50 protein-coding genes, 1 tRNA gene and 1 other RNA gene (2 of these 52 cut by a window edge) are annotated in these 57460 nt (G+C 66.5%); 19 read left to right on the top strand and 33 right to left on the bottom strand.

Annotation, left to right across the window (positions count from 1 at the left end; all coding sequences use genetic code 11):
* A protein-coding gene (locus ASF31_RS07705) for a class I SAM-dependent methyltransferase (RefSeq protein ID WP_055754095.1) crosses the window boundary here: on the top strand, window positions 1-276 show its end. 810 nt of this gene lie to the left of the window's left edge; 276 of the gene's 1086 nt are visible here — the last part of the coding sequence; its start codon lies beyond the left edge, outside the window; its stop codon occupies window positions 274-276.
* Between the two features lie 13 nt (window positions 277-289).
* Window positions 290-1060, top strand: coding sequence for a peptidoglycan editing factor PgeF (gene pgeF / locus ASF31_RS07700; protein WP_055754094.1), 771 nt, complete (start codon window positions 290-292; stop codon window positions 1058-1060).
* Here the strand turns inward: pgeF and lpxC are convergent.
* The 9 genes from lpxC to murC all read right to left on the bottom strand — a co-directional run bounded on the left by lpxC (window position 1057) and on the right by murC (window position 14513).
* Complete coding sequence (lpxC, locus tag ASF31_RS07695) at window positions 1057-1956, bottom strand: UDP-3-O-acyl-N-acetylglucosamine deacetylase (RefSeq protein ID WP_055754093.1); 900 nt, start codon at window positions 1954-1956, stop codon at window positions 1057-1059. The genes pgeF and lpxC overlap by 4 nt on opposite strands.
* A 185-nt stretch (window positions 1957-2141) precedes the next feature.
* The gene (gene ftsZ / locus ASF31_RS07690) at window positions 2142-3728 is read right to left on the bottom strand and encodes a cell division protein FtsZ (protein WP_055754092.1); all 1587 of its coding nucleotides are present in this window, start codon (window positions 3726-3728) and stop codon (window positions 2142-2144) included.
* 231 nt (window positions 3729-3959) lie between these two features.
* Window positions 3960-7319, bottom strand: coding sequence for a TonB-dependent receptor domain-containing protein (locus ASF31_RS07685; RefSeq protein WP_055754091.1), 3360 nt, complete (start codon window positions 7317-7319; stop codon window positions 3960-3962).
* A 310-nt stretch (window positions 7320-7629) separates the two neighbouring features.
* A complete protein-coding gene (gene ftsA / locus ASF31_RS07680; protein ID WP_055754197.1) occupies window positions 7630-8922 on the bottom strand; it encodes a cell division protein FtsA in 1293 nt (430 codons plus the stop codon).
* A gap of 55 nt (window positions 8923-8977) precedes the next feature.
* Complete coding sequence (locus tag ASF31_RS07675; protein ID WP_055754090.1) at window positions 8978-9865, bottom strand: cell division protein FtsQ/DivIB; 888 nt, start codon at window positions 9863-9865, stop codon at window positions 8978-8980.
* Complete coding sequence (locus ASF31_RS07670; RefSeq protein ID WP_055754089.1) at window positions 9853-10794, bottom strand: D-alanine--D-alanine ligase; 942 nt, start codon at window positions 10792-10794, stop codon at window positions 9853-9855. Before ASF31_RS07670 ends, ASF31_RS07675 begins: the two co-directional genes overlap by 13 nt.
* 48 nt (window positions 10795-10842) lie before the next feature.
* Complete coding sequence (locus tag ASF31_RS07665; RefSeq protein WP_055754088.1) at window positions 10843-12144, bottom strand: hypothetical protein; 1302 nt, start codon at window positions 12142-12144, stop codon at window positions 10843-10845.
* Between the two features lie 60 nt (window positions 12145-12204).
* Window positions 12205-13104, bottom strand: a complete 900-nt coding sequence (murB, locus tag ASF31_RS07660) for a UDP-N-acetylmuramate dehydrogenase (protein ID WP_055754087.1) — start codon at window positions 13102-13104, stop codon at window positions 12205-12207.
* Complete coding sequence (gene murC / locus ASF31_RS07655; protein WP_055754086.1) at window positions 13101-14513, bottom strand: UDP-N-acetylmuramate--L-alanine ligase; 1413 nt, start codon at window positions 14511-14513, stop codon at window positions 13101-13103. Before murC ends, murB begins: the two co-directional genes overlap by 4 nt.
* Window positions 14514-14695: 182 nt before the next feature.
* Here murC and ASF31_RS07650 point away from each other — a divergent pair, with 182 nt between their 5' ends.
* The 5 genes from ASF31_RS07650 to ASF31_RS07630 all read left to right on the top strand — a co-directional run bounded on the left by ASF31_RS07650 (window position 14696) and on the right by ASF31_RS07630 (window position 23132).
* Window positions 14696-16783, top strand: a complete 2088-nt coding sequence (locus ASF31_RS07650) for a catalase (protein WP_055754085.1) — start codon at window positions 14696-14698, stop codon at window positions 16781-16783.
* A 120-nt stretch (window positions 16784-16903) separates the two neighbouring features.
* Window positions 16904-17980 carry a site-specific DNA-methyltransferase gene (locus tag ASF31_RS07645; RefSeq protein WP_055754084.1) on the top strand — a complete coding sequence of 359 codons (1077 nt, stop codon included), beginning with the start codon at window positions 16904-16906 and terminating at the stop codon, window positions 17978-17980.
* A gap of 210 nt (window positions 17981-18190) precedes the next feature.
* A complete protein-coding gene (locus ASF31_RS07640) occupies window positions 18191-19303 on the top strand; it encodes a glycosyltransferase family 4 protein (protein WP_055754196.1) in 1113 nt (370 codons plus the stop codon).
* A 117-nt stretch (window positions 19304-19420) separates the two neighbouring features.
* Window positions 19421-20836 carry a VWA domain-containing protein gene (locus ASF31_RS07635; protein ID WP_055754083.1) on the top strand — a complete coding sequence of 472 codons (1416 nt, stop codon included), beginning with the start codon at window positions 19421-19423 and terminating at the stop codon, window positions 20834-20836.
* A 148-nt stretch (window positions 20837-20984) separates the two neighbouring features.
* Window positions 20985-23132: an amylo-alpha-1,6-glucosidase gene (locus tag ASF31_RS07630; RefSeq protein ID WP_055754082.1), complete on the top strand. Its 2148-nt coding sequence runs from the start codon at window positions 20985-20987 to the stop codon at window positions 23130-23132.
* A gap of 3 nt (window positions 23133-23135) precedes the next feature.
* Here ASF31_RS07630 and mutY read toward each other — a convergent pair whose 3' ends face one another.
* Window positions 23136-24185 (bottom strand): A/G-specific adenine glycosylase, encoded by a 1050-nt coding sequence (gene mutY / locus ASF31_RS07625; RefSeq protein WP_055754081.1) that lies wholly within the window; start codon window positions 24183-24185, stop codon window positions 23136-23138.
* Window positions 24186-24205: 20 nt separating this feature from the next.
* Here mutY and ASF31_RS07620 point away from each other — a divergent pair, with 20 nt between their 5' ends.
* The 7 genes from ASF31_RS07620 to ASF31_RS07590 all read left to right on the top strand — a co-directional run bounded on the left by ASF31_RS07620 (window position 24206) and on the right by ASF31_RS07590 (window position 31657).
* A complete protein-coding gene (locus ASF31_RS07620; protein ID WP_055754080.1) occupies window positions 24206-24760 on the top strand; it encodes a DUF721 domain-containing protein in 555 nt (184 codons plus the stop codon).
* Between the two features lie 107 nt (window positions 24761-24867).
* Window positions 24868-25962, top strand: coding sequence for a PAS domain-containing protein (locus ASF31_RS07615; protein ID WP_055754079.1), 1095 nt, complete (start codon window positions 24868-24870; stop codon window positions 25960-25962).
* Window positions 25963-26418 (top strand): response regulator, encoded by a 456-nt coding sequence (locus ASF31_RS07610; protein ID WP_082465069.1) that lies wholly within the window; start codon window positions 25963-25965, stop codon window positions 26416-26418.
* Window positions 26419-26525: 107 nt separating this feature from the next.
* Entirely contained in the window at window positions 26526-27170 is a 645-nt protein-coding gene (locus ASF31_RS07605; protein WP_039246870.1) for a DsbA family protein, read from the top strand.
* Between the two features lie 15 nt (window positions 27171-27185).
* Window positions 27186-27797, top strand: coding sequence for a thioredoxin domain-containing protein (locus tag ASF31_RS07600; protein WP_055754078.1), 612 nt, complete (start codon window positions 27186-27188; stop codon window positions 27795-27797).
* Window positions 27798-27809: 12 nt separating this feature from the next.
* Window positions 27810-31247, top strand: a complete 3438-nt coding sequence (gene smc, locus ASF31_RS07595) for a chromosome segregation protein SMC (RefSeq protein ID WP_055754077.1) — start codon at window positions 27810-27812, stop codon at window positions 31245-31247.
* Window positions 31244-31657, top strand: a complete 414-nt coding sequence (locus ASF31_RS07590) for a surface-adhesin E family protein (RefSeq protein WP_055754076.1) — start codon at window positions 31244-31246, stop codon at window positions 31655-31657. Before smc ends, ASF31_RS07590 begins: the two co-directional genes overlap by 4 nt.
* On the opposite strand, the gene ASF31_RS07585 is transcribed toward ASF31_RS07590, so the two are convergent.
* From ASF31_RS07585 to ASF31_RS14950, 11 genes are all read right to left on the bottom strand, one after another.
* On the bottom strand, window positions 31626-32771 hold the full coding sequence (locus ASF31_RS07585) for a mechanosensitive ion channel family protein (RefSeq protein ID WP_055754075.1): 1146 nt from the start codon (window positions 32769-32771) through the stop codon (window positions 31626-31628). The genes ASF31_RS07590 and ASF31_RS07585 overlap by 32 nt on opposite strands.
* Window positions 32772-32941: 170 nt before the next feature.
* Window positions 32942-34033, bottom strand: a complete 1092-nt coding sequence (murG, locus tag ASF31_RS07580; RefSeq protein WP_055754074.1) for an undecaprenyldiphospho-muramoylpentapeptide beta-N-acetylglucosaminyltransferase — start codon at window positions 34031-34033, stop codon at window positions 32942-32944.
* Between the two features lie 285 nt (window positions 34034-34318).
* On the bottom strand, window positions 34319-35494 hold the full coding sequence (locus tag ASF31_RS07575; RefSeq protein WP_055754073.1) for a putative peptidoglycan glycosyltransferase FtsW: 1176 nt from the start codon (window positions 35492-35494) through the stop codon (window positions 34319-34321).
* Window positions 35491-36888 (bottom strand): UDP-N-acetylmuramoyl-L-alanine--D-glutamate ligase, encoded by a 1398-nt coding sequence (murD, locus tag ASF31_RS07570; RefSeq protein ID WP_055754072.1) that lies wholly within the window; start codon window positions 36886-36888, stop codon window positions 35491-35493. Before murD ends, ASF31_RS07575 begins: the two co-directional genes overlap by 4 nt.
* 4 nt (window positions 36889-36892) lie before the next feature.
* Complete coding sequence (mraY, locus tag ASF31_RS07565; RefSeq protein ID WP_017504532.1) at window positions 36893-38002, bottom strand: phospho-N-acetylmuramoyl-pentapeptide-transferase; 1110 nt, start codon at window positions 38000-38002, stop codon at window positions 36893-36895.
* Between the two features lie 9 nt (window positions 38003-38011).
* Window positions 38012-39430, bottom strand: a complete 1419-nt coding sequence (gene murF / locus ASF31_RS07560) for a UDP-N-acetylmuramoyl-tripeptide--D-alanyl-D-alanine ligase (RefSeq protein ID WP_055754071.1) — start codon at window positions 39428-39430, stop codon at window positions 38012-38014.
* On the bottom strand, window positions 39423-40883 hold the full coding sequence (locus ASF31_RS07555) for a UDP-N-acetylmuramoyl-L-alanyl-D-glutamate--2,6-diaminopimelate ligase (RefSeq protein WP_055754070.1): 1461 nt from the start codon (window positions 40881-40883) through the stop codon (window positions 39423-39425). Before ASF31_RS07555 ends, murF begins: the two co-directional genes overlap by 8 nt.
* Entirely contained in the window at window positions 40880-42664 is a 1785-nt protein-coding gene (locus ASF31_RS07550) for a penicillin-binding protein 2 (protein WP_055754069.1), read from the bottom strand. Before ASF31_RS07550 ends, ASF31_RS07555 begins: the two co-directional genes overlap by 4 nt.
* Window positions 42661-43110, bottom strand: coding sequence for a hypothetical protein (locus ASF31_RS07545; protein WP_055754068.1), 450 nt, complete (start codon window positions 43108-43110; stop codon window positions 42661-42663). The genes ASF31_RS07550 and ASF31_RS07545 overlap by 4 nt, the downstream gene beginning before the upstream one ends.
* Window positions 43107-44087: a 16S rRNA (cytosine(1402)-N(4))-methyltransferase RsmH gene (gene rsmH, locus ASF31_RS07540; protein ID WP_369814633.1), complete on the bottom strand. Its 981-nt coding sequence runs from the start codon at window positions 44085-44087 to the stop codon at window positions 43107-43109. Before rsmH ends, ASF31_RS07545 begins: the two co-directional genes overlap by 4 nt.
* Window positions 44084-44332 carry a division/cell wall cluster transcriptional repressor MraZ gene (locus ASF31_RS14950; RefSeq protein ID WP_350224834.1) on the bottom strand — a complete coding sequence of 83 codons (249 nt, stop codon included), beginning with the start codon at window positions 44330-44332 and terminating at the stop codon, window positions 44084-44086. The genes rsmH and ASF31_RS14950 overlap by 4 nt, the downstream gene beginning before the upstream one ends.
* Between ASF31_RS14950 and ASF31_RS14945 the strand changes: the two genes are divergently transcribed.
* On the top strand, window positions 44331-44399 hold the full coding sequence (locus tag ASF31_RS14945) for a hypothetical protein (protein WP_350224835.1): 69 nt from the start codon (window positions 44331-44333) through the stop codon (window positions 44397-44399). The genes ASF31_RS14950 and ASF31_RS14945 overlap by 2 nt on opposite strands.
* Before the next feature lie 601 nt (window positions 44400-45000).
* Here ASF31_RS14945 and rnpB read toward each other — a convergent pair.
* From rnpB to sppA, 4 genes are all read right to left on the bottom strand, one after another.
* Window positions 45001-45389: RNase P RNA component class A (gene rnpB, locus ASF31_RS08200), an RNA gene on the bottom strand.
* Between the two features lie 32 nt (window positions 45390-45421).
* On the bottom strand, window positions 45422-46183 hold the full coding sequence (locus tag ASF31_RS07530) for an N-acetylmuramoyl-L-alanine amidase (protein ID WP_055754067.1): 762 nt from the start codon (window positions 46181-46183) through the stop codon (window positions 45422-45424).
* Between the two features lie 13 nt (window positions 46184-46196).
* Window positions 46197-46520: a hypothetical protein gene (locus ASF31_RS07525; protein WP_055754066.1), complete on the bottom strand. Its 324-nt coding sequence runs from the start codon at window positions 46518-46520 to the stop codon at window positions 46197-46199.
* Between the two features lie 105 nt (window positions 46521-46625).
* The gene (gene sppA / locus ASF31_RS07520) at window positions 46626-48404 is read right to left on the bottom strand and encodes a signal peptide peptidase SppA (RefSeq protein WP_055754065.1); all 1779 of its coding nucleotides are present in this window, start codon (window positions 48402-48404) and stop codon (window positions 46626-46628) included.
* A 227-nt stretch (window positions 48405-48631) separates the two neighbouring features.
* Here sppA and panD point away from each other — a divergent pair, with 227 nt between their 5' ends.
* Window positions 48632-48988, top strand: coding sequence for an aspartate 1-decarboxylase (gene panD / locus ASF31_RS07515; protein WP_039246844.1), 357 nt, complete (start codon window positions 48632-48634; stop codon window positions 48986-48988).
* A 72-nt stretch (window positions 48989-49060) separates the two neighbouring features.
* On the opposite strand, the gene ASF31_RS07510 is transcribed toward panD, so the two are convergent.
* Window positions 49061-49852 carry an SIMPL domain-containing protein gene (locus ASF31_RS07510; protein WP_055754064.1) on the bottom strand — a complete coding sequence of 264 codons (792 nt, stop codon included), beginning with the start codon at window positions 49850-49852 and terminating at the stop codon, window positions 49061-49063.
* A gap of 212 nt (window positions 49853-50064) precedes the next feature.
* Between ASF31_RS07510 and ASF31_RS07505 the strand changes: the two genes are divergently transcribed.
* Window positions 50065-50140, top strand: a tRNA-Ile gene (locus tag ASF31_RS07505).
* Between the two features lie 96 nt (window positions 50141-50236).
* On the opposite strand, the gene ASF31_RS07500 is transcribed toward ASF31_RS07505, so the two are convergent.
* From ASF31_RS07500 to ASF31_RS07490, 3 genes are all read right to left on the bottom strand, one after another.
* Window positions 50237-50737, bottom strand: coding sequence for a hypothetical protein (locus ASF31_RS07500; protein WP_055754063.1), 501 nt, complete (start codon window positions 50735-50737; stop codon window positions 50237-50239).
* A gap of 216 nt (window positions 50738-50953) precedes the next feature.
* A complete protein-coding gene (locus tag ASF31_RS07495) occupies window positions 50954-51622 on the bottom strand; it encodes a hypothetical protein (RefSeq protein WP_055754062.1) in 669 nt (222 codons plus the stop codon).
* Between the two features lie 61 nt (window positions 51623-51683).
* A complete protein-coding gene (locus ASF31_RS07490) occupies window positions 51684-52121 on the bottom strand; it encodes a SufE family protein (RefSeq protein WP_055754061.1) in 438 nt (145 codons plus the stop codon).
* 164 nt (window positions 52122-52285) lie between these two features.
* Between ASF31_RS07490 and ASF31_RS07485 the strand changes: the two genes are divergently transcribed.
* Entirely contained in the window at window positions 52286-53971 is a 1686-nt protein-coding gene (locus ASF31_RS07485; RefSeq protein ID WP_055754060.1) for a HAMP domain-containing sensor histidine kinase, read from the top strand.
* 9 nt (window positions 53972-53980) lie between these two features.
* Here the strand turns inward: ASF31_RS07485 and ASF31_RS07480 are convergent, their stop codons facing one another.
* Window positions 53981-54547, bottom strand: coding sequence for a hypothetical protein (locus ASF31_RS07480; protein WP_162233950.1), 567 nt, complete (start codon window positions 54545-54547; stop codon window positions 53981-53983).
* A gap of 42 nt (window positions 54548-54589) precedes the next feature.
* The gene (locus ASF31_RS07475) at window positions 54590-55450 is read right to left on the bottom strand and encodes a hypothetical protein (protein ID WP_055754058.1); all 861 of its coding nucleotides are present in this window, start codon (window positions 55448-55450) and stop codon (window positions 54590-54592) included.
* A gap of 55 nt (window positions 55451-55505) precedes the next feature.
* Here ASF31_RS07475 and ASF31_RS07470 point away from each other — a divergent pair, with 55 nt between their 5' ends.
* A complete protein-coding gene (locus tag ASF31_RS07470; protein WP_055754057.1) occupies window positions 55506-55835 on the top strand; it encodes a DUF1491 family protein in 330 nt (109 codons plus the stop codon).
* A gap of 130 nt (window positions 55836-55965) precedes the next feature.
* On the opposite strand, the gene ASF31_RS14565 is transcribed toward ASF31_RS07470, so the two are convergent.
* On the bottom strand, window positions 55966-56424 hold the full coding sequence (locus tag ASF31_RS14565; RefSeq protein WP_162233949.1) for a hypothetical protein: 459 nt from the start codon (window positions 56422-56424) through the stop codon (window positions 55966-55968).
* Window positions 56421-57460 carry the 3' portion of an anti-phage dCTP deaminase gene (locus ASF31_RS14290; RefSeq protein WP_156355970.1) on the bottom strand. 589 nt of this gene lie beyond the right edge of the window, so the window shows 1040 of its 1629 coding nt (coding positions 590-1629); its start codon lies beyond the right edge, outside the window; it ends in the stop codon at window positions 56421-56423. Before ASF31_RS14290 ends, ASF31_RS14565 begins: the two co-directional genes overlap by 4 nt.

The following is a 57460-nucleotide window of genomic DNA, read 5'->3' as shown; positions in this document are numbered from 1 at the left end:
GCCGACCTGACCCAATGGGCCGATTTCCCACTGGTGCTGGAAGCCGCAGTGCGAACCGGCGCCGACGTCACCGGCAGCCTGCCCCAAGGCGATTTCCTGCGCCGGCTGGGCATCGAGGCCCGCGCCGAGGCGCTGAAAGCCGGCCGGCCCGCCGCTTCCGGCGTCATTGCGCGCCAGCTGGATCGGCTGACCGGCGACGACCAGATGGGAACCCTGTTCAAGGCTGCCGCCATCTTCGCCCCCCGATCTCTGGTCGTGCCCGGTTGGGACGCCTGATATAGGTGGGGGCATGAGCGACCTGGCCCCCATCACCCACCCGCTTCTGACCGCCGCCGGCATCGCCCACGGCTTCTTCACCCGCGCGGGCGGCGTCTCAACCGGCATCTATGAAGGGTTGAACGCTGGTGTCGGCTCCAAGGACGAACCGGCCGCCGTCGGCGAAAACCGCCGGCGCGTCGCGGCCCATTTCAATGCCGACGCCAATCACCTGAACGGCTGCTACCAGATCCATTCCGCCGTGGCGCGTGTGGCCGAAGGTCCCTGGCATGGCGACCGGCCGGAGGGCGACGCCGTCGTCTCGGCCGAGCCGGGCCTGCTGTGTTCAGTCCTGACCGCCGACTGCGCGCCGATCCTGATGGCCGATCCCGAGACCCGCATCGTCGCCGCCGTCCACGCCGGCTGGAAGGGCGCGCTGGGCGGCGTCATCCACTCCGCCGTTTCCGCCATGCAGGCTCTGGGCGCCGAGCCTCGCCGGGTGGTCGCCGTCGTCGGCCCCTGCATCGCGCCCGCCAGCTATGAGGTCGGCGTCGATTTCGAAGATCGCTTCACCCACCATGATCCTGGCAGCGACCGCTTCTTCCACCCCGGAGAGATCGACGACAAACGCCAGTTCGACCTGCCCGGCTTCGTCCTGTGGCGGCTGCAGCAGGCGGGAGTCGGTCAGGCCGTCTGGACCGGGCACGACACCTGCGCGGACGCAGAGCGGTTCTATTCGAACCGTCGCGCCTTCCAGCACGGCGAGCCGGACTTTGGTCGATTGATTGCGGTGATCGGGGCTTAGCCCGCGCGCGCCAGCTCCGGCACGCGGGTCACTTCACGCCAGGCGTGCGGGGCGGCCAGCAGGGCGCGGACCAGCTTGTTGTTCAGGGCGTGACCAGCCTTGTAGCCTTCGTAGCGACCCAGCAGCGGCGCGCCCAGCACATACAGGTCGCCGATGGCGTCCAGCGCCTTGTGACGGACGAACTCGCGTTCCATGCGCAGGCCGCCGGGATTCAAAATCTCGTCGCCGTCGATGACTACGGCGTTCTCCAGCGAGCCGCCCCGCGCCAGACCCGCCTTGCGCAACGCCTCGACCTCATGGGCGAAACCGAAGGTGCGGCAGGCCATGATCTCCTTGCGGAAGGTCGGTTCGTCCACGACGAAGTCGATCACTTGATTGCCGATCACGGCCGACGGGAAGTCGATCTCGAACCGCATCTCGTAGCGGTCGCACGGCATCAGGGCCGCATGCTTGTCGCCCTCGACGATATGGACCGTTTCCAGGATCTCGATGTAGCGCTGCGGCGTCGGCTGCGGTCGGAAACCGGCCCGGTCCAGCAGCTTCACGAACTCCAGCGCCGAACCGTCCAGGATCGGCAGCTCCGGTCCGTCGACCTCGACCACGGCGTTCGACACGCCCAGCGCGGCGAAGGCGGCCATCAGATGCTCGATCGTCGAAAGGCGAACGCCCGCGCCGTTCACGATCATGGTGTTCAGGCGGGCGTCAACGACGGCCTCGCCCGACACCGGAATGCGGTTGTCGCGGTCGGTGATGTCGGTGCGCACGAAGACGATGCCCGTGCCCGACGGCGCAGGCCGAACCGCCAGCCGCACCCGGCGGCCGGTGTGCACCCCGACCCCGGCGATGATGGCCGGGGCGACGATGGTGCGTTCGTGATGGTCGCTTCTGACCGACAAACCTGAACTCGCTCTTTCCTTTGCGCGCCGCACGCCGTGCGGATTGCGCCCTGGGTTTCCTGTAGCGGCCATGCCGCAAGCGCGAAATCAAAGTCCGGTTTCGGATTGTTTCGGTCTGAGAAACATCGGAAACGAGAAACGCCCCGGAGGCGGGCTCCGGGGCGTTTCGCCGTCATTTGGGACGTTTAGTTGGCCAGACGGCGGAGAAAGGATGGGATTTCCAGGTCGTCATCGGCCTGTCCCGCCTCCGGTTCTGGATGTTGGACCGGTTGAACCGACGAGCGCGCCTGATGCGACGATTGCGGCGCATAGGACATGTCGTGCTGCGGCTGGGTGCGCTTGCCGCGACCAAACAGGCTCCAGCCGCTGCGGCGGTGGTCACGGTCGTCGTAACCCTCGTCGGCTTGGGGTTGCTGGGCCGCAGGCGTGGCGCGCTCATAGAGATCGCCATGCGGTGCGACGCGCGGCGCAGGCGCTCGGGTTTCATATTCCTCGACCCAAGGATCGACGATCGGGTCCAGAGCGCGCGGTTGCGGCTCGGCGACGCGGATCACCGGCTCGGGGCGCGGTTCCGGTTCGCGAGCGGCAGGGGCCTGAAAGGTCGGCACGACCGGCGCCGCCTCGATACGGGGCTCAGGCGCGCGCGGGGCTTCCGCGCGAACCGGCTCGCGGTAAGCGTCGCGGGTCGGTTCCGGCGCGCGGGAGGCTTGCGTGCCGTAGAGGCCGCCAGCTGAGCGGCGAGCGTCATGACCAGCCAGCGGCGCGCTGGCGGCTGGCGGGGCGATGGGTTCGATGCGACGCACTTCGCCCTCGTCCATGCCGGTCGCGACGACCGAGACACGGATCTTGCCATCCAGGGCCGGGTCGAAGGCGGCGCCGAAGATGATGTTTGCGTCGCCGTCCACTTCCGCGCTGATGGCGTTGGCGGCTTCGTCGACTTCCAGCAGAGTCATGTCCAGACCGCCGGTGATGTTCACCAGCACGGCCTTGGCGCCCTTCAGGCTGGTCTCGTCCAGCAGCGGGTTGGCGATGGCGTTCTGGGCCGCCAGCAGGGCGCGGTCGTCGCCCGTGGCCTCGCCCGTGCCCATCATCGCCTTGCCCATCTCGGACATGACGGCGCGCACGTCGGCGAAGTCCAGGTTGATCAGGCCCGGCAGGATCATCAGGTCGGTGATCGAACGCACGCCCGAGTGCAGAACCTGGTCGGCCATACCGAAGGCGTCGGCGAAGGTCGTGCGTTCGTTGGCGACGCGGAACAGGTTCTGGTTCGGGATGACGATCAGGGTGTCGACATAGCGTTGCAGCTCTGCGACGCCGGCGTCGGCCAGACGCATGCGGTGACGCCCTTCGAAGGTGAAGGGCTTGGTCACCACGCCGACGGTCAGGATGCCGCGATCTCGCGCGCATTTGGCGATGACCGGCGCCGCGCCGGTGCCGGTGCCGCCGCCCATGCCGCACGTAATGAAGACCATGTGCGCACCTTCCAGGTGCTGATGGATTTCGTCGGCGGATTCCTCGGCGGCGTTCATGCCGACTTCGGGGTGGGCGCCGGCGCCCAGGCCTTGGGTGATGGTCTCGCCCAGCTGGATGCGGCGATCCGTCTTGGCGAAGCTGAGGTGCTGCGCGTCGGTGTTGGCCACGACGAACTCGACCCCTTCGAGGCCGGCGTCGATCATATTGTTCACGGCGTTGCCGCCGGCGCCGCCGACGCCGAACACGACGATGCGGGGCTTCAGTTCAGTGTGTTGCGGCTTGACCAATGAGAGCGACATTTTCTGTTTCCGACCTGCTGACCCGCCCCTTCAAACCAACCGACCGCCCCGCCGAATCGCTTTGGTTATGAGCGCGTTAAGGATTGCGCCCATGAAGGTTAAGAGAAGGTTACGGCGATAATGTGAGTCGGACCGAAGAACACCCCAAACCGAAAGCGTTGCTGGAGTTTTGTTGTCGAGAACGAAAAAGGGCGGCTCTTTCGAGCCGCCCTTTCCGTCCACAAGCTTCGCCTAGAAGAGCCGGTAGTTCAGACCGACAAAGTAGCGTCGGCCATACGGATCGAAGGTCGATGCGAACCCGAGGTACAGCGGCGGTTCCGCATCGAACGCGTTTGTAACACCGCCTCTCAGGACGACCTTGTCATTGACATTGTAACGGACGGTGAAGTCATGCCGGACAAAGTTACCTGTGGTGTACCAATCGGTCGGTTGACCATCGGCATTGCCGCTAGTGATCACATCACGCGTCTTGACCAAATCCTGAGAAGCCATCCAGTCGGCGTTCCAAGTCACGGAGAAGTTGCGATTAGGCGACCAGGTCAGGCGGGAGACGCCTTCCATACGCGGATAGAACACTCCGGTGGTCAGGTCGGAGAAGAAGTTGGGGTTCACAAGGCTGGTGAACTGCTTCTGCTCAATCAGCCACAGGGCGTTCATAGTGTAGTCAAAGCGACCAAAGTTAACGCCAAACACATCCTGGGTTTCGAACCCATAGGTCGCGCTGATGTCCAATCCGCGGGTCTCCAGCTTCGCAAAGTTTAGCGATTGCAGGATAAAGCCGCCGATGGGATCTCCGGTCGGCGCACCAACCTTGAAGACGTTGTACGGATCAACGTTGGCGTTCGGATTGTTGCGACGAACCAGCGCACAAGTGACGGGGTCGAGATTGGGACCGTTGACGCAGGCCTCAGCAATCGCTTGGCCGCCAGGGGTCACAATCACATCGTCGATTACGATCTCATAGTAATCGAGCACCAGCGAGAAGTTCGGAACAAACCGAGGGCGCAGAATGGTCGAGAAGGTGAAGGACTTGGAGGTTTCAGGACGCAGCGCAGGATTCCCGCCCAACGAGCTGGCAATACCACCGCTGTAAGTTGGGCGGTAGTCGTCGTTGATCGTCGTGGTCGTCTGACCAAAGTCGTAGGTGAGCCCACGCTGAGAGGCCAAGGCCGTGCAGTTCGCGATGCGGTTAGCACGAATTTCCGTGGCGTTGTCTCCGGCGAACGCCGCGATGACACGGGTGTCGCAAGGATCAGAGAAGTTGTTGACGAACGTCTGCGAGAACGGGCGGAAGTTCTCCGTCAGGTTCGGCGCGCGGAACGACGTGTTGTAGCTCGTTTTGAACATGATATCGCGGATCGGGCGATAAACGAGGCTCACCCCATACACGTCGCCTGTCCCAGCGGTCGTATAGTCAAAATACCGATAAGAGCCGCTGAGCTCTGCGAACTCGCCAAGCGCACTATCTTTGAACAGCGGGATAGCAACTTCGGCGAACGCCTCTTTGGTTTCATATTCAGCGCCGGTGAAGTCCGCTCCGGTATTGAGCTGCAGAACACGGCCTGCGGTGTCGCGATCACGACCGATACCTTCGGTGTATTCACGGCGGTACTCGGCGCCCAACGAGAAGCCGATTGGACCAGCGCCCCAGAAATCTCCCAGCTCGCCTCCGAACGTGGCGACCGCGCTTTCCTGAATGTTCTTTTCCTGCACGCGAACGAAGGCGGAAATGTAGTCGATTGCGGCAGCCGACTGGTTGCCTGCCCCGAATACGTTCAACGGCACGCAGCCTGCGACCTCAGGATTGGACGACGGGTTGGCATAGGTGGTCGCTGTCGTGAACGGGTTCTGCTCGGTGATCGGAAGGCCTTGCGCATTCAGCAATCGGACGCGGCAGACGATCTCGCCGGGACGGCCGTTCACCAGACCTGCGGTATCTACCACGGAATCCATGGCATGGCCGAAACGGATCGCATCCGGTCCCGTCTCTACGTTGAGATTCTTCATTTCACCGTAGACGTAGGACAGACCCCAGTTGACGTTGTTGATGAAGCCCAAACGGTCGTAGTCGCCTTCCAGCGCAGCGACATATCGCTGCACTTCACGATTGTTGGTCTGGGTGCGGGGAATGCCGAAACCGCGGTGAAGCGCGATCGGCGCATTGACGGTGCCAAGCGTCGCGCCGGCGGTCGTGTTGGTGGGATCTCCATAAGAGGTGAAAGTGTTGCCTCGAATGGCGTCTCGCAGGTTAGCCGGCAGGAAAGCGTTGTCTGTACGCGTGCTGAAGGTGGACGAGCCCGAGATCAAACCTGGAGTGGTCGTAGTACCCGTACCAGCACCCAGCGACGCATCGACGATATAGATGTCCCAGAACGAATACTGACCTTGGTCGTATGCATCTTCGGTCGTATATTTGGCTTCAAGCGTTCCTCGAATATTATCGCTGAACTTGAAGTTTGCGCCAACTTGATAGCGCTGAGCTTCCTGATCCGGAAAGCGCGTCAAGGCGTCGAACGCCGTGATGTTCACGGGCTCGCCGTCACCACCGATATTGTACGGACGGCTCGCGCCCGTTACGCCGACCCGCTGACCGAAGTTGGCCAGACGCGCTGTCGTGCCGTCAAACCAGTATGTGTAAGACGGATCTACGTTGAAACAGTTCGATGACGTTGAGAAGCTGCGGCACGCGGCGACGGGGACATCAGGATCATTGAACTGGCTGGGTCGCTGCATGTTGGCAAGCGTTGTCGTTCCCCACAACGGTCGATCCAGTCGACGCACGTTGAAGAACTCGCCCGTATCGATGATGCCGTCGGATGCCGGACCAATCGCCGGATTGGTCGGATCAGCGTCGATGCCCAGAGCGATTCGGCTGCGACGCAGCCAGTCGATCTGATCCGAGCGAACCTCGTCAGCCTTCTCGTATTCACCGAAAGCGTAAAGATTCAGACGATCGTCCAACAAGTTGACGCCAGCCAACGCCGAGACCCGACGCGTGGCGGCATCACCACCCTCGGTCAACTGACCGTAGTTCGCGTCAATCTCCAAACCCTCGTAATCACGACGGAGAGTATAGTTGATAACGCCGGAGACAGCGTCTGCGCCATACACCGACGACGCACCACCAGTGATAATCTCAATGTTATTGATCAACAGGCGCGGGATGGTGGACACGTCCACAGAAAGCACGCCCGCTTGCGAACCGACATGACGACGCCCATCAATCAGGGTCAGCGTCCGGCCGCTGCCCAAAGAGCGCAGGTTGGCGAACTCGAGACCGCCGTCATTTAGGCCTGTTCCGGTGGTGTCCGAAGGAACGAGCGAGTTTGACAACGCCGGGATCGTCGCGAGGTAATCGATCACAGTGGGCAGGCCGGTTTCGAGCAGTTGCTCGCGCTGGACCTGGATAATAGGCGCGGCGACCGTGGTTGGATCGCGCCGAATACGAGAGCCTGTAACGACGACTTCCGAGACGGTGGCCGCTTCCTCATCCTGCGAAGTCGAGGCGGGCGCCTGGCTCTGCGCCATGGCAGCGGTGCTCGCCAGAATGCCGGCGAGGACCGTAGTCCCAAACAGATATCGGCGGTTCATAATCATTCATTGTCCCCAATATGTCAGCTCGCCCTCAAGACGGACGCGAGATCATAAAATTCTCGTAACGCAATTGAGGCAGCTCTCAAACGTTTCTGACACATTTCAGACACGACATAACGCCGGTGTAGCAGCCAAGACACAGGGTTATGTTACCCTAGAAGGCGGCTCCGACTAGCCGCTCTGGTAAATTGTTGCGTCACAAACCTCTATAGGAGATTTTTATGGCTATATTTCGGATCTCAAGGGTATTTTTGTTGCCATTTGGGCATGCTTGGATCGTCTGATACGAGCCGAAAATACGCCGCATTCAGAGGTTGTCGCGCAGCCAGCCGGCCACACGGCCCACCACGTTGCCACGGTGGACGCGCGGCGCATCCGCAGCCGTGATTTGCCGCGCCATCAGCTTCCGCGCCGAGACCGCTTCACGCGGGCCGTAGGCGGCGCGGAGGAGGACGCCGGCCGTGGCGCAGAAAGCGGGGCCGGAGGCGGCGTCGGCCAAATGTGGCGCCCGTTGGGGTTTTCCGAGGCGGACAGGACGGTCGAAGACGCGCACCGCCAGTTCGCGCACGCCGTTTAGCTGACTGGCCCCGCCGGTCAGAACGAGGCCCGCGCCGGGCTCCAGGCCGACGCCGGCATTTTTCAGCCGATCACGGAGCAGTTCGAGGGTTTCCTCGACGCGAGGCGCGATGACGGTCTTCAGCATGGCGCGCGGGACGATGACGGGGCCGGCCGAGGCGTCCTCGCCGCGCGGCGGGGCCTCCAGCATTTCGCGGTCCTCGTTGGCGCTGGCCATGGCCGAGCCGTGCAAAGTCTTCAGCCGCTCGGCGCCCGCCTTGGACGTCGACAGGCCTCGCGCGATGTCGGATGTCACATGGTCGCCGCCGACGTTCAGGCTTTCGATATGCAGCAGCGACCGCCCGCCCCAGACGGCAGCGCTGGTCGAGCCGCCGCCCATGTCGATGCAGACGGCGCCCAGGTCCATCTCGTCCTCTTCCAGCGCGGCCAGAGACGAGACGACGGGTGCGGCGGCGACGCCTTGCAGGTCGAGGTGCGCCAGTTCCAGGCAGTGGCTGAGAGTCGTAAAGACGTTCTCGGCCATCGAGACGACCAACAGATCAAGACCCAGCGAGCCGCCCCGCATCGAACGCGGATCATGCACGCCGCGCGCGCCATCGACCGACCAGGCGATGGGCAGGACGTGGATCGGGCGACGGTTGGGCAGGCGGATCTGAGCCAGGGCCATGCCGATGGCACGCGCCAGATCGGCGTCGCCGACCGGATTGGCCCCCAGCGAGACGCGGGCCTGCACCCGGTGGCTGGCCATCTGGCCGATGGCGGTTGTGACAACGACGCCGGAAACCGGGCTTTGGGCCGCGCGCTCGGCGCGTTCGACGGCGTGGCCGATGGCCTGGGCCGCCTCGTCCATGTTGATGATCGCCCCGCCCCTCACGCCCTTGGACTGGACGTGGCTGGCGCCCGCGACGCGGATGGTGCGGTCTGCGTGACGCACGCCGTCCGGCTTCATGATGAAGCACGAGACCTTGGACTGGCCGATGTCCAGCGCAGCGACCACGGGCGCACGACCGGCGCGAGGATCCATGCCCCGACCGTGATCATTCGCCGCGCCGCGTTGCTTGGTCATATCTCTACGGTCCTTAGGCGTCGCCGGCGGGTCGCACGGCGACCTCGTCCGGGGTTCTGAGATCGACACGGGCAAAGCCCAGGTCGAGCAGGCGTTCGCGCTGGTCCAGCGCATCGAGGCGGATCAAAGCCGCCTCCTGTTCGGTGGCGGGAAGCTGGATCAGGCTGCCGTCCTTCAGACGCAGGTCCCAGCGGCGCTCATCCACGCGCACCAGGGCGTCCACCATCCCCATCAGCCGCGGGCGCTGGGCCAGCAGAGGCAGGATCTCGCCCGCCGCCACGTCGGCGCCCTTGCCCACGACGAGCGGCAGCGTCGGATAGCGACGCGCGTCGGCGCCGTCGATGACCTGGCCCCGGTTGTCGATGACCTTGATCTGACCAGCCTCCTGCCAGACGGCGAGGCGGTCGTGTTCCTTGACCTCGACGATCAGGGTGTCGGGCAACAGGCGCACCACGCGCGCCTCCTTGACCCAACCGACGCCCTGAACCCGCGTGCGAATGGCGTTCAGATCCAGGCTGGTGATCGGCTGACCGGAATACAGGCCCAGCGCCTGCTGGATCGCCGGCTCGGCCTCGGACGACGCGCCGGTGATGTGCACCCGCTTCAGCGTCAGGCCCATACCGGCCGTCACATTATCCAGGCCATGCGAAACCGAGGCGCCGATCCGCTCGGCACGAGCGCCCGTGGCCAGAACCCCGACCAGCAGCAACGCGCCGGCGCCCAGGGCGATCACGGCGGTGCGCGGCGAAATATCGACACGGCCGATGGCGGCCATCTTGCCGGGAACGGCGGACGCGTTCTGGGCCCCGCCGCGCGACCGTCCTCCGCCCTTGGAAGCCGAACCGCGCTGTGGAGCCTGATTAGAACCCTGTCGCCGGCCGCCGCGAACTACCGCGGGCATGAGGCGTCCTCCACCATCCACCGAACCAGATCGTCATAGCTCATCCCGGTATGGGCGGCCTGCTCGGGCGCGAGCGAAGTCGGGGTCATGCCGGGCTGGGTATTGACCTCCAACAGGACCAGATCGTCCTTAACATCGTCATAACGGAAGTCGGATCGCGACACGCCGCGGCAGCCCATGGCGACGTGCGCCGCCTCGGCCTGACGCAGCGCCTTCTCGAATACATGCGGCGGCAGGACGGCCGGCAGGACGTGCACCGAACCGCCCGGCGCATATTTGGCCTCGTAATCGTAGAAACCCTTGGTCGGGGTGATGTCGGTGACGGTCAGGGCGCGCGGCCCCGTCGCCTCGCCAATCACCGCGACGGCCAGTTCCTTGCCGGCGATATAGGGTTCGACCATGACCTGCTCGCCATAGGCCCACTCCGGATAGCCGACCTCGGCCTGCGGACCGTTGGCGCCTTCGGGCACCAGGAAGACCCCGACGGACGAGCCTTCGGCGTTCGGCTTGATGATGTAGGGCGGGTCGATAACGTGGCGGCTGGCGACCTCATGGCGATCATACAGGCCGCCGCCCGGCACCTTGATGCCCGCCGCGCGCAGCACGGCCTTGGACTTGTCCTTGTCCATCGCCAGGGCCGAGGCCAGCACGCCCGAATGGGTGTAGGGGATCTTCAGCGTCTCAAGCACGCCCTGGACGCAGCCGTCCTCGCCCCAGGCGCCGTGCAGGCAGTTCAGCACCACATCGGGCTTGATCAGGCCGGACAGCACATTGGCCAGGTCGCGCCCGGCGTCCACGCGACTGACGCGCACGCCCTGCCGCTCCAGCGCCTGCGCGCACTGCTCGCCCGACGAGAGGGACACCTCCCGCTCTGCGGAAAGGCCGCCCATCAGAACGGCGACATGAAGAGAAGAGAAGGGGCGGGTCATCGGCGGCTCCAGAACCGACTGGATGCCGCGCAGGTCGTTAACAGCCCGTCAACCAAACCGTAATGGCGTCACTGAAGTGTTGATGGTGCCGGTCGTTTCGACCACGACGACCGGGTCATCCGCACCCGTGACCTGAGGCGCAGCCGCCTCTGCGACCGTCTCGGATGGCGGCGTCAGGTCCAGCGCGTACAGATATGCGCCCTGACACTGTTCCTTGTCGCCATACGACCATTCCGCTGCGCGGTGACGCAGGCCTGCCGTTGCGGCCGGCGACGTGGGCGCCAACAGATCGTCGCGCAACGTCATGTCCGGTCGCAACTGCTCGCCCGACAGATCGAACGCTCCCGCATAGACGGCCTCGCCGTCGCGAACCTCGAACCCGGAGGTCCCCAGGCAGAAGTGGGTGATGTACTGGCCGACATTGACCGCGCTCAGACGCCAGCGACCGGGCGGCACAGAGAAGGTCTGGGTCACGGCCCGCGTGCGATCGCCACGTACCGCGCCGCGCGTTGGCAGGGCGACGGCGAACAGCGCCGGACGACCGTCCTGCTCCCAAGGCTGAATATCGGGCGCAGGCCCCTGGCGGGTAAAGAACAGCGTGCGGCCGCCCTGCTCCGCCAAGCCGGTCAGACGCACGGTGACGAGAGCGTCCCCGGACGCCACGGCGACGTCCTCTGGCTTCAACGCGCGCGGCGGACGCGCGGTGCGCGGGGCCTGCGGACCCTTACGGGCGGCCGGCGGCGTGGCGCTTTGCGGCGGCAAGGCCTGAAGGCTCAAAGACGCCTTATCCAGATCGCCCGATTTTCCGATCAATACCGTTTCACCGCGCACCGCGTCGTTGTCATAGATGCGAACGATCTCTCCCTTCGGTTGGTCGGCGCCGACGTGGTCCGCCAGGGCGACGTGGAGGTCCGCCTGCTCCAGCAAATCCAGCGCCTTGCCGTCGGTCTCATCCAGTCGAACGACACGCCAACCGTTCACCACCATGCAGTTTTCGACATTGGCGGCGACGCCTCTGCGCTCGTGCATGCCATTCATCGCGCCCTGGATGACGCCGACCACCAGCATGCCCAGCAGACCACCGGCCGCACCGGCTGCTGCGGCGCTGTTGTCATCAGGCTGCGTCATCCGCGAGGCCTCGGCCAGACACCCGTTCAACGCGGCGTCGTGCTGCGCCAAATCGGCGCCCGCCCGGTTGAAATAGGTATATCCCGCGCTGGACCGCGTCAGATCGATCCGGTTCTGGCCGCCCGCAACCGCGGGGCCGACCGCCGCGCGGGTGGCGAGTTGGGCGTGGGCCGGTTCTGCGACCATGGCCAGAAGGCCGACGACGGCTGCGATACGCTTCATCTGATTTCTCCCCCGAGAAATCCTCACCTAACGTGCGGCATGTCCCTGCGCAACCGCCGATCAGCGTCGGCCGATCCGCTTGATTTCCCACTCCAGCTGAACGCCGGTCTTGGCCAAGACATCGGCGCGAACCGCCTCGCCCAGGCCTTCGACGTCGGCGGCTGTCGCCTCGCCGGGATTGATCATGAAGTTGGAGTGTAGATCGCTGAACATGGCCCCACCGCCCGTCTCGGCGTGCAGCTTGCCGCGCCAGCCGGCCTCATCCACCAGCTTCCACGACGAATGGCCCTCGGGGTTCTTGAACGTCGAGCCGCCCGTTTTCTCACGGATTGGCTGGGTGGTCTCGCGACGGCTTGTGATCTCGGAGATCCGGGCCGCCACCGCCTCGGGTTCGTCGGCCGTGCCGCGATAGGTCGCCTCGATCCAGATGATGTCGGCCGGCGCCCGGGAATGGCGATAGGTGTAGCCGAAGTCGGCCAGAGCGTAATCGACCCGCTCGCCCGCCCGCGTCAGCCCCCAGGCCGAAACCAGAACGTCCTTGGTCTCGGACCCATAGCAACCGGCGTTCATAGTCAGGGCGCCGCCGATCGTGCCCGGGATGCCGGCGTAGAATTCCAGCCCGGCGATTCCCGCCTTGGCGCTGGCCTTGGCGACCATCGAGTCCAGCGCGCCCGCGCCGGCCGAGACTGTGTCGCCGTCCGTCGTGATCTGCGCCCACGGGCGGCCCGCCAAGCGGATCACTACGCCCTCGACCCCGCCGTCACGGACGATGACGTTCGATCCAACGCCCAGAACCGTCACCGGCACGGACGGGTCCAGCGCCTTCAGGAAGTCCGCCAGATCCTCGGCGTCCGCCGGAATGAACAGGGCCTCGGCCGCGCCGCCTACGCGGAACCAAGTATAGGGCGCCAGCGGCTCGTTCCGCAGCAGCTTGCCGCGCACCTCGGGCAGACCGTTCACGCCAGAGCCTCCAGCTGCGCCGGCAGGCCATAGGCCCAGCTGGTGATATCGCCGGCGCCCAGCAGCACGACGACGTCGCCGGATTTGGCCTCATCCTTGATCAGGCGTGGCAGGACGGCGGCGTTCTCCAGGGCCTGGACGTGACGATGGCCGTAGCGGCGCACTCCGTCGGCCAGGGCGTGCTTGTCCACGCCTTCGATCGGTTGTTCGCCGGCGGGATAGACGTCGGCGACGATCACGCTGTCGGCGTCCGAGAAGCAGGTCGAGAACTCGTCCATCAGATCGCGCAGACGCGTATAGCGGTGCGGCTGAACCACGGCGATGACCCGACCGTCCGTCACCTGACGCGCGGCCTTCAGCACGGCGGCGATCTCGACGGGGTGGTGGCCATAGTCGTCGACGATGCGGACGCCGCCCACGACGCCCGTGGTGGTGAAGCGGCGCTTGACCCCGCCGAACCCGGCCAGGCCGGTGCGGATCGCGTCGTCCGACACATCCAGCTCGCGCGCCACGGCGATCGCGGCCAGGGCGTTCGACACATTGTGCCAGCCGGCCATCGGCAGATGGACGCCGGAGATCACACGGGTTTCGCCATTCTGGATGACCACGTCGAAGCGGCAGCCGTCCGGCCCCATCTCGACATTGTCGGCCCGCACCATGGCCTGCGGATTGACGCCGTAGGTCACGAGCCGTCGGTTATCGATGGCCGCGACCAGCTTCTGCACTTCGGGATGGTCCAGACAGACTGCGGCGAACCCATAGAAGGGGATGTTCTCGACGAAGTCCACGAACGCCTTCCGCACCCCGTCGAAGTCGCCGTAGTGGTCCAGATGTTCGGGATCGATATTGGTGACGATGGCGACCGTCGATTTCAGGCGCAGGAAGCTGCCGTCCGACTCATCCGCCTCCACCACGATCCAGTCGCCGTCGCCGACCTTTGCGTTGGTGCCGTAGGCGTTGATGATGCCGCCGTTGACCACGGTTGGATCCAGGCCCGCCGCATCCAGCAGGGCCGCCACCATCGAGGTCGTCGTCGTCTTGCCGTGCGTGCCGCCCACCGCGATCGAGAACTGCAGCCGCATAAGCTCGGCAAGCATCTCGGCCCGGCGCACCAGCGGGATGCGGCGCTCGCGGGCCGCCTTCATCTCGGGATTGTCGGCCTTGACCGCCGTCGAATAGACCACCGCCGAGACGCCCTCGCCCACATGGGCGGCATCGTGGCCGATGAAGATCTCGGCGCCCAGCTGTTCCAGCCGCTCGGTATTGGCGCTGGCCTTGGCGTCAGAGCCCTGCACCGAATAGCCGATCTTCAGCATGATCTCGGCGATGCCGCTCATGCCGATGCCGCCGATGCCGACGAAATGAACGGGACCGAGGTCGAACGGGACGGGGCGAAGGCGTGCGATCATTTTCGCCTCATAAACGCCGCCTCGCCTCCTGCGAAGGGCGCGCCGCATACTGAGCGAACTTTTCTAGGGACGATCGGGCGCGGCTGTGCGCGAACTCGCACAGAACTATTGCGCCTCCACCGGGTTGTCTTCGGGAACGCGCGCGGCTTCCGCTTGCGCCGCTGCTCCAAAGGACTCCCAAGATGGCCAAGAACTCAAAGCCGGCGCGCGCGCCGACAATCGGCGCCGCCGGCGAGGTGCACCAGACCGCCTCGACGCCTGAGACCCGCCTGACTACCAATCACGGCACGCCGATCAGCGACAACCAGAACTCGCTGAAGGCCGGGCCGCGCGGCTCGACCCTGTTGGAGGACTTCATCCTTCGCGAGAAGATCCAGCATTTCGACCACGAGCGCATCCCCGAGCGGATCGTCCATGCGCGCGGCTCGGCCGCCCACGGCTTCTTCGAACTGACCGACAGTCTGTCGGACTTCACCACCGCCAAGATCCTGACCGAGGTCGGCAAGAAGACCGAACTGTTCACCCGCTTCTCGACCGTCGCTGGCGGCGCGGGTTCGGTCGATACGCCGCGCGACGTGCGCGGCTTTGCGGTCAAATTCTATACGACCGAGGGCAACTGGGATCTGGTCGGCAACAACATCCCCGTCTTCTTCATCCAGGACGCGATCAAGTTCCCGGACCTGATTCATTCGGTGAAGATGGAGGCCGACAAGGGCTATCCCCAGGCGGCCAGCGCCCACGACACCTTCTGGGACTTCATCGGCCTGATGCCCGAGAGCATGCATATGGTCATGTGGGCCATGTCGGATCGCGGCATCCCGCGCAGCCTGCGCATGATGGAGGGCTTCGGCGTCAACACCTTCCGCCTGCTGAACGCGGACGGCGAGGCGACCCTGGTCAAGTTCCACTGGCGGCCCAAGCTGGGGACGCAGTCCACCTGCTGGGACGAGGCGGTCAAGATCGCCGGCGCCGACCCCGACTATCACCGCCGCGACCTGTATGAGGCCATCGATCAGGGCGACTTCCCCGAGTGGGAGTTCGGCGTGCAACTGTTCACCCAGGAACAGGCCGACGCCCTGCCCTTCGACATTCTGGACGCCACCAAGCTGGTGCCGGAAGAAGATTATCCGATCCGCGTGATCGGCCGAATGGTGCTGGACCGCAACCCTGACAACTTCTTCGCCGAGACCGAACAGGTCGCCTTCCTGCCGACCAATATTGTTCCGGGCATCGACTTCTCGGAAGACCCGCTGCTGCAGGGCCGCCTGTTCTCCTATCAGGACACCCAGCTGTCGCGTCTGGGCACGGTCAACTTTCACCAGATCCCAATCAACCAGGCCAAAGGCTGCCCCTTCCAGAACTTCCAGCGCGACGGTCATATGCAGATGGCCGTGCCCAAGGGCCGCGCCAACTATGAACCCAACAGTCTCACCGAGGCGGGCGAGGACGGCGGCCCGCGCGAGGATCCCAAGGGCGGTTTCCGCACCGCGCCCAGTCCGGTCGAGGGCGAAAAGGTCCGGCTGCGCGCCGAAAGCTTCGCCGATCACTATAGTCAGGCGCGTCTGTTCTTCCGCTCCCAGACCGAGATCGAACAGGCCCACCTGGCCAGCGCCATCGTCTTCGAACTGTCCAAGGTGTCGCTCGCTCACGTCCGCGAGCGCGTTTTGGCCAATCTGCAGAATGTCGATGAGACGCTGGCCCAGCGCGTCGCCGACGGCCTGAACCTGCCCCTGCCCAAGGCGTCCGACCCCGGTGTGGCGCCCATCGATCTGGACGCCTCGCCTGCCTTGCGCATCGTCGGCAAATACCCCGACACCCTGAAGGGCCGGAAGGTCGCCATCCTGGTCGCCGACGGTTCGGATGGCGCGGTCATCGACGCCGTGAAGGCGGCGGTTGAAGGCGACGGCGGCTCGGTCTTCATGGTCGCGCCCAAGATCGGCGGCGCAAAGCTGAAGGACGGCAAGGCCCTGGCCGCAGACGGGCAACTGGCCGGCAGCCCGTCGGTCCTGTTCGACGCCGTCGCCATCGTCCTGTCCGACGACGGCTGCGCCCAGTTGCTAAAGGAAGGCGCCGCGGTCGATTTCGCCAAGGACGCCTTCGGTCACCTCAAAGCCGTTGGCCACACCCCCGAAGCCCAGCCCCTGTTGGACAAGGCGGGCATCGAGCCGGACGCCGGGGTGATCGACCTATCCAAGAACGCCGAGGCCTTCCTCGTCCCCGCCCGCACCCGCCAGTGGGATCGCGAGCCCAAGGTGCGCATGCTGGCCTGATCGCCCCACCTTTCGTCATCCCAGGCCCTGTGCCTGGAATGACGGGACCGGGCGGATTTCAACACTGCCTTAACCGTAAGGATTCACCATAGCGGTCTCATTGTTGCGAGACCGCGTTCCATGTCCGATCTGAAGACCGACGTCATTCACCGTGGCGACTGCATCGAGGTGCTGAAGAGCCTGCCCGACGCCTCGGTGGACATGGTCTTCGCCGATCCGCCCTATAATCTGCAGCTGGGCGGTGACCTGCTGCGTCCCGACAATTCCAAGGTCGATGCGGTCGATGACGACTGGGACAAGTTCGCCAGCTTCGCCGACTACGACGCCTTCACCCGCGCCTGGCTGGCGGAATGCCGCCGCGTCCTGAAGCCCGAGGGCTCGATCTGGGTGATCGGCAGCTACCACAACGTCTTCCGCCTGGGATCGGCGATCCAGGACCTGGGCTTCTGGGTTTTGAACGACATCATCTGGCGCAAGTCCAACCCGATGCCGAACTTCAAGGGCACCCGGTTCACCAACGCCCATGAGACCCTGATCTGGGCCGCCAAGTCGCGGGATCAGAAGCGCTACACCTTCAACTATGATGCGCTGAAGGCCTTCAACGAAGACACCCAGATGCGCTCCGATTGGACCTTCGCCCTGTGCACGGGCGAGGAACGGATCAAGGACGCCGACGGCAAAAAGGCCCACCCGACCCAGAAGCCCGAAGCCCTGCTGCACCGCGTCCTGCTGTCGGCGACGCGCCCCGGCGACGTGATCCTGGACCCCTTCTTCGGCACCGGCACCACCGGCGCCGCCGCCAAACGCCTCGGCCGCCATTACATCGGCATCGAGCGTGACGAGACCTATTCCCAAGTCGCCGAAACCCGCATCGCCTCGGTCATCCCTGCCCGCCCCGAGGACCTGATGGTCACAGGCTCCAAGCGCGCCGAGCCCAAGGTGCCGTTCGGCGCCCTTGTCGAGGCCGGCCTGCTGCAACCCGGCGACCGCCTGTATTGCCCCAAGGGCGAGCGTGAGGCGCGTGTTCGTGCGGACGGTTCGCTGGTTCACGGTTCGCTCAGCGGCTCGATCCACAAACTGGGCGCGCTGCTGGAAAACGCGCCGGCCTGCAACGGCTGGACCTACTGGCGCTTCAAGACCGATCAGGGACTGAAATCCATCGACGCCCTGCGCTCGGAAGTCCGCGCCGCGATGTGAGCCGCTGCGACCGCGCGTCGCATAAGCCGCATCAATCACTTAGCTGACAATGCGTCGCTGAAACGTACGATTTCGCACACTCATTACGGGTCAGCATCGCTGTAACCCCGCGAAACCTATGTAAAAATTAGTCAGCTGCGATGGAACTTCGCAGTTGCGAGAACATTGATGTCAACGGCCCGCCAGGATGCGGTGTCGGAGCACATCACCATGAAAATCGCGCAAATCACCCCTCTGTATGAGGCCGTGCCTCCCAAGCTGTACGGCGGCACGGAGCGTGTGGTGGCGCATCTGACCGACGCCCTGGTCGATCTGGGCCACGACGTGACCCTGTTCGCCAGCGCCGACGCCCAGACCAAGGCCCGTCTGGTGCCCGTGCGCGATCAGGCCATCCGCCTGGATCCGGCGCCGCTGAAATCCGATCTCGCCGCCCACCTGTCGATGCTGGGCGAAGTTCTGGACCGCGCAGACGAGTTTGACGTCATCCACTTCCATACCGACATGGTCCATTTCCCGCTGTTCCAGAAATGCGCGGACAAGACCCTGACGACCCTGCACGGCCGTCTGGACATGAAGGACCTGCCCGGCGTCTATGCGCGCTGGAGCGAGTTCGGCCTGGTCTCCATCTCCGACGACCAGCGCAAGCCGCTGCATTTCGCCAACTGGAAGGCCACCGTCCATCACGGCATGCCCGGCGAACAATACATCTTCTCCCCGAAGTCCGAGGGCTATCTGGCCTTCCTGGGTCGCATCTCGCCCGAGAAGCGCCCCGACCGCGCCATCGAGATCGCCACCAAACTGGGCAAGCGTCTGAAGATGGCCGCCAAAGTGGACGCCGCCGACAAACGCTATTGGGAAGAGACCATCCGCCCGCTCGTCGAGGGCAATCCGCTTATCGAGTTCATAGGCGAGATCGGCGACCACCAGAAGTCTGCCTTCCTCGGCGGCGCGGAGGCCCTGCTCTTCCCTATCGACTGGCCCGAACCGTTCGGCCTGGTGATGATCGAGGCCATGGCCTGCGGCACGCCGGTGATCGCCTTCCGCTGCGGCTCGACGCCAGAGGTGATCGAAGACGGCGCCACCGGCTTCCTGGTCGATACGATGGAACAGGCCGTCGCCGCAGCCGGACGCGCGCATCTGCTGGATCGCGAGGCCATCCGCGCGCGCTTCGATCTGCGGTTCTCGGCAACCGCCATGGCGCGTCGATATCTGGACGTCTACGGCGATCTGCTGGCCCGTCGCCCGTTCGCGGAAACCGCGCTGGATGACGTGGTCACGCCGTTGCGTCCTCGTGAAGAACGCAGCTTCGCCGCCACCGCCTGAAACCAACTCAGTCGGGACGCCGTTGCAATCCTGAGTTAGTAACGGCGTTCATCCAAAAGTTAAGCTTATCCATTACGGTCGTCCCAAATCGGGGCGACCACTATGCAATGGACAGCGATGAGGCGGCGGCTGGCGCATCTGCGCCGGAATACCGCGGGCAACATTGCGACCTTCTTCGCCCTGTCCGCCATGGGACTGACACTGATGGTCGGCCTGGCCATCGACATCAATCGCTATGTCTCGGTCAGGAACCAGGTGCAGGAAGCGCTCGATGCAGCAGCGTTGGGCGCGGCCGCGTCCCGCGCCCAGACGGTCAAGGAGTTGGAAGCGGTCAGCGGTCCCTATCTGGAGGCCAATCTGAAGACCGGCCAACTGCTCGACGGCTGGAAAACCGGCACTCAATACGTCGATGGCAAAATCGTCAGGGTGACGTTCAAGGGCGGGGTCAAACCCATCTTCGCGGGTCTGGCCGGCGTCAAACAGTTCGACATCAACGCCCTGTCCGAGGCGACGCGCGGCGTGGCGCAAAAGATCGAGACCGTCCTGGTGCTCGATAACACCTGGTCGATGAGCGAAAAGGACAGCCGCTCGATCAAGCGGATCGATGCGCTGAAGACCTCGGCCAGTCTGCTGGTCAACGAGTTGATGGCGACCGAGAGCGACGAGGTCTCGATCGGCGTCGTGCCCTATGCGGACTACGTCAATGTCGGGATTGCCAATCGCAAGGCCCCGTGGATTTCCGTGCCCGACGACTATGTTCAGGAGCGCACCTGCACGACCAAGACGACCTATAGCGGCGGCACGCCCTATCCGTGCACCACCGTGCGCGATGGCGTCAGCGAGACCGGCACCTGCTACAAGGATCAGGTGGTCAAGACGGTCACGGTCCCGCCCTATGCTTGCAACGTCAGCTACAAGTGGTTCGGCTGCGTCTATTCGCGCAACGTCGGCACGACGCGGCTGAACGACCAGTCGCCGGCGACGCCCTACAAGGGTTTCCTGACGACGGGCCAGAGCTGCCTGAATGCGGTCAGCCCCTTGTCCAAGAGCAAGTCCAGCGTCCTGAACGCAATCAAGAACCTCGTCATCAATGTCGGCGGCTACAAACCCGAAACCCACATTCCATCCGGCCTGATCTGGGGCATCAATCTGCTGTCGCCTACCGCGCCATTCCAGGAAGGCGGCGCCTACGATCCCGCGAACCGCACGCCGCGCAAGATTTTGGTGCTGATGACCGACGGTGTGAACACCCTGCGCTACCGCTCGTCGGACGGCGCGCACGTCGCCACGGTCAAACCCAATGAGCTGGCGGCGACGGATTCCGATCTCGACTCGATCTGCACCTACGCCAAGTCGAACAAGATCGAGGTCTTCACCGTCGGCCTGAACGTGCCCACCCAGAACGGACGCAATCTGCTGAGGACCTGCGCCACCGATTCCGATCATGCCTTCCTGGCCGAAGACAGCGCCGCCCTGGAAGCCGCCTTCCGCGAGATCGCGCGATCTATCGGCGTCGTACGGTTGATCAAATGAAGGTCGCCCGGCCTCTGTTGATGAAAAAGCACAGGTTCGCCTGAACCCGTCGGCGACTTGCCCATTAAAGTCTGCAAGCGGCCCCTGAGCGCCGCATTCGGGTGCGACACGTTCGGCCGAGGCCTCACAACGACGGGGAAGAGACCGCATGGACGACGCCTATTCCACTCAACTGACCGCCGGTGAATCGGTCGAGGCCACGGGTCTCGAACAACTGATGGCGCTGAAGGAAGGCGATACCTTCCTGGTTGCCGACGGGTGGGGCGACATGAAGGGCGGCGCCGACGGCCTGTTCGCAGGCGACACCCGCGTCCTGTCGCGTTGGGCGATGACGGTAGGCCTGCTGAAGCCGTCGCGCCTGTCGTCGGGCGTCAGCCAGGACAACGTCTTCTTCTCCTGCCACACCACCAACCGTCCCCTGCCCCCGATGGGCGGTCGATCGGCCCCGGCCGGCGTCCTGCATATCGAGCGCCGGCGGTTCCTGTGGAACCGGCGGATGTTCGAGCGCATCCGCATGGTCAACCACGGGGTGGAGGACATCCTACTGCCGCTGGCCTTCGACTTCGGCGCGGACTTCTTCGATATCTTCCAGGTGCGCGGCACGCCTCGGGCCAAGCGCGGGACGATCCATACGCCGACCACCGACGGTCGCCGCGTCACCTTCCGCTACACCGGCCTGGACGATGTGGACCGGTCCAGCTGCATCGCCTTCTCCGAACCGCCCGCGCGCCTGACGCATCAGCGCGCCGAGTTCATGTTCAGCCTACCCAAGGGCCGCTCGCTGGACCTGTTCATCGAGTGCGGCGTGGACGCCTGCGAAACGCCGGACGCCGATCGCTGGCGCCAGAACGCCATCCAGGCCCGCCTGGCCATGCGCGCCAAACGCCGGCGGGGCGCCTCGGTGCGCGGCCCGCGCAGCCCGCGCTTCAACGACTGGCTGGACCAGTCGCGCGCCGACATGGCGCTGTTGACCACAGACTTGCCGACCGGCCCCTATCCCTATGCAGGCACGCCGTGGTTCTCGACCCCGTTCGGCCGCGACGGCATCATTTCGGCCTGGCAAATGCTTTGGCTGGATCCGTCGCTGGCCAAGGGCGTGCTGACCTATCTGGCCTCACGCCAGGCGACCGAGACGTCGCTCTATCAAGACAGCCAGCCCGGCAAGATCATGCACGAAACCCGCGGCGGCGAGATGAGCGCCCTGCACGAGGTGCCGTTCGGTCTCTACTACGGCGGGGTCGACACCACCTGTCTGTTCGTGGCCCTGGCCGGAGCCTACGCCAACCGCACCGGCGATCTGGATCTGATCCGCAAGCTCTGGCCCAATCTGATCGCGGCCGCCGACTGGATGCGCGACTATGGCGACAGCAACAACGACGGCCTGATCGACTACCAGCGCGGGGCCGACACCGGCCTGTCCAACCAGGGCTGGAAGGACTCAGAGGATTCCATCTTCCACGCCGACGGCCGCTTCCCCAAGGGTCCGATCGCGCTTCTGGAGGTTCAGGGCTACGCCTTCGCCGCCTGGAAAGCGCTGGGTGATCTAGGTGAGCGTCTGCACGACGACCGCACGACCGAATGGCGTATGCGCGCCGAACAGGTCCGCTCTCTGGTCGAGGAAAAGTTCTGGATGGAGGACGAGGGCTTCTACGCTGTAGCCCTCGATGGCGACGGACAGCAATGTCGCGCCATCGCCTCCAACGCAGGGCATCTGCTGTTTACCGGCCTGCCATCACTAGAACGCGCTAGGCGCGTCACAAAACGCCTGCTGACCGCCGAGTTCCGCACCGGCTGGGGCATCCGCACGCTGGAGGTCGGACAGGCCCGCTTCAATCCGATGAGCTATCACAACGGCTCGGTTTGGCCTCACGACACCGCCATGGCCGCCGCCGGCATGGCGGCTTACGGCGAGCGCGATGCGGTCGCGCAAATCCTGGCCGAGATCTACGCTGCGGCCGCCCACTTCCACCTGCGGCTGCCCGAACTGTTCTGCGGCTTCCCGCGTGAGCCGGGCGAGCCGCCCATCGCCTATCCGGTCGCCTGTCTGCCTCAGGCCTGGGCGGCGGGATCGGTCTTCCTGATGCTTCAGGCGACCCTGGGCCTGTCGATCGACGCCTGGACCGAGACGGTCGATCTCTCTGACCCCGTCCTGCCCGCCGGTCTGGACCGTCTCAAGATCACCGGTCTGGAAGTCGGCGGCGCCGTTGTCGATCTGAATATCCAGCACGCCGACGGTCGCGCCGTGGTCATCCCGCATCACAAGCAGGGCAAGGTTTCGATCCGCACGTTGCGATAGGGGTCAGCCGAACAGATCAGGCACGCTCGCCCGGTCCAGCGCCTTGGCGAAGACCGTCGGCAGCGCGGCCCGCGCCGCCTCGATCGGCATCCAGCGATAGTCACCGTCCGCATCGACGCGCGCGGTCATCACCGTAAGCGTAAGGCTGAAGTGCGTGAAGACGTGCTCGACAGCGCCCGCTTCGCGCCAGTCGGCCTCGACCGGCGCTGCGGCAACAGGCTCGCCTGTTGTCCAGTCGCTGGTCGGCAGGCCCAGCATTCCGCCCAGCAGCCCCTTTTCAGGCCGCGTCTCGACTGCGACCCGCCCCTGATCATCGACCAGCACATAGGCCGCGCCCCGCCGATGCGGCCGGTCCGCCTTCTTGGTCTTCATCGGAAACCGGGCCGGGTCGCCCGTGGCCAGACCCAGGCATTCGCCGGCTGCCGGACAGGTCCCGCACGACGGCGACTTGGGCCGGCAAACCGTCGCGCCCAGATCCATCAACGCCTGCGCCCAATCCCCTGGCCGCTCGTCGGTGACGAACAGGCCCGCCAGCCGCCTCAACTCTGGCCGGGCGGCGGGGACCGGCGTCTCGACCGCAAACAGCCGCGCCATCACCCGCTCGACATTGCCGTCCACGACATTGGCCGCCAGGTCGAAGGCGATGGAGGCGACGGCTGCGGCCGTATAGGCGCCCACGCCCGGCAGGGCGAGCAGCGCCGCCTCGGTGTCCGGAAACACCCCGCCATGCGCGCCCGCCACCGCCCGCGCGCAGGCCAGCAGATTGCGCGCACGCGCATAGTAGCCCAGCCCCGCCCAGGCCCCCATGACCTCCGCATCCTCGGCCGCCGCCAGGTCCGAGACCGTCGGCCAGCGCGTGGTGAAGGCGTGGAAATACGGCGTCGCATGCGGCACGGTCGTCTGCTGCAGCATGACCTCCGACAACCAGACGCGGTATGGCTCGGTCCGCGGCGCGCCGACGGCCGCTCGCCACGGCAGGCTGCGCGCATGGGCGTCGTACCAGGCCAGCAGCCGCGAGCGGATCAGGTCTATGTCGGGAGAGACGTCAGGCATCGGTCGGGCTATATAGACCCATGCGCCGCACGCTGCCCACAGACGCCGAGGTCCGCGAGATCCTGTCTCGCCGCCGCACCCGTCCGGTCCCCCGACCGGCGCCGCGCGCGGGCAAGGCGCTGACGCCCCTGATCAAGAAGCTGGACGAACAGTTCGGACGCGGCGCCGGCGCGCTGGAGCCCCGCTGGCGCGAGATCGTCGGCGATCGCCTGGCGCGCGTCACCCGCCCGCAGAAGCTGACCAAGGGCAAGGGCGGTCAGCCCGGCGTGCTGGAGTTGCGCGTCGCCGGCGCCGCCGCCCTGCTGATCCAGCATCAGTCCGAGGACATCTTGGCCCGCGTCAACCTGTTCCTGGGCGCCGGGACCGTGGACCGGTTGCGCATCGCCCAGGGTCCGGTCGCCCCTTTGAAGGAGGCCGCCGCCCGTCCCAAACGCAGCGCCAAGCCGCCGCCCCTGCCCGCCGAGGCCGAGGCCGATCTGGCCGCATCGATCGCTTCAGCCCCCGACGATCTGCGCGCCGCCTTGGTCCGGCTGGGCCGCGTCGCCCTGTCGCGCTCCGACATCAAGTCCGACTGAGCGCCGCGCCTTGGTTGGCAGTCGCCCCCCGGTGCTGTAGGAAGAGATTGTAAAGCGACAAATATCCGCACGGCGCTTCCGGTCGCGCGCCTGTATTCCGAGTCCCGATGAAGCAGCAAGACGACTGGCGACTTACCGATGTCGTCGAACACGAAATCGGGCGCGGAGATCCGTTCGCCGCTGCCATACGTGGCACGCGCATGCCGATGGTCATCACCGACCCGCGTCGCGACGATAATCCCATCGTCTTCGCCAACAAGGCCTTTCAGGACCTGACAGGCTACGAGCGCGACGAGATCATCGGCCAGAACTGCCGTTTTCTTCAGGGGCCAGATTCCGATAGGGACGCCGTGGCCAAAATCCGCGACGCCCTGCAGGCCGGTACAGACATCCACATCGATCTGCTGAACTATCGTAAGGACGGCAGCACCTTCTGGAACGCCCTGTTCATCAGCCCGGTGCGCAACGCCCACGGCGACATCGAATATTTCTTCGCCTCGCAGTTGGACGTGACCGAGCGGATCGAGGCCCAGGCCTATGTCGAAAAGCAGAAGGCCCTGGTCGAACGCGAAGTCGCCGCCCGCACCGCCGATCTGCAAGAGGCGCTCGCCGCCAAGACCCTGCTGCTTCACGAGGTCGATCACAGGGTCAAGAACAACCTGACCATGATCGGCTCGCTGCTGCGGCTGCAATCGCGCTCGCTGTCCGATCCGGCCCTGACCGCCACCTTGGACTCCATGTTAGAGCGAGTGGACGCCCTGGCGACCGTTCACCGCAAACTCTATCAGTCCGAGGACGTCACCCAGTTTGACGTCGGCGCCTTCACCAACACCCTGGTCGCCGATGTGATTGGCTCGACAGGACGCACCGATATCGAGGTGTCCGTCGATGTGGAGCCCATGTTCATTCCTTCGACCCATGCCTCGTCGATCGGGCTGATCATCAACGAACTGCTGACCAATGCGATCAAGCACGGCTTCCCCGAGGATCGCGGCGGCCGATTGATCGTCTCGGCCAAAAGAACGGAACAAGGCGGCCAGGTCGTTGTTCAGGACGACGGCCCCGGCATTCCCGGCGCTGCGCATCAGGGATTGGGCAAGACTTTGATCGGTCGTCTTTCAAAGCAGATCGGCGGCAAGACGCTGTGGCTGCCAGCCGACCCCGGAACGCGCGCGGTCGTCGACTTCCCCGTGAGCGGCTAGGTGCGCGCCGCTGGGCCTCACTTCGACATCCTGGTCGTCGAGGACGAGGCCCTGCTTGTGATGGACCTCGAGGCGATGCTTGAGGACGAAGGCCACCGGCTGGTCGGAGAAGCCATGTCCCTGAGCGAGGTCGAGTCGCTGTCGCTCGACGCGCCGCCCGACATCGCCTTTGTCGACATCCAGCTGGCGGATAACTCCAGCGGTCTGGACGTTTGTCGCCTGATAAAGGATCGCTGGCCGTCCACGGCCGTTGTCTTTCTGACCGCCAACCCCAAGATGATCCCCGAGGACTTCCTGGGCGCCCACGGCGTGATCCCCAAGCCCTTCTCACGGTCCGGCCTGCTGTCGGCGATGCGCTTCATTCAGCAGGGCATAAGCGATCCGCCGCCCCGCCAGGACAGGCCGCAAAGTTTCATCCCCGCACCGGCGATCGATCGGGCCTGGGCGCGCGGATAAGGCCCTGTTGACAAAACTTCGCCGCACCTGTTCCAGACTAGTTCAGGGTTGCGCCATTCCCGGGGAATCGCGCGATCATCGCCAACGATCCGATCCGAGGAACCTTCATGGCCGACACTGAATCCCGCTTCGCCCGCATGAGCCGTCGTGCGGCCATCACCGGCGCCGCACTGGCGACCATGGCTCTGGCGGCCTGCGGCGGCGGCGCCAAGGGTGCGGCGGAAGGCGACATGGGTCTGGGCGCGCCCGAAGGCGCCAAGGTCACGGTGGTCGAATACGCCTCGGTCACCTGCCCCCACTGCGCCCTGTGGCAGAAGAACACCTGGCCGGCGTTCAAGGCCAAATACGTCGACACCAACAAGGTCCGCTACGTCTTCCGCGAACTGCCGACACCGCCGGTCGACGCCGCCACCGCCGGCTTCCTGGTCGCGCGCTGCGCCGGCCCGGACAAGTATTTCGACGTGGTTCACCAGCTGATGGCGACGCAGCAGGAGATGCTGACGTCCTCGCCGCGCGACTGGCTGCTGCGCACCGCCCAGGCCGCTGGCCTGTCCGAGCAGCAATTCAACGACTGCGTCACCGACAAGGACGCTGTCGCCGCCATGGAGAAGCGGGTTCAGGCCGCGCGCGCCCAAGGCGTGACCGGCACCCCGGCCTTCTACGTCAACGAAACCCAGGTCATCTCGCCCGGCGGCGAAGGCGCCAGCCTGGCCGACCTGTCCACCGCCATCGACGCGGCCCTGGCCAAGTAACCGAGGCCAAATCAGATGATGCGACGCGCCTTCATCGCCGCCGGTTTCGCCTTGGCCGCCCTGACCGGCGGTTTGGCGACGCCGGCGCTCGCCGCCGATGCGCCCCCGCCCGTCACGGCCCAGGATCATATCCTGGGTCGGGCGAATGCGCCGGTCACGGTGATTGAATACGCGTCCTTCACCTGCTCGCACTGTGCGGACTTCCACAACACCGTGCTGCCGGCCTTCAAGGCCAAATACATCGACACCGGCAAGGTCCGGCTGGTTCACCGCAACCTGCCGACCGCGCCCGCCAATGTCGCCGCCGCCGCGGCTGCGGTCGCCCTGTGCGCCGCGCCCGAACGCTATTTCGACGTGGCTGCCGTCTTCATGCGCGATCAAGCCAACCTGCAGACCACCGGCGCCCAACCCTGGTTCGCGGCCGGTATCGCCGCCAGCGGCAAGAACCGCGAGCAGATCGAGGCGTGCCTGAACGGCCCGACCATCCGTACGGCCCTCGACGCCCAAATCGAGGGTGCGCGCGCCGCAGGCGTCACCGGCACGCCCACCTTCTTCGTCAACGGGACGATGGTGATGGAGCATTCGCTGGAGGCCCTGTCGGCCGCCATCGATCCGCTGCTTCGGTAGTCCGCCAGGACGATGCAGTTCCAGCGCCTCCGGCTTGTCGGCTTCAAGTCGTTCGTCGATCCGGCGGAGGTACACATCGAATCCGGCCTGACCGGCGTCGTCGGCCCGAACGGCTGCGGCAAGTCCAACGTCCTTGAAAGCCTGCGTTGGGTCATGGGCGCCAACTCGGCCAAGGCCATGCGCGGTCAGGGCATGGACGACGTCATCTTCGCCGGCGCCGCTGGCCGTCCTCCGCGCAGCCACGCCGAAGTCAGCCTGACCATCGACAACGCGGCTCGCCGCGCGCCCCAGCCCTTCACCGACAGCCCCGTGCTGGAGGTGTCGCGCCGGATCGACCGGGGTCAGGGCTCGACCTACCGCATCAACGGCAAGGAGGTGCGCGCCCGCGACGTCCAGCTGCTGTTCGCCGACGCCTCGACCGGCGCCAACTCGCCCGCTCTGGTGCGTCAGGGCCAGATTTCGGAACTGATCGCCGCCAAGCCGCAGAACCGCCGGCGCATTCTGGAAGAGGCGGGCGGCGTCGCCGGTCTGCACACCCGTCGGCACGAGGCCGAGCTGCGCCTCAAAGCCGCCGAGACCAACCTGGACCGGCTGGACGACATCGGCCGCGAGCTGGAGACGGCGCTGAACCGGCTGAAGCGCGAAGCCCGCCAAGCCGAGAAGTACAAGAAGATCTCGGCAGAGATCCGCGCCCTTCAGGCCGCCCTGCTGTATGTGCGTTGGAACGACGCGCGTCTGGCCGCAGAGGCCGCCGCCGCCGAACTGCGCGAGGCCGACCGGGCGGTGGCCGACACCACGACCGCCGCCGCCGCCGCACAGACGGCCGCCCTGTCCGCTCAGGACGCTCTGAAGCCCGCGCGAGAGGAGGACGCCGTCGCCTCCGCGCTGCTGCACCGCGCCAGCCTGGAGCGCGATCGGCTGGACATGGCTGAACAGGCGGCCCGTGCGGAAGTGGATCGCCTCAAGGCCGAGGCCGCCCGCATCGCCGCCGACGCCGCGCGCGAAGACGGCATGGCCGCCGACGCCCAGCGCGAACTGGACCGGCTCGACAACGAACTGAGCCGGCTGAAGGCCGAGATCGCCGCCGCCCCCGAACGCGGCCCCGAATTGGACCTGGCCCTGGCGGCCGCCGAGGACGCCCGCAAGGCCGCCGACGGCGAGGTCGAACGGCTGGCGGGGATGCTGGCCGCCGTCGAGGCCCGCGCCAATGCCGAGACGGCCCGCAAGCGCGACGCCGAGGCCCGGCTGACCCGCGTTACCGCCCAGCACGATCAGGCCCGGCGCGAACGCGAGGCTCTAGGGCCGCTGGAAACGCCCGAGCTGGAAACCGCCCGCCAGGCTTTGGAAGCGGCGCAGGCCGACCTCGCCGCGGCGCGCGACGCCGTCGAGGCGGCCGAGGCGACACGCGGCGAACTGGCCCGCGCCGAACAGGAGGCCCGCACCGCCGCCCGCGCCGCAGAGGACCGGCTGGGCCGGCTCCAGACCGAGGCGCGCGGCTTGGCTCAACTGCTGGTCACCGGCAAACGCGACCATCCCCCCGCCCTGGACAAGGTGCGGGCCGACAAGGGTTATGAGGCCGCCCTGGCCGCCGCCTTGGGTGACGATCTGGACGCGGCGCTGGACGCCAAAGCCGCCGCCTATTGGGGCGGGGCGGATGCGCCCTCCTCGTCCTGGCCCGCCGGTATCACGCCGCTTTCGGATCATGTGCAGGCGCCGGAACAGCTGACCGCGCGCCTCGCTCTTTGCGGTGTCGCGCCCAAGGCCGACGCGGCCCGGCTGGCTCAGGCCCTGCCGCCCGGCGCGCGCCTGGTGACGGTGGAGGGCGACCTTTATCGCTGGGACGGGTTCGTCAGCCGCGCCGAGGCGCCGCGTCCGGCCGCCGTGCGGCTGGCACAGCGCACGCGCCTGGCCGAGCTTGAAGCCGAGATCGACAAGGGCAGACCAGCGCTGGATCAAACGCAGGCGGCCCAGAAGTCGGCGACGGAAGCCTTCCGCGCCGCCGAAGAGACGGTCAAGGCCGCACGCCTGAAGCCCTTCGCCGCCGACAAGGCCGTGACCGCCGCCCGCGACCGCGTGGAAACCCTGGCCCGCGAGCAGGCCCGCCGCGAGGCCCGCGCCCAGGCGCTGGACGACACCGTGAGCCGGCTGGCGGCCGACGCAGCCGAGGCGCAAGCCGCCCTGGACGCCGCCCAGACCACCGAAGCCCCGTCCGAGACGATCGCCGGCCTGCGCGACGAACTGACCGCCGCCCGCTCCACGGCCGACGCGGCCCGCACCGCCGCCCAGACCGCGCGCTCGGACCGAGACGCCGAGGCCCGCGATCGTCAGGGTCGCGAGCAGCGGCTGGGCAGCCTGACCCGCGCGCGCGAAGGCTGGGTCACGCGGTCCAAGGACAGCGCCGGCCGCGTCGCCGCCCTGGCCAAGGACGCCGACCGGACCGCCGCCCTGCTGAAACAGGCCGAGGTCGCGCCCCAGGGCTTCGCTGAACAGCGCGGCAAGCTGCTGGACACGCTGGTCGCCGCCGAACAGAGGAAACAGGCGGCGTCGGACGCCATGGCCGTCGCCGAAACTCAGGCGACCGAGGCCGACCGCGCGTCGCGCGCCACAGACACCGCCGCGTCGCAGGCCCGCGAGGCGCGCGCCGGCCTGTCCGCCCGCGCCGAGGCCGCCGCCGAGAAGCTGGCCGAGGCCGAGACCACCCTGCGCGAGACGGCGCAGATGTCGCCGCAGGAGCTGGGTCAGAAGCTGACCGACGACGCCATCGCCCGCCCGCCCGACGCCGCCGGCGCCGAGAGCCTGCTCTATGGGCTGGAGCGCGAACGCGAGGCCCTGGGCGCCGTCAACCTGCGCGCCGAGGACGAGGCGGTCGAATACGGCGAGCGGCTGAACAGCATGAAGTCGGAACGGATCGACCTGACCCAGGCGATCGCCAAGCTGCGCGACGGCATCGACGAGCTGAACGCCGAGGGCCGCGAGCGGCTGGTGGCGGCGTTCGACGTGATCAACGCCAACTTCAAAACGCTGTTCGAGGCCCTGTTCGGCGGGGGCCAAGCCGAGCTGAAGCTGGTCGAGAGCGACGACCCGCTGGAGGCGGGGCTGGAGATCTACGCCTGCCCGCCCGGCAAACGGTTGTCGGTCATGAGCCTGATGAGCGGCGGCGAGCAGGCGCTGACCGCGGCGGCCCTGATCTTCGGCGTCTTCCTGGCCAACCCCGCGCCGGTTTGCGTGCTGGACGAGGTGGACGCGCCGCTGGACGACGCCAATGTGGACCGCTTCTGCCGGATGCTGCACGAGATGCGCAGCCGCACCGACACCCGCTTCATCGTCATCACCCACAACCCCGTGACCATGAGCCGGATGGACCGGCTGTACGGCGTCACCATGCCCGAACGCGGCATGAGCCAGCTGGTCAGCGTGGACCTGAAACAGGCGGAGACCCTGGTCGCATGATCGCCCTGCTGCTCGCGCTCGCCGATCCTCAACTGATTCCAACCGGCGTCGGGCGGTTCGCCATCTATGCCGACGCCGCCTCGATCGAACGCGAGGGCGACGTGGCGAGGATGCGGGAGCTGCAGGTGACCGAGGCCGGGTTCAAGGTCGGAGACGTGACCTATGTCGGGGGCTGGTCGCGGTGGGCGTTCGACTGCCGCGCGAGGACGGCGGATCGGTTGGACTTCTCCTCTTTGAAGGCGGACGGGACGGAAGGGCCGGCGACGCCCGACGCCGCCCCCGCCTATGACGCCGCGCCGGGCGGGGATGCAGCCGAGCTGCTGGCCATCGCGTGCGGGGTCGAACGGCCGGCCCAGGCGCTGACGCTGCACCAGGCCATCAGCCAGGGACAAAGGGCGCTGGCGGACTGACGGCCCCCTCGGCGGGCTTGTCCGACCCTTGCGGCCATTCGATACGGTCGCGCGGCAGGGCCTCGCGGCATTCGTTGCGCATGAAGGCCATCAGCTTCTCGCGGATCTCGCAGCGCAGGTCGAAGGCGACCGGGGCCGAGCGGGCGCTGGCCAGGCAGCGCACCTGAAGCACGCGTTCTGTGATGTCGGTGACCTGCATCACCTGCACGTCGCCGTCCCAGTGTTTGGACGCCTTGACGATGCCTTCAAAGGCGGTGCGCAGCCGGTCGATGGGCGCTTCGTAATCGACGTAGAAGAAGGCCACGCCGATCAGGCGGGCGTTCTCGCGCGTCCAGTTCTGGAAGGGCTTGGTGATGAAGTAGGACAGGGGCAGCACCATCCGGCGCCAGTCCCAGAGCTTGACCACCACATAGGTCGAGGTGATTTCCTCGACATTGCCCCACTCGTTCTCGACGATGACGGCGTCGTCCAGGCGGATGGGCTGGGTCAGGGCGATCTGGATGCCGGCGACCATGTTCGTCAGGATCGGCTGAAGCGCCAGACCGGCGATGATGCCGACGACGCCAGCCGAGGCCAGCAGGCTGACGCCCCATTGACGGAAGCCGGCGATGGTCATCAGGGCCAGGCCCACGGTGACGATGAACAGCACGACCTTGGCGACCCGCTGCAGGATGCGGGTCTGGGTCAGGTGCTTCCTGGCCAGCAGATTGTCCTCGACGGCGATATTGTACCGCTTGAGATGCATGACCGACCACATGTCGAGCACGCCCGACGCCATCCAGCCGAGGGTCAGGATGAACAGGAACAGCAGAGCGCTGCGGATATCCTCGGACGGGCCGGGATCCATCGGCGAGACGGTCACGCCGATGCCGATCCCGATGATGATGATCAGGACGCGCAGCTTGACCCGCGCGCGCTCGACTACGCCGCGCCAGAAGAGATCCTTGTTCCGAACGACGCGACGCAGGATGGCGAAGACGATCTTGTGCGTCAGCCAGCCGCCGCCGACGAAGACCAGCAGGACCAGGCCGATGACCGCCCATTCGGGCAGCCAGTCGAACCGGTGCCACAGGGCGCGGATCTGGCGAGTGACGGCGATGATTTCGGGAGGCATGAGCTTCCTAACGCGTCAGGGCCGAGACGGTTGATGTCTCCTCCCTGTCGCGAAGCGATGGGGAGGTGGCGCGGCGCGCCCTTTGCGCCGTGACGGAGGGGTTCTTCTTTCGGCGTGAAGAGCCCCTCCACCGCTACGCGGTCCCCCTCCCCACACGTGGGGAGGAGACATCATGCACGCCCCGCCGTCGCCTCGACGAGGTCGGCCAGGCGTTGGGCGGCGTCGGGGATGGCGACGCTGCGGGCGGCGGCGGACATGGCCGACAGGCGCGCCGGATCGGACAGGACGCCGGTCAGGGTCGAAGCCAGGCGATCGACGGTCAGGTCGTCTTCCAGAATGACCTCGGCCGCGCCCGCATCGGTCAGGGCCTTGGCGTTCAGGCGCTGGTGGTCGTCGGTGGCGATCTTCAGCGGGATCAGAACGGACGGCAGGGCCGCGACCGCCAGTTCGGCGCAGGTCGAGGCGCCGGAGCGGCCGACGACCAGGTGCGCCTTGAACAGCCTGTCAGCCATGTCGCGGAAGAAGGGGGCGACCTCGGCCTCGATCCCGGCCTCCAGATAGATCTGGCGCGCGGCCTCCAGCGTCTCGGGGCGTGACTGCTGCTGCACCTTCAGGCGGCGACGCAAGGCCTCAGGCAGGGCAGCCAGCGCGCGGGGCGTGGTCTCGGACAGGATGCGGGCGCCCTGGCTGCCGCCGGTGACCAGCAGATGGATGGGACCGTCGGCGGCGGGCGCGACATAGGGGCGGTCGAACAGGGCGCGGATCTCGGACCGCACCGGCGAGCCGACGACGTGGGAGCGGCCCTGGACCTTGGCCGGCGCGCGTTCTAGCGTCGGGAAGGACGAGGCGACCTGACCGACATAGGGGGCCAGGATGCGGTTGGTGCGGCCAAGCACCGCGTTCTGTTCATGGATCACCGTCGGTCGCTGGGACGTGACGGCGGCGACTAGGGCCGGGGCGGACGGATAGCCGCCGAAGCCGACGACGACGTCCGCGCCCAGCCGGTCGAAGGCCGTTCGCGCCTGGACCACGCCCTTGAAGATGGCGACGCCCGCCTTGATCAGGCCCAGCGGGCCGGAGCCGGTGGCGGCGTCCAGCGCCAGCCGTTCCTCGGCCGGAAAGGCGTGGGCGTATTGTTCGCCCCGGTGATCGGTCGCCAGGACCACGCGCCAGCCCCGCGCCGCCATCTCGCGCGCCAGCGCCTCGGCCGGGAACATATGGCCGCCGGTGCCGCCGGCGGCGACGACGCAGAGCTTGGTCATGGGCGAGGCTCCGAAAAAGAGGGTCTGAATAGTCTGAAGTTCAGACGGTGGGCAGGCAAAAACACCGTCTAATTCGTCTAATCTGTCTAATGTCGGCCAGGAACGGTGCGGCGAGGAATGGGGTGGCGACAGGATCGCACGGTTTTTCAGCGTGGGCAGGAGACGGTCGATCGCGAGCGGTAAGCGACGGAAATCATCCGGATGTTTTCGTCAAAGAAGGCTGGCTAATCGCTCTTTCGTCCTCCTGCGACTGGCGTAGCGAGATCGCGGGACGACGATAGAGAACTACAGCAACCGCCGGCCCATGGTCAGGCTGGCGCCGGGTTCGTAGGCGCCGGGTCTGCGCCGCGTCAGGGCTAGGGCAAAGCCCATGGTCAGGCCCATGGCCAGCATGGATGAGCCGCCGTAGCTGATGAAGGGCAGGGTCATGCCTTTGGTCGGGATCAGGTTCAAGTTCACCGCGACGTTGATGCAGGCCTGAAGCCCGATCAGCATGAACAGGCCCGCCGCCGCCGTCTGCTCGAACGGGTCGGTCAGCTTCATGGCCCGGCGCATGCCGCGGATAACGATTAAGGCGTAGAGGCTGATCATGATCAGGCTGAGGATCAGGCCGAACTCCTCGGCGCCGACGGAATAGATGAAGTCGGTGTGCAGGTCGGGCACGCGGCGCTTCATCACGCCCTCGCCGATGCCGCGTCCAAGCAGGCCGCCGGCGCGGATGGCCTCGGACGCGCTGTCGATCTGGTGGGTGTCGGTGGTTTCGGGCGAGAAGAAGCGGCTGAGGCGGTCGCGCATGTGGCCGAAGACGAAATACAGCGACACCAGCCCCGCCATGCCGAGGCTGGCCAGAACCGCCATCCATTTGAACGGCACGCCCGCCATGAAGAAGACGGCCATGAAGGTGGTGGTGATCAGAAGCGTCTGGCCGATGTCGGGCTGGATCAGCAACAGCGAGACGGTCAGGGCGTAGAAGCCAAACGCGATGGTGACGCCGGGCACCCCCTGCCCCTTTTGCGCCTCGGCGAACATCCAGGCGGCGAAGACGATCAGGCCGGGCTTGGCGAACTCGGACGGTTGCAGACTGAAGGGGCCGAAGTTCACCCAGCGGGCGGCCCCCTTCACCGTATCGCCGATAAACGGCAAGGCCATCATCACGACGATGGCCCCGAACAGGGCCAGGACCGCGATGCGTCGCACGCCGCGCGGCGACATCAGCGAGGTCGTCAGCATGATGCCGAGCCCCACGCCCGAAAAGACCATCATCCGCCAGGAATAGTGGAAGGGGTCGGTGATCGATTCATCGGCCAGGATGGCGGCGGGGCTGGAGGCGAAGCTAAGCGCGACGCCCAGGGCCATCAGCGCGAGCGCCGCGCCCAGCAGGCCGCGATCCACGGTCCAGAACCACTGGGCCACATGGCTTTGGTCATTACGGGAAAAGGCGGGGGTGTATGGAGCGCTCATGACGCGGTTTCCGAGACGGCGCCGAGGGCCAGGACGGCGGCGCGGAAGGCCTCGCCGCGCGCCTCGAAGTCCTTGAACTGATCGAAGCTGGCGCAGGCGGGGGACAGGAGGACGATCTGCTCGCCGCCGGCAGAGGCCGCATCGGCGGCGGCGGCGGCCACGGCGGCGTCGAGGGTGCGGGCGATGACGTGGGGCGTGTCGGCCAGTGTGGCGGCGAAGGCCGGGGCCGCGTCGCCGATCAGATAGGCCTTGGCGATGCGGGGGAAGAGGTCGGCCAGGTCCGCGATTCCGCCGGCCTTGGGCACGCCGCCGGCGATCCAGAAGACGGACGGATAGGAGGCCAGGGCCTGACGCGCGGCGTCGGCGTTGGTGGCCTTGGAATCGTTGATGAAGCGCACGGAGCCGAGGCGGCCGACCGCCTCCATCCGGTGGGCCAGGCCGGGGAAGGACAGCAGGCCGGCGACGGCGGCGCGCTCCGAGATTCCAAGATTGAGGGCGGCCAGTAGAGCAAAGGCTGCATTTTGAGCGTTATGCCGGCCGGTAAGCGATTTGGCTTGGGTCAGATCAACCACATCGCGAAAGACATCACCGTCCTCAACAGCCAGTTGCCCAGCAATCAGGCGCACGGTGGAATCAGCGTTCCCGAGCATAGAAATCGGGGCTGCAACACGCCCATTGTCGATGAGATTTTCCCATATGAACCGCCCTTCGGGCTCATCTACACCGATCAGAGGAAAAGTGTCGGGGGACTGGAAGATGCGCGCCTTGGCCGCGACATAGCCCTCCATCCCGCCGTGGCGGTCCAGGTGGTCGGGACTGATGTTCGTCAGGATGGCGACATCGGGGGCGAAAGCGGTGGTCAGGTCCAACTGATAGCTGGAGACCTCGATCACATAAACGGCGTCGGGCGTGGGTTCGGGCAAGGCCAGGACGCCGACGCCGATATTGCCGCCGACGTGGACCGTCAGGCCCGCCGACTTCAGCACCCAGCCTATCAAGGCGGTGGTGGTGGACTTGCCGTTGGTGCCGGTGATGGCGACGACGCGCGGCCGCTGATCCTTCGGCTGGGCGGCCAGGGCGCGGGCGAACAGTTCGATGTCGCCGACGACGGGCACGCCGGCCGCGCGGGCCAGGTCCACGGTCCAGTGGGGCCTGGGATGGGTCAGCGGTGCGCCGGGCGACAGAACCAGGGCGGCGAAGTCGGACCAGTCGGCGGCGGCCAGGTCCTCGACCGTGAAGCCCTCGCCTTTCGCCAGCGCCCGACCGGCCTCGCCGTCATCCCACAGGATCGGGATCGCGCCCCCGGCCTGAAGGGCGCGCGCAGCCGTGATCCCCGACCGTCCCAGGCCGAAGACCGCGACCCGCCTGCCTTCAAAGCCGGGAACGGGGATCATCGGATCAGCGCAGCTTCAGCGTCGACAGGCCCAGCAGGGCCAGGGCGCCGGCGATGATCCAGAAGCGGATGACGACCGTGGATTCCGGCCAGCCCATCTTCTCGAAATGGTGGTGGACCGGCGCCATCAGGAAGATACGCTTCTTGGTCAGCTTGTAATAGCCGACCTGGATCATGACCGAGGCGGCCTCCATGACGAACAGGCCGCCGACGATGCCCAGAACCAGTTCGTGCTTGGTGGTGACGGCGATGGCGCCCAAAGCGCCGCCCAGAGCCAGCGAACCGGTATCGCCCATGAAGATCTTGGCCGGCGGTGCATTGTACCAGAGGAAGCCCGCGCCCCCGCCGATCATGGCCGCGCAGAAGATGGCCAGTTCGCCCGCGCCAGGCACGTGGTGGACCTGAAGATACTGGGCGAAGACGAAGTTGCCGGCGAGGTAGCTGATCACGCCGAACGCGCCCGCCGCCATCATCACCGGCACGGTCGCCAGACCGTCCAGACCGTCCGTCAGATTCACCGCATTGGAGAAGCCGACGATGGTGAAGGCCGCGAACGCCACATAGAACCAGCCGATGTTCAGCAGCACGGCCTTGAAGAAGGGGAAGGCGATCGACGTCTCGAGCCCCGGTGAGGTTGGCGACACCGTCATCCACAGCACGGTCAGGACGCCGGCGACGACGGCGACGACGGTCTGGGCCAGGAGCTTCTGCTTGGAGGTCAGGCCGGCCGAGGTCTGTTTGGTCACCTTGGCGTAGTCGTCGATGAAGCCCAGCACGCCGAAGGCCGCCGTCACGAAGCTGACGATCCAGATGTAGGGATTGGTCAGGTCGCCCCAGAGCAGCACCGCCACGCCGATGCCGGCCAGGATCATCAGACCGCCCATGGTGGGGGTGCCGACCTTGGACAGGTGGGACACCGGGCCGTCGTCGCGGATCGGCTGGCCCCGGCCCTGTTTGGCGCGGATCCAGTTGATGAAGCGGCTGCCCATGGCGACGGCGACGATCATGGCGGTGGCCATGGCGAGCGCCACGCGCACCGTCTGGTACTGAACCAGGTTCAGCAGCGGATACTGGTGCGCCACGTCGGCGTAGTAGAGATAGAGCAGGTAAAACATTCGGCTTCCCTATCGCGTCGTGGGCGTCGTGTCGCGGCCTTGAAGGTCGGCGAGCGCCTTGGCCACCAGCGAGGCCTTGGAGCCGTTCGAACCCTTGACCATGACGATGTCGCCGGGCGCGACCAGTAGGGCCGCCTCGGCCGCCAGTTCCGCCGCCGTCGCGCGCCAGACGCCGCGTCGCGAGACCGGAAGCGCGTCGTAGAGCCAGCGCATCTCGGGACCGGCGGCGTGGACCAGGTCCAACCCGGCGGCGTCGATGGGGCCGGCGAGGCCTTCATGCAGGTCGCGGCTCTGCTCGCCAAGCTCCAGCATGTCGGTCAGCACCACCACGCGGCGGCCCGAGGTCGAGCGCGCGCCCAGGGTCTTGAACCCGGCGGCCATGGACAGCGGATTGGCGTTGTAGCTTTCGTCGATCAGGGTGAAGGCGCCGTCCGGCGTCGTGACCGTGCGCGTCTGGCCGCGTCCGGCCAGAGGCTGGAACCCGGCGAGGGCTTCGAGACCCGTCTCCAGCGTCACGTCCAGGGCGTCGAGCATCAAGAGGACGCACAGGCTGTTCAGGCCCCAATGGGCGCCGGACTGGGCCAGGCGATAGTCGATGCGTCGCCCGAACAGTTCGGCGGCCACCGCCGCGCCCTCGGCGTCCGGCCGGAAGTCCAGCAGGCGGGCGTCATGGCCGGCGTCGGATCCGAACGTCAGCAGACGCGCGCCGACCGCCTTGGCGGCGTCGCACAGGATAGCCGAGAAGGCGACGTCGCCGTTCGCCACCGCCGCACCGCCCGGCACCAGGCCCTGGAAGATGGTCGCCTTTTCACGCGCGACGCCCGCCTCGCCGTCCGCAAAGGCCTCGATATGGACCGGACCGACCGTGGTGACGCAGGCGGCGTGGGGGGCGACGAAGCGCGACAGGGGCGCGATCTCGCCCGGCGCATTCATGCCGATCTCGAACACGGCGCGCCGGGTCTCGACCGGCATTCGGGCCAGGGTCAGGGGCACGCCGATGTGGTTGTTGTAGCTCTTGATCGAGCCGTGGGCGGGACCGGTCAGGTCGAGGCCCGCCTTGATGGCCTGGGTGACGCTGGTCTTGCCGACGCTGCCGGTGACGGCGCCGCGCTTCACATGGGGCGCGCGTTCGCGGGCGGCGACGCCCAAGGCCTCCAAGCCGCGCAAGGTGTCGGGCACCACGACGCACGGGCCGCCCTCGACCGGATGTTCGACCAGGGCGGCCGCGGCGCCCGATGCGAAGGCGCTGCCGGCGAACTGATGTCCGTCGCGTTCGCCCTTCAGCGCCAGGAACAGGTCGCCGGGGACGATCTCGCGGCTGTTGTAGGTCAGGCCCGTAATCGGGCGGTCGTCGCCGTGCAGCACGCCGCCCGTGGCGGCGGCGACTTCGGCGGCCGACCAGAGCGGGCGGGCGGAGTTTTCAGGCATAGAGAGACAGGGCCTCGGACGCGGCAGTGGCGTCGTCGAAGGGGTGGGTCACGCCCGCGACGATCTGACCCTGTTCATGCCCTTTTCCGGCGATGACCACCACATCCCCGTCACGCATCATTTCGACGGCGGCCTCGATGGCGGCGCGGCGGTCGCCGATCTCGATCCCGTCCGGGCAGCCGGCGCGGACCTGGGCGCGGATGGCGGCGGCGTCTTCGGACCGCGGATTGTCGTCGGTGACGATGGCGATGTCGGCCAGACGCCCGGCGATCTCGCCCATCAGGGGGCGCTTGCCACGGTCGCGGTCGCCGCCGGCGCCGAAGACGACGATCAGTCGGCCAGTCGCGTGCGGACGCAGCGCGTTCAGCACCGTCTCGAGCCCGTCGGGGGTGTGGGCGTAGTCGACATAGACCTCGCCCCGACTTTCCTGGCCGCCGTCGATGCGTTGCAGGCGGCCTTGCGCCCCGGTCAGGCCTTCCAGCGCGCCGATGACGGCGTCGGCGGGATCGCCGGCGGCGATGCACAGACCGGCCGCCACCAGGGCGTTGGACGCCTGAAACGCGCCGGCCAGGGGCAGCAGGATTTCGCGGATGTCGCCGCGCACGTCGATGGTCAGACGCTGGCCCTCAGGCGTCGCGCGACGGCCGATCAGGGTCAGGTCGCGACCGCGCTCGCCCACGCCCATGACGCCCAGGCCCGCCATAATCGAGGCGGAGGCGAAGACCGAATAGGCGTCGGAATCGGCGTTCAGCACGGCGGTGCGGCCGCGCGGCAGCAGGGTCTCGAACAGGCGCATCTTGGCGGCGCGATAGTCCGCCATGGTGCCGTGATAATCGAGATGGTCCTGGGTCAGGTTGGTGAAGGCGGCGGCCTTCAAGGCGACCCCGTCCAGGCGGCGCTGATCGATGCCGTGGGACGAGGCCTCCAGCGCGACGTGGGTCACGTCCTTGGAGGCCAGTTCGGCCATCAGGCGCGCGGCCTCGGCGGCGTCGGGGCTGGTCAGGCCGGGGCCGGTCAGGGCGTAGGTTTTGACGCCCTTCTGGCCGATGACGCCCAGCGTGCCCATGCTGGCGGACTTGTGGCCGATCCCGGCCCAGATCTGGCGGCAGAAGGTGGCGACCGAGGTCTTGCCGTTGGTGCCGGTCACGGCGACGCAGGTCTTGGGCTGGGCGCCGTAGAAGCCGCGCGCGGCGATGGCGTAGGCCCGGCGCACGTCGCCCGAGGTAACCAGAACGGGCGCCGCGCCATCCGGCGTGTCGGTCGGGGCCAGAACCGCAGCCGCGCCTTGCGCCAGGGCCTGGGGGATGAAGGCGCGGCCGTCGGCGGCCGTACCCGGCAGGGCGACGAACAGGGCGCCGGGCGAGACCTTGCGGCTGTCGGCGGTGACGCCGGTGATGACGGGGTCCGAGGACACGTCGCGGCGCAGCAGGTCGGACAGGTGAAGCGCGCTCAAAGCCCGTCCCCCGCCACGTCCTGATATTGCGGGATCTTCTCGCCCGAGGCCGTGCGCCAGCGGTCGTCGCGGCGTTCGACGCCCAGGAAGCCGGCGATGCGGTCGGCGATATTGTGCACGGCGGGCGCAGCGACATAGGCGCCGGTCTTGGGATAGGTCCCCGGCTCGTCCATCACGATCAGGATGGCGTAGCGCTTGCCGTTCAGCGGGCCGTCGACGGGGAAGACCGCCGCAAAGGAACCCAGGGCGTGGCTGGGGTCGTAGCGACCGCCGACCAGCTTGTTGGCCGAGCCGGTCTTGCCGCCGACCCGCAGGCCTGGCGCGTCGGCGAAACCGCCCGAACCCTTGACGACGTTGCGACGCAGCAGGTCGAGAATGGCGCGCGAGGTTTCTTCGGTGACAACCTGTTGCGGCTGGACGTTGCGGGCGCCGCCCTTGCGCAGCGACAGCGGGATTATCCGACCGCCGTTGGTCAGGGTGCCCATGGCCTGAACCATCTGGGCCGGGGTGATCATGATGCCGTAGCCGAAGGACAGCGACGCCAGGGTCGAGTTGTCCCAGCGACGCGGCACGACCGGCTTGGCCGATTCCTTCAGCTCGATCTTGGCGGCGTCCAGCAGGCCCAGGCGGCGGAAATAGTCGCGCATGGTGTTGGGGCCCATCTGCACCGCCAGCTGCGACGTGCCGATGTTGGAGGAGTGCAGATAGACCTCTTCCAAGGTCATCACCCGGTTCTGGGCGTGGAAGTCCTTGATCTTGCGATCGCCGATCTGGAAGGCCTGGGAGGCGTCGAACAGGGTGTTCATGTCGGCCCGGCCGGTGTCGAGACCGGCGGCGACGGTGAAGGTCTTGAACACCGATCCCATTTCGTAGTGGCCCGAAACAGCGCGATTCAGCGTGGCGCCGTCGGGCGCCGCGCCGCGATCGGCCGAGTTGAAGGTCGGCCAGGACGCCATGCCCAGCACCTCGCCGGTCTGGACGTCGGTGACGATGCCGACGGCGCCCTTGGCCTGGTTCTTGATCGCGGCGGCGGCGAGTTCGTTTTCCAGCACGCCCTGGACGCGCAGGTCGATGGACAGGGGGAAGGCCTCGCCGCGCTGACCCGCCGCGCGGATCTCGTCGTTGAAGGCCAGTTCGGCGCCCGAGACGCCCTGCCCGCCCGTGTCGGTGTCGCCGATCAGGTGGACGGCCGACGTTCCCAGCGGATAGGCGCGACGGTCCTCGGGCTCGAAGGTGACGCCACCCAGCGCCAGGTCGTGGACGGCGGCCTTTTCCTGAGGCGTCAGGCCGGTCAAGGCGATCAGACGACGGTCGCCGCCCAGCACCTTCTTCAGTCGCTCGGCCGAGATGCGCGGCAGGGCGCGGCGGATCTGGCGATAGGCCAGGTCGCGATCCCAGATCTCGGCCGGGTCGATGTAGAGGCCGTAGTGGACGATGTTGGTGGCCAGCAGCTCACCATTGCGGTCCGTCAGGTCGCCGCGCACCAGGGCGTTCGGATTGACGCCGCGCCCCAGCCCATTGGCCGGTGCGAACAGGGCCTTGTACGACGCGCCGATGGCCAGGCCGCCGAAGACGCAAGAAAAGACGATCAGGATCAGGAAGATGCGGACGCGGGTGTCCTCTTCCGGGCGGGCGTCGGCGCGGGCGCGCTCGAAGCCATGCTCCAGCCGCCAGACCAGTTCCGTCAGCCAGCGCCAAAAGGGCGACAGGCGGCCTTGCAGTCGTTCCTGGAAATCGGCGCCCGGCGCGGGGCGATGATAGCGATGATCCTGAACGCTCATTGCGCCGGCTCCGGCGAGGGCGTTGGGACAGGCGCGTCATCGGCGACGGCGGCGGGCGCCGGCGCGGCCGCAGGCGCGGACGCGGCGGGTTGAGCGGGGACGGGTTTAAGGGCGGTCAGTTGACCTTCCTTGGCCTGACGGGCGACCGCGACGGGGGCCATGCCGATCTGGCGCGACAGGCTTTCCAGACGGGCGGGCTGCTCCAGCCGGGCCACCTCGGCGCGCAGCAGGCGGACGCGCTGTCCGTTCTCGCGGATGTCCTGTTCGATCTGGGCGATGCGGCTGCTCTCACGCGCTGCGGCGGCCTTGGCCGCATAGACCGAGACGATCATGATCGCGACCAGAGCCACGCCGATGATCTCGACCCAGCGCACGCCACGCACCTTCCAGTCGAACAGGCGCTGAAGGGCGGAGCGGGAATAGGTGAAGAAGGGCGCCGTGGTCATGCCGCCGCTCTCCCATCGATCCGGCCCCAAGCCGGCGCGTCGGTGCGCACGGCGGCGCGCAGCTTGGCCGAGCGGGCGCGAGGGTTGGTGGAACGCTCTTCGTCGCCCGCCTCGCGCGCGCCCTTGAACTGAAGCGTGAAGCTGGGCTTGCGCGGATCGACGGCCATCGGCGCATGACGCGAACCGGCGGGGCTGTTGCCCGTGCGCTCGGTCAGGAAGGCCTTGACGATGCGGTCTTCCAGCGAATGGAAGGTGACGACGGCGAGGCGTCCACCGGGGGCGAGCGTCGCCTCGGCGGCCTCCAGACCGCGCTCCAGCTCGCCCAGTTCGTCGTTGACCGCGATGCGCAGGGCCTGGAACACCCGCGTCGCCGGATGGATGGGCGCGCCGCGACGGCCGCCCAGAGCCTTTTCGACCACCTCGGCCAAATCTAGGGTGCGGGTGAACGACTGTTCGGCGCGGCGACGCAGGATGGCGGTGGCGACGCGGCCCGACTGGCGCTCTTCGCCGTACAGTTTGAAGATGTGGGCCAGGGGACCGTGGTCCCAGCCGTTGACGATGTCGGCGGCGGTCGCGCCCTCATCGGACATGCGCATGTCCAGCGGACCGTCGCGCATGAAGGAAAAGCCGCGCTCGGCCTGATCCAGCTGCATCGACGAGACGCCGATGTCGAAGACGGCGCCGTCCAGCTTCGCCTTGCCGCTGTCGGCGAACGCCCCGGCCAGACCCGAGAAGGGGGTGCGGATCAGCTGGAACTGGCCGGGGAAGTCGCTGGCGACGGCGTCGGCGTGCGGCTGGACCGTCGGGTCGCGATCCAGGGCGACGACCTGGGCGCCGGTCTTCAGGATGGCGCGGGTGTAGCCGCCGGCGCCGAAGGTGGCGTCGATCACGACGTCGCCGGGCGCGGGCGCCAGGGCCTCGATCACCTCAGCCAGCAGGACTGGAGCGTGGGGAGCGCCGGGGAGAACGTCGATCACGACCCGCCTCCCGCCAACTTCATCTGGGCCGCCAGCTTCAGGGCGCCGATCTGGGCCATGCCGGCCTTGGCCAAGGCGCGCTGTTCGGCGCGGCGGGCCGCCCATTTCTCGCGCGACCAGATCTGGAAGCGGTCGTTCAGGCCGACGATGACGACGGTGTCGCCCAGACCGGCTTCGGCGCACAGCGCCTCGGGTAAGGTGATCCGACCGCCGGAATCGTAGGCCAGACGCACCTGCTCGCCCATCACCTGCCACTCCAGCGCCGAACGCTCCTCGGAGCCGAACGGCAGGGCTTCAATCATTTCGGCATAGACGGCGAACAGGCGGTCGCCGCCCGCTTCCAGACAGTCGGCCTCGATCGAAGGGAAGATGAAGACGCCGCCAGCGGCGCCGTTTTCGGTCGTGCGGAAATCGTTGGGGATGAGGAGACGGCGCTTGCCGTCCAGCTGCTTCTCATAGGTCGAGAGAAACACGCCCTGTCCAATCGAGCCCTTCGGCCCGTCCCTAGATGCCCTGACGAACGCCCGCCGCGCCCGCCTCTCAGCCCCAAATCATGAAGCTGGGATAGCATGGGATGAAATGGGCCTCAATGGGATCAAGGCCAAGATTTAACCATGTTTTGACGTGTGACGACTTAAGCACGCTCGAACAGCTGGAACATACACGGAACAAACAAAGTATTCACAGGCTGTGAGGCGTTCTAACCTTCCATTGCCAGACAATAGGTTAACGCGCGCGAAAGCGCGGGACCGCCGCCAGAACGCTGAAATGCGGGGATAATCCAAACTCGGATTAGGCGACGCGCTTAGGGAGGGCACCAACGCCCAACCCTCCGGGCCTCAAGTAGGCCAAAGGCCGATAGGCCCAAAGAAAAAGCCGGCCTCAAGCAGCGCAAAGCGCGGTAGCCAAGAAAAATGCCAGACGGCCTGTAAGCCGGGTTTTGTTCCGCTCCGAAGCCGAGGCCCGGATCGGCGACGATCATTCCTCTGGACCGACCATTGCTGATCGGTTCTCGCGACCTACCCGGACATCTGAGGCGGTGAGCCCCGCGAGCGAGCCCGCGCGATGTCCCTATTTGGTCTTGCTCCAGGCGGGGCTTGCCATGCCGTACCTGTTGCCAGGTCCGCGGTGGGCTCTTACCCCACCCTTTCACCCTTACCGGCCTCGCAAGGCCGGAGGTTTGCTTTCTGTGGCGCTATCCCTCGGGTCACCCCGGGCGGAAGTTATCCGCCGCCTTTTCACCGTGGAGCCCGGACTTTCCTCGACGGACGCGAAGTCCGCCGCGACCGCCCAGCCGTCTGGCGCGCGCTAGATGCGCGCTAGCGGCGCGAACGTCAATTCAATACGCCCGTGACACTCTCGGCGCTGGCTAGCTGGAGCAGACCGACCAGGCGGGCGCGGGTTTCGCCGTCGGCGACGCCGTCGACGCGGGCCGGGCGCCAATGACGCTGGAAGGCGCGGACGGCGGTTTCGACGGCGGCGTCGTAGTCGCCGCTGGCCTTCAGGCCGTAGCCCAGCCGATGCAGGCCGGCGCTGAGCACCATCGGGCCGATGCCCTGATCGCCCTTTTGCAACAGGCCGCCCAAGGCCTGAACCCGTTCGGCCGCCGGTTCGAACCACAGGCCGTGCCCGGCCTCGGCCAGACGTTTCCAGGGGAAGAGCTCGCCCGGATCTTCCTTGCGATCCGGCGCCAGGTCGGAATGGGCGATGATGCGGTTGTCGGCGATGGTCCAGCGGCTGCGAATGTCGGAGATCAGGGCGATGACGGCCGCGATCTGGGCTTCGGGGAAAGCGCGGTAGCCGAACTCATGGCCGGGATTGACGATCTCGATCCCGATTGAGACGGCGTTGCAGTCGTCCTCGCCCTGCCAGACGCCGCGACCGGCGTGCCAGGCGCGGCGCTCCTCGGGCACCAGTTGAAAGACGCGGCCGTCTTCCTCGACCAGATAGTGGGCCGAAACCTTGGCCTCGGGGTCGCGCAGGCGGGCCAGAGCGGCCTCGCCGGTCTGCATGCCGGTGTAGTGCAGCACCAGCATGTCCGGCGGCGCACGGCGCGCGTCGAAGTTGGGCGAAGGCGCGTCGATGTAGGACGTCATGGGCGGCGTCGGCTCAGCGGCCGTTGCGCTCCCAGCCATAGGCGACCCAGGCACCGTCCACCTTGTGCGCCTCGATCAGGTCCGGATCGCTGTTGCGGCGACGCGGCGCGATATTGCGGCGGGTGCGCATGACCAGACCGACCAGAAAGACCAGAACGCCGGCGAACAGGGCGATGACCGCCACGGCCGCAGCGGTGAAGACGGCGAGGACGGCGCCGACCGCCATGGCGCAGACGGCGGCGATCGTGCCGGCGACCCACATGACGGACGCCACCAGGCCGTTGGGACGGCGGCGGGCGGCATGGCCGATGGCGGCGAGACGTTCAGGCTGGAACATGGATCATCCTTTCAGGCGATCCGGGGAACGCCTGACACGCAATGTCGGTCCATCGGGGCCTGCGGTCAATGGACCGCGACGCACGGTCGCGTGCGCCGCGCTCCGTCAAAAGATCGGCTGATCGGCCAGAACCACCGCGCCCTGGCTGCGCATCCGGTCGCTGTCGATCCGGCGCATCACGGCCTGGGCCTGGGGATCGGCCATGACGCCGCCCAGCATGACCAGCGCCTTGGCGGCCTCGGTCTGGACGCCGAACATTTCCGACAGGGCCTCGAACGGCGACTGCTGCTTGGGGAAATGCTTGAAGCGGACAGGCTCGTTGTCGGGAATCTTGGCCAGTTGGCGGGCCTTGTTCACCGCCTCGGTCACGCCGCCCAACTGGTCGACGAGGCCCAGCGGCAGGGCTTGGGCGCCGGTCCAGACGCGCCCCTTGGCGATTTCGCGCACCCGGTCCGGCGACAGTTTGCGGCCCGTCGCCACACGGGTGATGAAGTCGTCGTAGATCCGGTCCATCGAACCGGCGAAGGCCGCGCGCTGCTGGGGGGTGAACTCTTGCGTCGGCGAGAAGGCGTCGGCGTATTCCCCGCCCACCGTCAGCTCACGCATGTCGACGCCGAACCGGCCCAGCGCATCGGCCAAGACGAACTTGCCGCCGAACACGCCGATCGAGCCGGTCAGGGTCGTGGGCTGGGCCACGATCCAGTCGGCCTCGGAACTGATCCAGTAGCCGCCCGAGGCCGCATAGGCGCCCATGGACACCACCACCGGCTTGCCCGCCGCCCGCGCCGCGCGCACGGCGGCAAGGATCTGCTCGGACGCTTCGGGCGAACCGCCGGGCGAAGAGACGCGGAAGACGATCGCCTTGACGCTCTTGTCCTCGATCGCGTCGTAGATGGCCTCGGCCGTGTCGTCGGAATGGATGGACGAGCCGCCGCCGAAGCTGGCGCCGCCGCCGCGCCCGGTGACGATGGCCCCCTCCCCGCCCACAATGGCGATGGCGTTCTTGCCCGAACCCGTGCGTTCGCCCTTCTGGCTGGCGTATTTGCCGAATTCGACGATCTCGGCGCCTTTACCGGCGCGGGTCTTGATGGCGATCTCGGCCTCTTCGACCTGGCCCACCTTGTCGATCAGCCGATTGCTGAGCGCCTGTTCCGCCGAATAGGGGCCGGCCTCGATCACCGTCTTCAGCGCCGGGGCCGTCGTCTTGCGATCCTTGGCCGCGTTGGCCAGGGCGGTGTCGTAGATCGACGTCATCCAGGCAGTCATCGCCTCGCGGTGCGGGCCGGTGTAGTCGCTCTGGGTGTATTCGTTGACAGCGTTCTTGTACTCGTAGCGCTGTTCGAACTCGGGTTTGACGCCGTATTTCTGGAAGGCGCGGCCCAGGAACAGGCTGTCGGCCGAGAAGCCCGTGGCCTGGAAGCCGGCGGTGTTCTGCATCCACAGCTCCGACGCCGAGGCCCCGACCATATAGGTGGACATCACCGCGCCCGACGGGGCGAAGCCCTGGCTGTGGGCGATGACGGGCTTGCCGGCATTGCGGAAGCGGTGGATGGCCTGGCGCAGTTCGTCGGCGGTGGCGGGCGTCATGCCGCTTTCCGGCAGGCGGATCAGCAGAGCCTTGACGCTGCTGTCGCTCTGGGCCTGATGCAGGCCATCGACCACGTCCGTCAGGGCCAGGCCCGAACTGCCGAAGGCCGCGAACGGATTGGACGACGGCTGGTCGCTGACGCCGCCGCGCAGGTCCAGCTCCAGCACGGTGGTCGCCGGCGTCGTCGGCTTGGACGACGAGGCGACGGCGACCGTCAGCAGCACAACGGGAATGACGACGACGAACAGGATCAGCCCGGTGAAGACACCAAGGACCGTCAGGAAGAATTGCTTCATCGGAGGGAAAACGCGCGCTCGCAGGCCGGAAATGGCGTCGCCAGCATAGGGGGACGCGGGCCGTCGTCAAATGACGCGCGTGCAATCCGTCGGTTGACCTGGCGTTCGCAGCCGAACCCGATTGCTGCGACGCAGCGTGCGGATTGATGCGAGGCCCGGAAATCCCTATATGAGCCGCCTGTGAGCGAGGGCCTGCGCCCCGCGTTTTTCTTGCTGGAGACCGCACGATGCTGGTCACCCTGATGAAGTCCAAGCTGCACCGCGCCACGGTGACCCAGGCCGATCTCGATTACGAGGGATCGATCGCCATCGACATGGACCTGCTGGACGCCGCCGGCATCTATCCGCACGAGCAGGTCGATGTGCTGAACATCACCAATGGCGCGCGCTTCACCACCTATGCGATCGAGGCGCCGCGCGGCTCCAAGGTCATCGGCGTCAACGGCGCCGCCGCCCGCCTGGTGCAGAAGAACGACAAGGTGATCGTGGTCACCTACGGCCAGCTGCCGCAGGAAGAGGCGCGCCAGTGGAACCCGAACGTGGTCCTGCTGGACGACGCCAACGCGATCAAGACCGCCGGCTAAGGCGCTTCGCCTCTCAGAATGCAAAAAGGCCCGCCGGCGACGGCGGGCCTTTTCTTTATCCGATCGATGCGATCAGCGGGCGATGTCGTAGACGCCCGTGATGTCGATCCGCACCGTCAGTTCGCCGGCGGAAACCGGCGTGCTCTCGGCCCGGTCCATCGACACGGCGCGGGCGGCGAACATCGGCATCGGCGGCTGGGGCGCATAGCCGCCGCCCTCGGTCAGGTTGCGAATGCCCGACAGTTGGACGTTCAGCGACTGGGCGTACAGCTGGGCCTTGGCCTGCAGGTTGCGCACCGCCAGCTGGCGCGCCTGGTTTTCGGCGGCGGTCGGATCCTTCAGGCCGAAGCTGATGCCGTCGATCTGGTTGACGCCGGCGGCGACCACGGCGTCGGCCGTCGTACCGACCTTGCTCAGGTCGTTGATGACCACCGTCACACGGTTCACAGCCTGGTAGCCGCGCAGCTTGGGCGGCTCGTTCTGGACGTAATCGTATTGCGCCGACAGGTTCAGACCCGAGGTCTGGATGTCGCGTTCAGCGACGCCCGCGCGGCGCAGGGCGGCGACCACGCGCGTCATTTGCGCAGCATTATCGCGCATAGCGGCCTGGGCAGTCGTTGCCTCGGTCTGGACGCCGAAGGTGATGGTGGCCATGTCCGGCGCGGCCTTCACCTCGCCGTAGGCCGACAGGTTCAGCGACGGCGCGGGTTGCATCATGTGCATGGCTCCCATGGGTTCGGCCGTCTGAGCCATGGCGCGCGGCGTGGCGGCGGCCAGGAAGGCGGCGGCGGCGACGGCGCCGCCCAGGGCGACGGTCTTCAACGACAGGGTCTTCAGGGGGGCGGCGGCCAGGTTGCGGGTCATGCAGTCTTCTCCGTGAGCGATCCGGGACCGGCGCATTCGCCGATCCGTTGCAACGACCTTGGCCGTTCTCGCCTGAACCAACGCCCGTGCGCCTTGGCAGTTTCCGTTCATCTTCGTGAAATCGCCGAAAGATCGCCTTCTTGCCCGCCCCCGCTTGGCAAGCCGCGCCCGCGCCTGCTAGGCGAAACCCCTACCGCCGGGGCGCGCCTTGGGGGCCTGTAGCTCAATGGTTAGAGCCGACCGCTCATAACGGTCTGGTTGGGGGTTCGAGTCCCTCCGGGCCTACCACACTGGAATGTCCACTACCGTCTGCTCGTTACAGATGATTTTGCGTCGTCCCCTTACCTGACGTCACGAGTGTCTGCTCAGGGTGGGAAGCGGACCCTAGCGGACCGGCGTTTCGGCGATGACGGCGGCCAAATCTTCCTCCACATGCGCTTCAAGGTACTCGCGTACTGGAAGGGCGAAGCAAGCCTGCCAGGGCTGCGTCTGCACGTAGTGATCCCAGAACCGTCGACCGGCGGGGCTTCGGGTGAACTGCCGTAGAGCCTCCAAATCCGGCACGTAAAGACTTTGCGCTAAAGGCTCTGCGACACACTGGATTGCCTCATCGATCAACGGAGCTGGCGCTGCCCTCACGCGTGCGATGAAGCGATCGGAGAGAAGACTGTCGCGATCATAAGCGTTGGCGCTGCGCTCACTCAGGACATCTCCGGCAAACATGCTCGCAGCAATCTGGAGTCCCCAACTATTCTCAGACGTGTTCGGATCGGGATCGAAAAGCGCCGAAGCGGCAGATCTCCGCTCAGGCCCCGGATCCTGAGGCAGGGCGGGCGGGATTGAAGGAACCTGAAGGGCCAGGGTCGAGACGAGCGCTGCGATCATGGACTGACCGTATCGGCAGCCCAGGATGTCATCAACTGGTCTCCAGCCGTCATTGGCCCGGCCGAACTAGACATCACTGCCCTTGGCAGAAAGCCTACCTTCCGCATGTCCGCAACGGGGCGAAAGCCGAAGCAGCCATCACGGCGGAGACGGACCTCCGCCTAGATTTCGCGATGCGCTGACAAGAGCGCCCTCATCGCACTGTGTTTTGTCCGCTCAGATCAGGGCGATGGGGATCAGGATGGCCAGGAGGTAGATCAGCGCCCGGATCAGGGCCAGCACGGCGATGACGGCGCCGCGCCTCTTTGACACGTTCAGTCGTCGGGCGAACCAGCGGGACTGCACGACGACGAACCAGGCCGTGCCGCCGATCATGATCGCGGCGCCGACCGCATTGGGCAGTTCGGGCCGCTGAAAGATGGTCCCGCCCGCCGAGACGAAGGCGGCGCAGACGGCGGCGAGATAGCATTGCGCATAGAAGGGCGCGCGCAGGGTCTCGCGGCTGATGCGTTTCTTCTCGTGGCGCAGCAGGGTGACGGCGGCGACCAGCGGGATCAGGCTGAAGGCCAGCGAGCGGAACAGGACCAGGTTCTGCTGAGACGCATAGACCACCCGGCTAAGGTCGGTCGCCTCGGGCGGCGGCGGCACATGCAGCGCCATCGACAGCAGATTGGTCAGGACGATGGTGGCCAAGAGGAACAGCGGCGGGCTGAGCGCGTCGTCGTAGCGACGCTCCTCGCTGTCGCTCTGCTCGCGGTCCGAATAGTCCATCGCCGCCAACGGTCCGCGCAGGATGCGCCACAGGGTCAGGGGATAAAAGACCAGCCAACTGACCGCCTCGAAGAGAAACTCCTCGAAACTGCGCAGGATCTTCAGCAGGTCCATTCGCGCCCCCGGTTACGACCCCGCGATCGTGGGTCGACGGGCCGGCGGTTGCAACCCCCGACTACTGAACCGCCAGCGCCGCCTCGCGGATGCGGCCGACCATGCTGTTCAGGCCGTTGGCGCGCTGGCGCGTCAGGGCCGAGGGCAGGCCCAGCCGGTCGAGCGCCGCGCGGGCGTCGAAGGCGACGATCTCCTGCGGCGTGCGGCCGGAATAGAGTTTCAGCAGCAGGGCGATATTGCCCTTGGACAGGGCGCTGTCGCTGTCGGCGGCGAACCACAGCCGCCCGTCGTCCTGGGTCGTCGCCAGCCAGACCTGGGCCGCACAGCCCGGCACCTTGTTGGCCTCGATGCGGTCGGCCTCGTCCAGCGGAGCCAGCCCCTTGCCCAGTTCGATGACGTATTCGATCCGCTGCTCCCAATCGCCCAGCAGGTCGAAATCCTCGGCCAGTTCGGCCAGGGTCTGGTCCAGGGTGTCGGTCGGCGGCGTGCGGTCGGTCATGCGCCGCCAGATAGGCCGCGCGGCCGTTAACGACAACCGGCCGTTTTGTCCCCCGATATTCATGGTGAACGCCGCAATGGGGTTCGCCTCAGGGGGGAGCGGCCTCGCACCGACTCAGCCGCAGCCCTAGTCTGGGCGCAGACGAAACCCATGGCCCGCCCTTCTTGAAACCCGACGCCCACGCCAGATACGAGGACGACCCCACGCACGACGCGGCGTTGGGCGCTCCGCTGGTCGCCTTATGGCATGCCATCTGGGCGGTGGCTGTGGCGTTGACGGCGCTCGCGGCCCAGATGATGGACGGGCTGAAGGACGCGCCACTGGCCGCCCTGCTGCTGATGGCCTTCCCCGGCGTGTTCGGCGTCGTGCTGATGGTGCGCGACAGCGTGGGGCTGAGGCTGGCCGTCATGGGCGGGTGGATTTTGGCCGCCACTGCTTCGGCCGGCCTGACCGGCGGCGTGACCGGCGCCCTGCCTGGTCTGATCCTGACGCCGCTGGCGGCGGGGATCGCCCTCGATCATGCCCGCGTCGGCGCCGATCGTCTGACTCGGATGGGCGCCTTTGCGGTGGCCCTGCCGCTGCTGGCGGGGCTGATCTCGACCTGGCTGAACGGGGCGGAGGCGCAAGGCCCCTTGCTGGCCGCCGTCTCGGGCCTGCTGGCCATGGGCGCGATCATTGCCGCCATGCGCCTGACCTGGAGCGCGCGCCAGCGTCGTCTGGCCGAAGCCGAGGACGAGGCCGCCCGCATCGCCGCCCTGCTGGAGGATCAGCCGGCCCTGACCCTGCTGCTCGATCCGTCGGGCCGCGCCGTCGCGACCTGGGGCACGCCGCCGCCCGCCCTGTCGGTGCTGGCCCTGACCGAACAAGGCCTGATCTCGGCCGTCCATGCGCCGGATCGCCCGGCCGTTTCCGCGGCCCTGGCCCGCGCCCTGGCGGGCCAGTCGGTCGAGGTCCAGTTCACCCCGCGCATCGCCCTGGACCGCCGGGTCGTCATGATCCTGGGCCCGTTCCAGCACGAGACGGACCGCCCGCGCCTGATCGCCCAGGCGTTCGACGGCACGGCCCAGTTCGCCCGCGAGCTGGGGCTGGAGACCGCGCGCGTCGAGGCCGAGGCCCAGTCGGCCGGAAAGACCCGCTTCCTGGCCAATATGAGCCACGAGCTGCGCACGCCCCTGAACGCCGTGATCGGCTTTGCGGACATCATGCGCCAGAAGCTGTTCGGCCCCCTGCCCGAACGCTACGCCGGCTATGCCGACGCCATTCATCAGGCGGGCGGCCACCTGTTGGACCTGATCAACGACGTTCTGGACCTGTCCAAGATCGAGGCCGAGCGCTACCAGCTGGCGATGGAGACGTTCGACGCCCGCGACGCCGTGTCCGCCGCCGTCGCCCTGGTCCGGCTGCAGGCCGACGACAAGGGAGTCGAGCTGGCCGCCGTCCTGCCGTCAGAGCCAATCAAGGTCCGCGCCGACGCCCGCGCCCTGAAGCAGATGGCGCTGAACCTGCTGTCCAATGCGGTCAAGTTCACCCCGGCCGGCGGCTCGGTCACCATCACCCTGGACGCCGACGGACCGGACCTGGATCTGGCCGTCTCCGACACCGGCGTCGGCATCGCGCCGCAGGACCTTCAACGCCTGGGCCGCCCCTTCGAACAGGCCGGCGGCGCCGACCAGAAGGCGCAAGGCACCGGCCTGGGCCTGTCCTTGGTCCGCAGCCTGACCGAACTGCACGGGGGCCGCATGACCATCGACAGCACCCTGGGCGAAGGCGCGGCGGTGATGATCCGGTTGCCGGTGATGGTGGCGAGGGAAACGGCTGTCGACGAGACGCCGGTCACGGTCGAAGCCTAGACCTCTCCATCAATCGATTTGTTTAATCTCGGTTGCTGTTTGGCATTGTCGGATGAAGGCGTCCGCCAGCTCTTTTGGCGGAGGAGGATATCGCGTCGCTCCATCGCCATCAGCATAGACCTCGCTCACTTCGAACCATGGCCCGCGAAGCAGTTGATTGAGCTCGGCCTGAGAGGGATGCAGGACATAATGCGCCGATTTGCTGAAGCCCCCATATTCCCAGATCGGCTCGGCCAACAGCGACACATGTCGGCTTCGAAGACCGAACATCGGCATCAACTGCGGCGGCCCGCCGACATCGGTGGCGAACTCGTAGGCACTTCCCCAGACCTCAAGCCTTCCGTCTGCTTCGCATGAAAGCAGAACTTCGACGTCAGGGACTGACGGGTACAGGCTGTCTCTCTCGGCGATCACCAATGTCGGCGTGTTCGCCCATATCGCGGGTGCGCGGTCCCAGACATAGAGGCGGTCGAAGTCCTGTTGAGCGAACACCATCACAGTCGGTCGCGCCGGCTCTTCTCTTGAACAGGCTGTGATCAGAGCTGCAACAGCGACGACTGACGAGACATTGCGCATAGCCAGATGGATGCACGTCAGACGAACGCCGACAACCGAAACCTAAACCTGCCCCATCGCCAGGAAGGCGCGGCCCGCCGCGAAGTCGCCGGCCTCGAAGGTGGAGCGGGCGATGCTGCCGTCGCGGAACAGGAACTCGACGGTGAAGACCTCGCGCGGGTCCAGGGCCGACAGGGCGTCGGCGGCGGCGGCGGGGAACAGCCAGGCCTGACCGGCCGGACGGCCTTCGGGCAGCAGCATCGTATCGGCGCTGGTCACCCCGGCGGCCCAGAAGGCGCGGCGCTGGGCGGCGGGCGGCAAGTCGTGCGACAGCCACGGACGCGGCGCCACCGTGTGGTCGCGCATCACCACCCGCACGCCGGTCGGCCGCGAGCGCCCCTGCCAGGACACGACGGCGGCCAGTTGATCGGGCCGGTCCATGCCGCCCACCACGCCGAACCGCACGGGCGAGGCGCCGGTCACGGTCGCCTGCATCAGCCGCCAGGTCGGGCGCGCATAGGCCGCGCGATCCGCGCTCCACTTTCGGCGATCGCCGGGAAACTCCATCCGCGTCGTGCGCGACCAGCCGGAAAAGGCGGTCTGGACCCGGCCCTGAACCGTCTTCAGGTCGGTGGAGCCGCACGGCGTCGTGTTCGCCCGCGCCCGCGCCCGCTGAGCCGTCTCGGCCAACTGCCGATCGTTGGATCCGGCGCGCAGGGCCGCGCCCCGCGCCTGATAGGCCGCAGCCGTCAGGGCGGCGGTCAGCTGCGGCTCAAACAGGCCGCAGCGGTCATTGGCGGCCAGCACGAAGCTGCGCTCATAGAAGCGGTCCTGCGGCGCGGCGAAGGCTGCGACGGGCGTCGCGGCGATCAGCACGGCCGACAGGAAACCTCTGGCTTGCCGGGGGGAAAGGCCTATCCTCATGCCCCGACCCTAGCGCGGCAGGGTTGGGGTTCCGTGTTCGAGCAGGGTTAGCGAATTGCTTCTTTCCAGCGACCTGTGGGTCAGCGCCCTGATCCGCCGCGCCCAGATCGAGGGCGCCTATGCGACCGTGGTCAAGAAGGGCGACGCCCGCGCCGGCTCGGTCATCGTCAAGGCCTACGACACCTCCACCCGCACCGCCCGCCTGTTCACCGAAGCCTTCGGAACCGACGGCGACCGCCTGTGGATCCAGCCCGTCACCTCCGACAGCGAAACCGAACTGGACGCCTATATCGCCCGCCAGCGCGGGTATGACCCGGACCTGTGGGTGGTCGAGATCGAGGACAAGCAGGGGCGGCACTTCATCACGGAGACGGTGCAGGGGTAAGCGCCTAGCAAATGTCTCTCGCGATAATCAGAGGTGCATTAGCTTGAGGGGACACTCAGGATTTTGCATCAAATTCCGAAAATAGGAGATGCCTTGGCAAGAAAAACAGTAACAACGCATGCTCTTCGCATTAAAAAGACAACTCTCGCTCAAGAAAATCTCTTTGAACTTGACGGGATACAAACAACACAGCCCGACCTGAATATCGAGAAATGTCTCTTTTAAAACCGTACATTAAGCTTGGAATTCGAGCGCCACTAAGAATATTGACTTGTGACCATGGGAAAGGCCGCTGCTCATACACTGATCCGGCACGGTCAATTTCGTTGAATATTTTATTTCTGCTTGTTCCGGAAATATCAAATCTCGGGAACTCCCTCATGTCGAAAATGACACTTGGCGCGAGTTCTCGTATAGCCTCCAAAATTTCCAGACCATGCATCTCTTCCAAAGGGAGCGCTACAAAGCTCCGGATTTCGTCAGAGTCTGAATGTCCAAGCGGAAGTTCCAACTGAAACGCATCGGCATGACGCTTTCTGGCGCTAGCGCGCCAAAAATTATCATTCACCGATTTTCGTAAGAAGCTCATGTTCTAATAGAAAGCTTTGCTTCCAATTCAGGGTAGCCCACTTTGAACGACGAGAATTCATCGCCCCATTCAGGACTCTGAATTTCAATGTCTCCCGTGGCCTTATCCTTAAGCTGCCGAGTTTGCTCAAAGGCCTTGATATAAAGCCGAGGAGCAACGCCGACAAATGGATGGAATAATACCTTGCCGTCTGAAATGGCACCCCCCGATTCTCGCGAGGCAGCGATATCTTGGGGAAAAGGAGGCTGCCAGTCGTTGGGAACCGTTGCAATCGCGTCTGAATGTAGCTTCAAGGCTAAGCTTTTAGGATACGGTTCAATATATTGAACTTCATACACCCCCGCGCTTACGACATGCCTCGCACAGTAATGGCAGGGAAATGTAGTGACGAATAGCTTCGTCCCAGTTGTACTAACTCCTGCACGCGCAGCAGAAACAAGAGCATCCATTTCAGCATGCACAGCACGACTAAACTCTACTAACTGACCCAACCGAGTTCGTTTAATTCTAGCAACCAGATCGTTTCTCGGCTGGACGAGGCCAAGTTCCGGAATGGCTGCTATCAATTCGTCGATAATTGTATTTTGCTGGCGAGTACTTCGACAAAATCGACCCTCCGAATGAAATGCGCAGCGGTGGTCGACATCCTCGCCGTGAGATTCTCCATAGACTCCCCCCCCGGCTTTGGGAGCCTCATTCGTACCAGTAGCTATGACAGTTCCATCGGATTGGACCAAGGCCGCACCTACTTGGCGAGACAGACACGCGCTTCGAACTCTAGCCGAATGGGCATGATGCATCGCAGTTTCGGCAATCGTAGGTCTCACGATCTTCTCATGAGTTATGATGTCCAGCAACCGCCCCACATCGTCGACGATTTTCTGCTGTCGCGGCGTGTCCGCCTCGGCTGTATTGTCTACGAAAAAGTCAGACTGATGGAACACATCTGTGACATGTTGACCATGCTTCACGCTGCCGTCATCAGCGTCTCGAGCAATGAATGAATCAACTTCTTTTCCTGCTTCTTCGCTTCCCC

The sequence above is a fragment of the Brevundimonas sp. Leaf280 genome, from assembly GCF_001422455.1.
In the GTDB taxonomy this organism is placed as follows: Bacteria; Pseudomonadota; Alphaproteobacteria; order Caulobacterales; family Caulobacteraceae; genus Brevundimonas.
This window is presented reverse-complemented; position numbering and strand designations above follow the sequence as displayed.

Excerpts from the sequence above, each read along its gene's own strand:
- pgeF (WP_055754094.1), top strand. The coding sequence starts at position 290 with ATGAGCGACCTGGCCCCCATCACCCACCCGCTTCTGACCGCCGCCGGC.
- ftsZ (WP_055754092.1), bottom strand. The coding sequence starts at position 3,728 with ATGTCGCTCTCATTGGTCAAGCCGCAACACACTGAACTGAAGCCCCGC.
- ASF31_RS07685 (WP_055754091.1), bottom strand. The coding sequence starts at position 7,319 with ATGAACCGCCGATATCTGTTTGGGACTACGGTCCTCGCCGGCATTCTG.
- ftsA (WP_055754197.1), bottom strand. The coding sequence starts at position 8,922 with ATGGATCCTCGCGCCGGTCGTGCGCCCGTGGTCGCTGCGCTGGACATC.
- ASF31_RS07675 (WP_055754090.1), bottom strand. The coding sequence starts at position 9,865 with ATGCCCGCGGTAGTTCGCGGCGGCCGGCGACAGGGTTCTAATCAGGCT.
- ASF31_RS07670 (WP_055754089.1), bottom strand. The coding sequence starts at position 10,794 with ATGACCCGCCCCTTCTCTTCTCTTCATGTCGCCGTTCTGATGGGCGGC.
- ASF31_RS07665 (WP_055754088.1), bottom strand. The coding sequence starts at position 12,144 with ATGAAGCGTATCGCAGCCGTCGTCGGCCTTCTGGCCATGGTCGCAGAA.
- murC (WP_055754086.1), bottom strand. The coding sequence starts at position 14,513 with ATGATCGCACGCCTTCGCCCCGTCCCGTTCGACCTCGGTCCCGTTCAT.
- ASF31_RS07650 (WP_055754085.1), top strand. The coding sequence starts at position 14,696 with ATGGCCAAGAACTCAAAGCCGGCGCGCGCGCCGACAATCGGCGCCGCC.
- ASF31_RS07645 (WP_055754084.1), top strand. The coding sequence starts at position 16,904 with ATGTCCGATCTGAAGACCGACGTCATTCACCGTGGCGACTGCATCGAG.
- ASF31_RS07640 (WP_055754196.1), top strand. The coding sequence starts at position 18,191 with ATGAAAATCGCGCAAATCACCCCTCTGTATGAGGCCGTGCCTCCCAAG.
- ASF31_RS07635 (WP_055754083.1), top strand. The coding sequence starts at position 19,421 with ATGAGGCGGCGGCTGGCGCATCTGCGCCGGAATACCGCGGGCAACATT.
- ASF31_RS07630 (WP_055754082.1), top strand. The coding sequence starts at position 20,985 with ATGGACGACGCCTATTCCACTCAACTGACCGCCGGTGAATCGGTCGAG.
- mutY (WP_055754081.1), bottom strand. The coding sequence starts at position 24,185 with ATGCCTGACGTCTCTCCCGACATAGACCTGATCCGCTCGCGGCTGCTG.
- ASF31_RS07620 (WP_055754080.1), top strand. The coding sequence starts at position 24,206 with ATGCGCCGCACGCTGCCCACAGACGCCGAGGTCCGCGAGATCCTGTCT.
- ASF31_RS07615 (WP_055754079.1), top strand. The coding sequence starts at position 24,868 with ATGAAGCAGCAAGACGACTGGCGACTTACCGATGTCGTCGAACACGAA.
- ASF31_RS07605 (WP_039246870.1), top strand. The coding sequence starts at position 26,526 with ATGGCCGACACTGAATCCCGCTTCGCCCGCATGAGCCGTCGTGCGGCC.
- ASF31_RS07600 (WP_055754078.1), top strand. The coding sequence starts at position 27,186 with ATGATGCGACGCGCCTTCATCGCCGCCGGTTTCGCCTTGGCCGCCCTG.
- smc (WP_055754077.1), top strand. The coding sequence starts at position 27,810 with ATGCAGTTCCAGCGCCTCCGGCTTGTCGGCTTCAAGTCGTTCGTCGAT.
- ASF31_RS07590 (WP_055754076.1), top strand. The coding sequence starts at position 31,244 with ATGATCGCCCTGCTGCTCGCGCTCGCCGATCCTCAACTGATTCCAACC.
- ASF31_RS07585 (WP_055754075.1), bottom strand. The coding sequence starts at position 32,771 with ATGCCTCCCGAAATCATCGCCGTCACTCGCCAGATCCGCGCCCTGTGG.
- murG (WP_055754074.1), bottom strand. The coding sequence starts at position 34,033 with ATGACCAAGCTCTGCGTCGTCGCCGCCGGCGGCACCGGCGGCCATATG.
- ASF31_RS07575 (WP_055754073.1), bottom strand. The coding sequence starts at position 35,494 with ATGAGCGCTCCATACACCCCCGCCTTTTCCCGTAATGACCAAAGCCAT.
- murD (WP_055754072.1), bottom strand. The coding sequence starts at position 36,888 with ATGATCCCCGTTCCCGGCTTTGAAGGCAGGCGGGTCGCGGTCTTCGGC.
- mraY (WP_017504532.1), bottom strand. The coding sequence starts at position 38,002 with ATGTTTTACCTGCTCTATCTCTACTACGCCGACGTGGCGCACCAGTAT.
- murF (WP_055754071.1), bottom strand. The coding sequence starts at position 39,430 with ATGCCTGAAAACTCCGCCCGCCCGCTCTGGTCGGCCGCCGAAGTCGCC.
- ASF31_RS07550 (WP_055754069.1), bottom strand. The coding sequence starts at position 42,664 with ATGAGCGTTCAGGATCATCGCTATCATCGCCCCGCGCCGGGCGCCGAT.
- ASF31_RS07545 (WP_055754068.1), bottom strand. The coding sequence starts at position 43,110 with ATGACCACGGCGCCCTTCTTCACCTATTCCCGCTCCGCCCTTCAGCGC.
- ASF31_RS14950 (WP_350224834.1), bottom strand. The coding sequence starts at position 44,332 with ATGGGCGAGCAGGTGCGTCTGGCCTACGATTCCGGCGGTCGGATCACC.
- ASF31_RS07530 (WP_055754067.1), bottom strand. The coding sequence starts at position 46,183 with ATGACGTCCTACATCGACGCGCCTTCGCCCAACTTCGACGCGCGCCGT.
- ASF31_RS07525 (WP_055754066.1), bottom strand. The coding sequence starts at position 46,520 with ATGTTCCAGCCTGAACGTCTCGCCGCCATCGGCCATGCCGCCCGCCGC.
- sppA (WP_055754065.1), bottom strand. The coding sequence starts at position 48,404 with ATGAAGCAATTCTTCCTGACGGTCCTTGGTGTCTTCACCGGGCTGATC.
- panD (WP_039246844.1), top strand. The coding sequence starts at position 48,632 with ATGCTGGTCACCCTGATGAAGTCCAAGCTGCACCGCGCCACGGTGACC.
- ASF31_RS07510 (WP_055754064.1), bottom strand. The coding sequence starts at position 49,852 with ATGACCCGCAACCTGGCCGCCGCCCCCCTGAAGACCCTGTCGTTGAAG.
- ASF31_RS07500 (WP_055754063.1), bottom strand. The coding sequence starts at position 50,737 with ATGATCGCAGCGCTCGTCTCGACCCTGGCCCTTCAGGTTCCTTCAATC.
- ASF31_RS07495 (WP_055754062.1), bottom strand. The coding sequence starts at position 51,622 with ATGGACCTGCTGAAGATCCTGCGCAGTTTCGAGGAGTTTCTCTTCGAG.
- ASF31_RS07490 (WP_055754061.1), bottom strand. The coding sequence starts at position 52,121 with ATGACCGACCGCACGCCGCCGACCGACACCCTGGACCAGACCCTGGCC.
- ASF31_RS07480 (WP_162233950.1), bottom strand. The coding sequence starts at position 54,547 with ATGCGCAATGTCTCGTCAGTCGTCGCTGTTGCAGCTCTGATCACAGCC.
- ASF31_RS07475 (WP_055754058.1), bottom strand. The coding sequence starts at position 55,450 with ATGAGGATAGGCCTTTCCCCCCGGCAAGCCAGAGGTTTCCTGTCGGCC.
- ASF31_RS14565 (WP_162233949.1), bottom strand. The coding sequence starts at position 56,424 with ATGAGCTTCTTACGAAAATCGGTGAATGATAATTTTTGGCGCGCTAGC.